General features: G+C 61.2%; 54 protein-coding genes (2 of these 54 only partly in view). 31 read left to right on the top strand and 23 right to left on the bottom strand.

Annotated features, from left to right (window positions below):
- Both rhlB and HX807_RS00960 read right to left on the bottom strand, forming a co-directional pair.
- Positions 1-750 carry the 5' portion of an ATP-dependent RNA helicase RhlB gene (gene rhlB / locus HX807_RS00955; protein ID WP_032899430.1) on the bottom strand. It extends 738 nt beyond the left edge of the window, so only the first 750 of its 1,488 coding nucleotides appear in the window; the start codon lies at positions 748-750; its stop codon lies beyond the left edge, outside the window.
- Positions 751-846: 96 nt separating this feature from the next.
- Entirely contained in the window at positions 847-1,503 is a 657-nt protein-coding gene (locus HX807_RS00960; protein ID WP_177049056.1) for an alpha/beta hydrolase, read from the bottom strand.
- Positions 1,504-1,850: 347 nt separating this feature from the next.
- Here HX807_RS00960 and HX807_RS00965 point away from each other — a divergent pair, with 347 nt between their 5' ends.
- From HX807_RS00965 to HX807_RS00980, 4 genes are all read left to right on the top strand, one after another.
- The gene (locus HX807_RS00965; protein WP_003216321.1) at positions 1,851-2,882 is read left to right on the top strand and encodes an amino acid ABC transporter substrate-binding protein; all 1,032 of its coding nucleotides are present in this window, start codon (positions 1,851-1,853) and stop codon (positions 2,880-2,882) included.
- Positions 2,883-2,954: 72 nt separating this feature from the next.
- Positions 2,955-4,136, top strand: coding sequence for an amino acid ABC transporter permease (locus HX807_RS00970; protein WP_003216323.1), 1,182 nt, complete (start codon positions 2,955-2,957; stop codon positions 4,134-4,136).
- Positions 4,137-4,146: 10 nt separating this feature from the next.
- Complete coding sequence (locus HX807_RS00975) at positions 4,147-5,244, top strand: amino acid ABC transporter permease (RefSeq protein WP_003216325.1); 1,098 nt, start codon at positions 4,147-4,149, stop codon at positions 5,242-5,244.
- A gap of 10 nt (positions 5,245-5,254) precedes the next feature.
- The gene (locus HX807_RS00980) at positions 5,255-6,019 is read left to right on the top strand and encodes an amino acid ABC transporter ATP-binding protein (RefSeq protein ID WP_003171943.1); all 765 of its coding nucleotides are present in this window, start codon (positions 5,255-5,257) and stop codon (positions 6,017-6,019) included.
- Between the two features lie 61 nt (positions 6,020-6,080).
- On the opposite strand, the gene HX807_RS00985 is transcribed toward HX807_RS00980, so the two are convergent.
- Positions 6,081-6,563: a type II toxin-antitoxin system MqsA family antitoxin gene (locus HX807_RS00985; RefSeq protein WP_177008758.1), complete on the bottom strand. Its 483-nt coding sequence runs from the start codon at positions 6,561-6,563 to the stop codon at positions 6,081-6,083.
- Positions 6,560-6,871 carry a type II toxin-antitoxin system MqsR family toxin gene (locus HX807_RS00990; RefSeq protein ID WP_177049057.1) on the bottom strand — a complete coding sequence of 104 codons (312 nt, stop codon included), beginning with the start codon at positions 6,869-6,871 and terminating at the stop codon, positions 6,560-6,562. Before HX807_RS00990 ends, HX807_RS00985 begins: the two co-directional genes overlap by 4 nt.
- Before the next feature lie 159 nt (positions 6,872-7,030).
- Between HX807_RS00990 and HX807_RS00995 the strand changes: the two genes are divergently transcribed.
- Complete coding sequence (locus tag HX807_RS00995; RefSeq protein WP_177049058.1) at positions 7,031-7,690, top strand: FadR/GntR family transcriptional regulator; 660 nt, start codon at positions 7,031-7,033, stop codon at positions 7,688-7,690.
- The gene (locus HX807_RS01000; protein ID WP_177049059.1) at positions 7,680-8,960 is read left to right on the top strand and encodes a CynX/NimT family MFS transporter; all 1,281 of its coding nucleotides are present in this window, start codon (positions 7,680-7,682) and stop codon (positions 8,958-8,960) included. Before HX807_RS00995 ends, HX807_RS01000 begins: the two co-directional genes overlap by 11 nt.
- Here the strand turns inward: HX807_RS01000 and HX807_RS01005 are convergent.
- From HX807_RS01005 to HX807_RS01040, 8 genes are all read right to left on the bottom strand, one after another.
- On the bottom strand, positions 8,957-9,607 hold the full coding sequence (locus HX807_RS01005; RefSeq protein WP_102369868.1) for a DUF1120 domain-containing protein: 651 nt from the start codon (positions 9,605-9,607) through the stop codon (positions 8,957-8,959). The two genes, HX807_RS01000 and HX807_RS01005, sit on opposite strands and share 4 nt — an antisense overlap.
- Before the next feature lie 15 nt (positions 9,608-9,622).
- Positions 9,623-10,750 carry a DUF1120 domain-containing protein gene (locus tag HX807_RS01010; RefSeq protein ID WP_177049060.1) on the bottom strand — a complete coding sequence of 376 codons (1,128 nt, stop codon included), beginning with the start codon at positions 10,748-10,750 and terminating at the stop codon, positions 9,623-9,625.
- An 11-nt stretch (positions 10,751-10,761) separates the two neighbouring features.
- On the bottom strand, positions 10,762-13,131 hold the full coding sequence (locus tag HX807_RS01015; RefSeq protein WP_177049082.1) for a fimbria/pilus outer membrane usher protein: 2,370 nt from the start codon (positions 13,129-13,131) through the stop codon (positions 10,762-10,764).
- Positions 13,132-13,272: 141 nt separating this feature from the next.
- Positions 13,273-13,971: a fimbria/pilus chaperone family protein gene (locus HX807_RS01020; protein ID WP_177049061.1), complete on the bottom strand. Its 699-nt coding sequence runs from the start codon at positions 13,969-13,971 to the stop codon at positions 13,273-13,275.
- Between the two features lie 28 nt (positions 13,972-13,999).
- A complete protein-coding gene (locus HX807_RS01025) occupies positions 14,000-14,626 on the bottom strand; it encodes a DUF1120 domain-containing protein (RefSeq protein ID WP_256343963.1) in 627 nt (208 codons plus the stop codon).
- 64 nt (positions 14,627-14,690) lie between these two features.
- Positions 14,691-15,320 (bottom strand): DUF1120 domain-containing protein, encoded by a 630-nt coding sequence (locus HX807_RS01030; protein WP_008435636.1) that lies wholly within the window; start codon positions 15,318-15,320, stop codon positions 14,691-14,693.
- Positions 15,321-15,363: 43 nt separating this feature from the next.
- Complete coding sequence (locus HX807_RS01035; protein WP_168197537.1) at positions 15,364-15,981, bottom strand: DUF1120 domain-containing protein; 618 nt, start codon at positions 15,979-15,981, stop codon at positions 15,364-15,366.
- 44 nt (positions 15,982-16,025) lie between these two features.
- Positions 16,026-16,655 (bottom strand): DUF1120 domain-containing protein, encoded by a 630-nt coding sequence (locus HX807_RS01040; RefSeq protein ID WP_087692818.1) that lies wholly within the window; start codon positions 16,653-16,655, stop codon positions 16,026-16,028.
- A gap of 504 nt (positions 16,656-17,159) precedes the next feature.
- Between HX807_RS01040 and HX807_RS01045 the strand changes: the two genes are divergently transcribed.
- The 7 genes from HX807_RS01045 to dacB all read left to right on the top strand — a co-directional run bounded on the left by HX807_RS01045 (position 17,160) and on the right by dacB (position 24,723).
- Positions 17,160-17,894, top strand: coding sequence for a response regulator (locus HX807_RS01045; protein ID WP_177021865.1), 735 nt, complete (start codon positions 17,160-17,162; stop codon positions 17,892-17,894).
- A 200-nt stretch (positions 17,895-18,094) separates the two neighbouring features.
- Positions 18,095-18,730 carry a response regulator transcription factor gene (locus tag HX807_RS01050; RefSeq protein ID WP_003216351.1) on the top strand — a complete coding sequence of 212 codons (636 nt, stop codon included), beginning with the start codon at positions 18,095-18,097 and terminating at the stop codon, positions 18,728-18,730.
- Positions 18,731-18,830: 100 nt separating this feature from the next.
- On the top strand, positions 18,831-19,301 hold the full coding sequence (locus HX807_RS01055) for a nuclear transport factor 2 family protein (protein ID WP_008435632.1): 471 nt from the start codon (positions 18,831-18,833) through the stop codon (positions 19,299-19,301).
- 36 nt (positions 19,302-19,337) lie between these two features.
- On the top strand, positions 19,338-19,613 hold the full coding sequence (locus HX807_RS01060; RefSeq protein WP_003216354.1) for a GIY-YIG nuclease family protein: 276 nt from the start codon (positions 19,338-19,340) through the stop codon (positions 19,611-19,613).
- Positions 19,614-19,688: 75 nt separating this feature from the next.
- Positions 19,689-20,624 carry a glutathione S-transferase family protein gene (locus tag HX807_RS01065; RefSeq protein WP_008435631.1) on the top strand — a complete coding sequence of 312 codons (936 nt, stop codon included), beginning with the start codon at positions 19,689-19,691 and terminating at the stop codon, positions 20,622-20,624.
- Positions 20,625-20,734: 110 nt separating this feature from the next.
- Positions 20,735-23,161, top strand: a complete 2,427-nt coding sequence (locus HX807_RS01070) for a TonB-dependent receptor (RefSeq protein ID WP_177049062.1) — start codon at positions 20,735-20,737, stop codon at positions 23,159-23,161.
- Between the two features lie 101 nt (positions 23,162-23,262).
- Positions 23,263-24,723: a D-alanyl-D-alanine carboxypeptidase/D-alanyl-D-alanine-endopeptidase gene (gene dacB, locus HX807_RS01075; protein ID WP_008435629.1), complete on the top strand. Its 1,461-nt coding sequence runs from the start codon at positions 23,263-23,265 to the stop codon at positions 24,721-24,723.
- A 135-nt stretch (positions 24,724-24,858) separates the two neighbouring features.
- Here dacB and HX807_RS01080 read toward each other — a convergent pair whose 3' ends face one another.
- On the bottom strand, positions 24,859-25,734 hold the full coding sequence (locus tag HX807_RS01080; protein WP_177008766.1) for a helix-turn-helix domain-containing protein: 876 nt from the start codon (positions 25,732-25,734) through the stop codon (positions 24,859-24,861).
- A gap of 137 nt (positions 25,735-25,871) precedes the next feature.
- Here HX807_RS01080 and HX807_RS01085 point away from each other — a divergent pair, with 137 nt between their 5' ends.
- Entirely contained in the window at positions 25,872-26,783 is a 912-nt protein-coding gene (locus HX807_RS01085) for a DMT family transporter (protein ID WP_008435625.1), read from the top strand.
- Between the two features lie 56 nt (positions 26,784-26,839).
- Here HX807_RS01085 and norR read toward each other — a convergent pair whose 3' ends face one another.
- Positions 26,840-28,384, bottom strand: coding sequence for a nitric oxide reductase transcriptional regulator NorR (gene norR, locus HX807_RS01090; protein ID WP_177049063.1), 1,545 nt, complete (start codon positions 28,382-28,384; stop codon positions 26,840-26,842).
- A gap of 147 nt (positions 28,385-28,531) precedes the next feature.
- Here norR and hmpA point away from each other — a divergent pair, with 147 nt between their 5' ends.
- From hmpA to queC, 8 genes are all read left to right on the top strand, one after another.
- A complete protein-coding gene (hmpA, locus tag HX807_RS01095) occupies positions 28,532-29,713 on the top strand; it encodes an NO-inducible flavohemoprotein (protein WP_177040291.1) in 1,182 nt (393 codons plus the stop codon).
- 260 nt (positions 29,714-29,973) lie between these two features.
- Complete coding sequence (locus HX807_RS01100) at positions 29,974-30,480, top strand: disulfide bond formation protein B (protein ID WP_008435621.1); 507 nt, start codon at positions 29,974-29,976, stop codon at positions 30,478-30,480.
- A 798-nt stretch (positions 30,481-31,278) separates the two neighbouring features.
- Positions 31,279-32,220, top strand: a complete 942-nt coding sequence (gene cyoA / locus HX807_RS01105) for a ubiquinol oxidase subunit II (protein WP_008435619.1) — start codon at positions 31,279-31,281, stop codon at positions 32,218-32,220.
- Positions 32,221-32,223: 3 nt separating this feature from the next.
- Positions 32,224-34,242, top strand: a complete 2,019-nt coding sequence (gene cyoB / locus HX807_RS01110; RefSeq protein ID WP_003216371.1) for a cytochrome o ubiquinol oxidase subunit I — start codon at positions 32,224-32,226, stop codon at positions 34,240-34,242.
- Between the two features lie 3 nt (positions 34,243-34,245).
- Positions 34,246-34,872 (top strand): cytochrome o ubiquinol oxidase subunit III, encoded by a 627-nt coding sequence (locus tag HX807_RS01115; protein ID WP_008435616.1) that lies wholly within the window; start codon positions 34,246-34,248, stop codon positions 34,870-34,872.
- Positions 34,872-35,207, top strand: coding sequence for a cytochrome o ubiquinol oxidase subunit IV (cyoD, locus tag HX807_RS01120; protein WP_003216374.1), 336 nt, complete (start codon positions 34,872-34,874; stop codon positions 35,205-35,207). The genes HX807_RS01115 and cyoD overlap by 1 nt, the downstream gene beginning before the upstream one ends.
- Positions 35,208-35,218: 11 nt before the next feature.
- Entirely contained in the window at positions 35,219-36,106 is an 888-nt protein-coding gene (gene cyoE / locus HX807_RS01125) for a heme o synthase (RefSeq protein ID WP_003216376.1), read from the top strand.
- 102 nt (positions 36,107-36,208) lie between these two features.
- The gene (queC, locus tag HX807_RS01130) at positions 36,209-36,901 is read left to right on the top strand and encodes a 7-cyano-7-deazaguanine synthase QueC (protein ID WP_003216378.1); all 693 of its coding nucleotides are present in this window, start codon (positions 36,209-36,211) and stop codon (positions 36,899-36,901) included.
- A 316-nt stretch (positions 36,902-37,217) separates the two neighbouring features.
- On the opposite strand, the gene HX807_RS01135 is transcribed toward queC, so the two are convergent.
- Positions 37,218-38,114 carry a queuosine precursor transporter gene (locus tag HX807_RS01135; RefSeq protein ID WP_003216380.1) on the bottom strand — a complete coding sequence of 299 codons (897 nt, stop codon included), beginning with the start codon at positions 38,112-38,114 and terminating at the stop codon, positions 37,218-37,220.
- A complete protein-coding gene (locus tag HX807_RS01140) occupies positions 38,101-38,706 on the bottom strand; it encodes a helix-turn-helix transcriptional regulator (protein WP_003216382.1) in 606 nt (201 codons plus the stop codon). Before HX807_RS01140 ends, HX807_RS01135 begins: the two co-directional genes overlap by 14 nt.
- A gap of 279 nt (positions 38,707-38,985) precedes the next feature.
- On the opposite strand from HX807_RS01140, the gene glyA reads away from it, so the two are divergent.
- From glyA to HX807_RS01165, 5 genes are all read left to right on the top strand, one after another.
- Entirely contained in the window at positions 38,986-40,341 is a 1,356-nt protein-coding gene (gene glyA, locus HX807_RS01145; RefSeq protein WP_177049064.1) for a serine hydroxymethyltransferase, read from the top strand.
- A gap of 256 nt (positions 40,342-40,597) precedes the next feature.
- The gene (locus HX807_RS01150) at positions 40,598-41,134 is read left to right on the top strand and encodes a sugar dehydrogenase complex small subunit (protein WP_023659207.1); all 537 of its coding nucleotides are present in this window, start codon (positions 40,598-40,600) and stop codon (positions 41,132-41,134) included.
- A gap of 14 nt (positions 41,135-41,148) precedes the next feature.
- The gene (locus tag HX807_RS01155; RefSeq protein WP_008435597.1) at positions 41,149-42,738 is read left to right on the top strand and encodes a GMC family oxidoreductase; all 1,590 of its coding nucleotides are present in this window, start codon (positions 41,149-41,151) and stop codon (positions 42,736-42,738) included.
- A 3-nt stretch (positions 42,739-42,741) separates the two neighbouring features.
- The gene (locus HX807_RS01160; RefSeq protein ID WP_177049065.1) at positions 42,742-44,184 is read left to right on the top strand and encodes a cytochrome c; all 1,443 of its coding nucleotides are present in this window, start codon (positions 42,742-42,744) and stop codon (positions 44,182-44,184) included.
- 149 nt (positions 44,185-44,333) lie between these two features.
- Positions 44,334-45,419 carry a pyridoxal phosphate-dependent aminotransferase gene (locus tag HX807_RS01165; protein WP_177049066.1) on the top strand — a complete coding sequence of 362 codons (1,086 nt, stop codon included), beginning with the start codon at positions 44,334-44,336 and terminating at the stop codon, positions 45,417-45,419.
- A gap of 122 nt (positions 45,420-45,541) precedes the next feature.
- Here HX807_RS01165 and HX807_RS01170 read toward each other — a convergent pair whose 3' ends face one another.
- From HX807_RS01170 to HX807_RS01185, 4 genes are all read right to left on the bottom strand, one after another.
- Positions 45,542-46,246, bottom strand: a complete 705-nt coding sequence (locus HX807_RS01170) for a hypothetical protein (RefSeq protein WP_177049067.1) — start codon at positions 46,244-46,246, stop codon at positions 45,542-45,544.
- Positions 46,247-46,319: 73 nt separating this feature from the next.
- Entirely contained in the window at positions 46,320-46,817 is a 498-nt protein-coding gene (locus HX807_RS01175; RefSeq protein ID WP_003216397.1) for a hypothetical protein, read from the bottom strand.
- Between the two features lie 69 nt (positions 46,818-46,886).
- Positions 46,887-47,372 (bottom strand): N-acetyltransferase, encoded by a 486-nt coding sequence (locus tag HX807_RS01180; RefSeq protein WP_177049068.1) that lies wholly within the window; start codon positions 47,370-47,372, stop codon positions 46,887-46,889.
- Between the two features lie 39 nt (positions 47,373-47,411).
- Positions 47,412-48,614 (bottom strand): pyridoxal phosphate-dependent aminotransferase, encoded by a 1,203-nt coding sequence (locus tag HX807_RS01185; protein ID WP_177049069.1) that lies wholly within the window; start codon positions 48,612-48,614, stop codon positions 47,412-47,414.
- A gap of 223 nt (positions 48,615-48,837) precedes the next feature.
- Between HX807_RS01185 and HX807_RS01190 the strand changes: the two genes are divergently transcribed.
- Entirely contained in the window at positions 48,838-50,862 is a 2,025-nt protein-coding gene (locus HX807_RS01190) for a c-type cytochrome (protein WP_177049070.1), read from the top strand.
- Between the two features lie 142 nt (positions 50,863-51,004).
- On the opposite strand, the gene HX807_RS01195 is transcribed toward HX807_RS01190, so the two are convergent.
- Complete coding sequence (locus HX807_RS01195; protein ID WP_177049071.1) at positions 51,005-53,023, bottom strand: TonB-dependent receptor; 2,019 nt, start codon at positions 53,021-53,023, stop codon at positions 51,005-51,007.
- A gap of 378 nt (positions 53,024-53,401) precedes the next feature.
- Between HX807_RS01195 and HX807_RS01200 the strand changes: the two genes are divergently transcribed.
- Positions 53,402-53,638: a VF530 family DNA-binding protein gene (locus HX807_RS01200; RefSeq protein WP_003216406.1), complete on the top strand. Its 237-nt coding sequence runs from the start codon at positions 53,402-53,404 to the stop codon at positions 53,636-53,638.
- 1 nt (position 53,639) lies between these two features.
- Positions 53,640-54,281: a Pr6Pr family membrane protein gene (locus tag HX807_RS01205; protein WP_177049072.1), complete on the top strand. Its 642-nt coding sequence runs from the start codon at positions 53,640-53,642 to the stop codon at positions 54,279-54,281.
- A 71-nt stretch (positions 54,282-54,352) separates the two neighbouring features.
- On the opposite strand, the gene HX807_RS01210 is transcribed toward HX807_RS01205, so the two are convergent.
- Entirely contained in the window at positions 54,353-55,102 is a 750-nt protein-coding gene (locus HX807_RS01210) for a siderophore-interacting protein (protein WP_177049073.1), read from the bottom strand.
- Positions 55,099-55,647 carry a PadR family transcriptional regulator gene (locus tag HX807_RS01215; protein ID WP_003216412.1) on the bottom strand — a complete coding sequence of 183 codons (549 nt, stop codon included), beginning with the start codon at positions 55,645-55,647 and terminating at the stop codon, positions 55,099-55,101. The genes HX807_RS01210 and HX807_RS01215 overlap by 4 nt, the downstream gene beginning before the upstream one ends.
- A 539-nt stretch (positions 55,648-56,186) precedes the next feature.
- On the opposite strand from HX807_RS01215, the gene HX807_RS01220 reads away from it, so the two are divergent.
- Positions 56,187-56,546: the 5' portion of a fimbrial protein gene (locus tag HX807_RS01220; protein WP_023659208.1), read on the top strand. The gene runs 162 nt beyond the window's last position; 360 of the gene's 522 nt are visible here — the first part of the coding sequence; it begins with the start codon at positions 56,187-56,189; its stop codon lies off the right edge, out of view.

Consider the following 56,546-nt stretch of genomic DNA (forward strand, 5'->3'; position numbering starts at 1 on the left):
GCCGCGCTGGTTGAAGTCCAGCAAGCGCCCCGGCGTGGCCACCAGGATGTCGCAGTGGCGCGCTTCCAGGTGCTTGAGCTGCTTGTCGAAGTCCATCCCGCCAACAAACGTCATCACGTTGAGGCCGGTGTACTTGGTCAGGTCGGCGGCGTCCTTTGCGATCTGTACCACCAGCTCCCGGGTCGGGGCGATGATCAGGGCGCGGGGCTCACCCATATAGCGCTCTTTCGGCGGCGGGGTTTGCAGCAGCTGGGTGATGATCGAGATCAGGAAGGCGGCGGTCTTGCCGGTACCGGTCTGGGCGCGACCGATGGCGTCTTTGCCGGCGAGGGTGAAGCCCAATACCTGCGCCTGGATCGGCGTGCAGTACGGGAAACCCAGGTCCTGGATGGCGTGCATCAGTTCCGGGGCGAGTTTGAAATCATGAAAGCGGGTTTTGCCTTCCTGGGGTTCGACGGCGAAGTCTTCCAGTTTCCAGGGAATAACCACAGGTTTGGGCGCGCGTTCACGGCGCGGCTTTTCCTGGCGTGGCTCCTGGCGTGGTTGGTCGGCGGCTGGCTCTTCAGCGACGTTAACCGTGGCGGGTGTGGTCACCGGCTCTTTTTTTGGCGAGGCTACAGGTGCGGTCCGGCCAGGCTGCTGGCCGTCATTGCGGCTGCCTTGAACGTGGGCGGGGGCACTGGAACCTGGCGCGAGCTGCTCAGCCTCGCTTTTACCGAACATCTTCTTGAGTGCTTTGAGCACGGTCATCTCATCAATTGGTTAAGGAATGTACGCCGGCCAGTGTAATGCAAGAATCGGGCGCGGCGTAGTGCGTTGGTCATGCGGCTACACAATGGCTGGTTTTCAGCCCAGGCGGGCGGCCAACCAGCTGCCAATATCGTGTATCTCCTGGGGTAACACTTCATGGCCCATTGGGTATTCCTGCCATGCAACGGTGACACCGCGCGACTTCAAATGCTCATAGGCGCTGCGACCCATGGCGTTCTGCACCACGTCGTCGTATTGGCCGTGCAGGCACATCACCGGAATCCGTTGCTGGCTGGCCGATAATTCGAGTTCGTCACCGAAAGTGGGCGCGTAGGTGGAAAGGGCAATCACGCCACCCAAAGCACCCTGCCATTTCAGGAACGCGGTGTGGAACACCACGGCGCCACCCTGGGAAAAACCGGCAAGGAAAATCCGCGAGGCGTCTATCCCGCTGCTTTTTTGTTCCTTGATCAGGTCGGTAACCATTTTTGCCGAGGCTTCCAGCTCTTCAACACTGATGGAACGCGCCGGGCTCATGGCCTTGATGTCGTACCAGCTCGGCATCTCGTAGCCGCCATTGATGGTCACCGGGCGTGTCGGCGCCTGGGGCAGGACAAAGCGCGTCGACAGGAGTTTTTCCTGCAGGGCTTCGGCCACGGGCAGGAAGTCGTAGCGATCGGCACCCAGGCCATGCAACCAGATTACGCAGGCGTCTGCGGGCTTGGCGGGCTGAAGAATCAAGGGTTCGGTCATGTCTGCTCCATATATGTGCGTGCGCTCCGATTGAGTGCGTCGGAACGGTGCGCGACGGGTTGATCTGTTAAGAGAATGTCGCAAGGTTGAATCTTTTGCTCTTGACCATGGGCTGAAACGACTCAGCCATCAGTCTGGTACGGGGCTTGCTATATGAAACCCGATGTCAAGGCTCACCCCAGGCGGTAACACTATCAGTGACTGGCGCCTGTGGGATAGCAACTGGACTTAAAGCAAAAACCTCATGCTGTTTGACCCCAAAAAAAGCCAACACGGGTCGATGTCGCCTCATAAGGGTGCGGTGGGGTTCGAGCTCCGACACAACAAGAGCAAAACTGGAGGTTTGAATGAAGGTATTGAAATCCACCCTGGCCATCGTGACCGCGGCTACCGTACTGGGTGTCAGTGGTTTCGCCCAGGCTGGCGCCACGCTGGATGCCGTGCAGAAGAAAGGCTTTGTGCAGTGTGGCGTGAGCGACGGTCTGCCGGGCTTCTCGGTGCCGGACGCCAGCGGCAAGATCCTCGGGATCGACGCTGACGTGTGCCGTGCTGTTGCCGCTGCCGTATTCGGCGACGCAACCAAGGTCAAATTCAGCCAGTTGAATGCCAAGGAGCGTTTCACCGCGCTTCAGTCTGGCGAAGTCGACATCCTGTCGCGCAACACCACCATGACCAGCTCCCGCGATGCCGGCATGGGCCTGAAATTCCCGGGTTTCATCACCTACTACGACGGTGTTGGTTTCCTGGTGAACAACAAGCTGGGCGTTAAAAGCGCCAAGGAACTGGACGGTGCAACCATCTGCATCCAGGCTGGTACCACCACTGAGCTGAACGTTTCCGACTACTTCCGCGCCAACAACCTGAAGTACACCCCGATCACGTTCGACACCTCCGATGAAAGCGCCAAGTCGCTGGAATCCGGTCGTTGCGACGTACTGACCTCCGACAAGTCCCAGCTCTACGCACAGCGCAGCAAGCTGGCTTCGCCGAAAGACTACGTGGTACTGCCGGAAACCATTTCCAAAGAACCACTGGGCCCTGTCGTGCGTAACGGCGACGACGAGTGGCTGGCCATCGTGCGCTGGGTTGGCTACGCCATGCTCAACGCCGAAGAAGCCGGTATCACCTCCAAAAACGTCGAAGCTGAAGCCAAGTCCACCAAGAACCCGGACGTTGCCCGTCTGCTGGGTGCTGACGGCGAATACGGCAAAGACCTGAAAGTGAAGAAGGACTGGGTCGTACAGATCGTCAAGCAGGTCGGTAACTACGGCGAAGTGTTCGAGAAAAACCTCGGCAAGAGCACGCCTCTGGAAATCGATCGTGGCCTGAACGCTCTGTGGACCAACGGTGGCATTCAATACGCACCACCTGTGCGCTGATCGCTGATGGTTCTATCACCCGGTGGGCCAACCGCCGGGTGATGTTCTGTTCCATTATTTCTGGGGCACTTAATGCAAAATCAAATCGGCGCACCAAAACAGAAGCTCAGCTTCAGTGATCCAAAAGTGCGTGCGTGGCTATTCCAGATCATCACGATTGTGGCGGTGGTCTCGTTGGGCTGGTACCTGTTCAACAACACGCAAACCAACCTTCAACACCGGGGCATTACCTCGGGTTTCGACTTTCTTGAGCGCAGTGCCGGCTTCGGCATCGCTCAGCACCTGATCGACTACACCGAATCGGACAGCTATGCCCGGGTCTTTGTGATCGGTCTGCTCAACACCCTGCTGGTGACGGTGATCGGTGTGGTCCTGGCGACCATCCTCGGGTTCATCATCGGTGTGGCGCGCTTGTCGCCCAACTGGATGATCAACAAGCTGGCCACGGTGTATGTGGAAGTGTTCCGCAACATTCCGCCGCTGCTGCAAATCCTGTTCTGGTACTTCGCGGTATTCCTGACGATGCCGGGGCCGCGCAACAGCCACAACTTCGGCGACACGTTCTTTGTCAGCAGCCGTGGCCTGAACATGCCCGCCGCGTTGATGGCGGAGGGTTTCTGGCCGTTTGTGATCAGCGTCGTGGTGGCAATCATCGCCATTGTGCTGATGGCCCGTTGGGCAAATAAACGCTTTGAAGCCACCGGTGTTCCGTTCCACAAGTTCTGGGCCGGCCTGGCGCTGTTGGTGGTGATCCCTGCGCTGTGCGCTTTGGTGTTCGGCGCGCCGCTGCACTGGGAAATGCCCAAGCTGCAAGGCTTCAACTTCGTCGGCGGCTGGGTACTGATTCCCGAGTTGCTGGCGCTGACCCTGGCCCTGACCGTGTATACCGCGGCGTTTATCGCCGAGATCGTGCGTTCAGGCATCAAGTCCGTCAGCCACGGCCAGACCGAAGCGGCGCGTTCTCTCGGGCTGCGCAACGGCCCGACCCTGCGCAAGGTGATCATCCCGCAAGCCCTGCGCGTGATCATTCCGCCGCTGACCAGCCAATACCTGAACCTGGCGAAAAACTCGTCACTGGCGGCCGGTATCGGTTACCCGGAAATGGTTTCGCTGTTTGCCGGCACGGTGCTCAACCAGACCGGCCAGGCCATCGAGGTTATTGCCATCACCATGAGCGTGTACCTGGCGATCAGCATCAGCATTTCCCTGCTGATGAACTGGTACAACAAGCGCATTGCGCTGATCGAGCGGTGAGGAAACCTGCATGAGTACGCATACTTTCAAACCTGATATGCCGCCACCGAACAAAGTGTTCGGGCCGATGGCATGGATGCGCGCCAACCTGTTTTCCAGCTGGCTCAACACCCTGCTGACATTGCTGGCGTTCTACCTGATCTACCTGGTCGTGCCGCCGATCCTGCACTGGGCGATCCTCGATGCAAACTGGGTCGGTACCACCCGCGCCGACTGCACCAAGGAGGGCGCCTGCTGGGTGTTTATCCAACAGCGCTTCGGGCAGTTCATGTACGGCTACTACCCCGGCGACCTGCGCTGGCGTGTCGACCTGACCGTGTGGCTGGCCATCGTGGGTGTGGCGCCGTTGTTCATCTCGCGCTTCACGCGCAAGGCGGTCTACGGCCTGAGCTTTTTGGTGGTGTACCCGATCGTTGCCTACTTCCTGCTGCACGGCGGGATCTTCGGCATGACCAACGTGGCCACCAGCCAGTGGGGCGGCTTGATGCTGACCCTGGTGATCGCCACCGTCGGCATTGCCGGGGCCTTGCCGCTGGGCATTGTGCTGGCGTTGGGTCGGCGTTCGAACATGCCGGCGATTCGTGTGGTCTGCGTGACCTTCATCGAGTTCTGGCGCGGCGTGCCGTTGATCACGGTGTTGTTCATGTCGTCGGTAATGTTGCCGCTGTTCCTGCCGGAAGGCATGGGCATCGACAAATTGCTGCGGGCCTTGATCGGCGTGATCCTGTTCCAGTCGGCCTATGTAGCCGAAGTGGTGCGCGGTGGCTTGCAGGCGATTCCCAAGGGCCAATACGAGGCTGCGGCCGCGATGGGCCTGGGTTACTGGCGCAGCATGGGCCTGGTGATTTTGCCCCAGGCACTGAAGATGGTGATCCCGGGCATCGTCAACACGTTTATCGCGTTGTTCAAGGACACTAGCCTGGTGATCATCATCGGCCTGTTCGACCTGCTCAACAGCGTCAAGCAAGCCGCCGCCGACCCGAAATGGTTGGGCATGGCCACTGAAGGCTACGTGTTCGCCGCCCTGGTGTTCTGGATTTTCTGTTTTGGTATGTCCCGCTATTCCATTCATTTGGAACACAAGCTGGACACAGGCCACAAGCGTTAGGAGTGTTGTGATGAGTGAAGCGATCAAACAGCCTGTGAGCCCTGAAGGCATTATTCAGATGCAGGGCGTCAACAAGTGGTACGGCCAGTTCCACGTGTTGAAAGACATCAACCTGAACGTCAAGCAGGGCGAGCGTATCGTGCTGTGCGGCCCGTCGGGTTCCGGCAAGTCCACCACCATCCGCTGCCTCAACCGCCTGGAAGAGCACCAGCAGGGCCGCATCGTGGTCGATGGCGTGGAACTGACCAACGACCTCAAGCAGATCGAAGCGATCCGCCGCGAAGTCGGCATGGTGTTCCAGCACTTCAACCTGTTCCCGCACCTGACCATCCTGCAGAACTGCACGCTGGCCCCGATGTGGGTACGCAAGATGCCCAAGCGCAAGGCTGAAGAAATTGCCATGCACTACCTTGAGCGCGTGCGTATTCCGGAACAGGCCCACAAGTTTCCGGGGCAGTTGTCCGGCGGCCAGCAACAGCGCGTGGCGATTGCCCGTGCGCTGTGCATGAAGCCGAAAATCATGCTGTTCGATGAGCCGACCTCGGCGCTCGATCCGGAAATGGTGAAAGAGGTACTGGACACCATGATCGGCCTGGCGGAAGACGGCATGACCATGCTCTGCGTGACCCACGAAATGGGCTTTGCGCGCACCGTGGCCAACCGCGTGATCTTCATGGACAAGGGCGAGATCGTTGAGCAGGCGGCGCCGAATGACTTCTTCGACAACCCGCAGAATGATCGGACCAAGTTGTTCTTGAGCCAGATTTTGCATTGATCCATGGGTAATGCTTGAAACAATAAACCCGGCCTGGTGCCGGGTTTATTTTTGCCATCAATCAAGTTGTCGTCAGGGTCTCGTGCTCTTTATGTACCGTATGCACGGAATTGCGAAGATCTGCGCCTTCACTCAGGATTTTTGCTTCGATCAGCAAGTGGGGGTGACGCTCAAGCAAACGCATCAGGACTACCAGGGATTTGGGGGGCAATACCTCACCGCGCTCGTAACGAGATAAGGCGTTGTGGCCGCCACCCGATAGCAGTTGTACCGTTTCTTTTTGTGAAAGGTGCAGTTTGCGGCGTATGCGCTTCATCTCGGTGCCGACCATCTGCCTGAAACTGTGAACGATTTCATCGCAGTGGTCTGAATAGCGTTCCGCGTCTTCGGGGTCCAGGATCACCTCTCCACATGCCTGGCACTCCCATCCAGACAGATCGTCTATACGGCGATGCAAACCTTTGACTTCCGATGTTTCGCTACGTCCTGAGAAGTGATGCATTCCGTCATGCCTGCCGCAGCTGAAGCATTGCTCTGTTTTCATGGGTTTTTCTCCTTGAAGGAGATCACCGGAGGTTTACCATCCGTGCGGTAGGTCACCTTGATGTAGATCTCCAGATGATGTGAGTGAATGTGATACACATCTTGCCAAACTCGATGGTCGTCATGAGTGGTCATCGACTTGTACAACATCGTGTTTTTCAACTCGAAAATGACCGCCTGCATTTGTTCGATGCTTAAATCAAGATCCTCGCCGCAACGGCGTGCGCTTTGAGTAAATGCTTGCTTTCCAAGCCGCCTGACATCCGCCTTTATCACCGCCAGATCGTAATGAGGTGTGTACTTTTCCATAAGACACCTGAGTCCAATAATTACCCTCTGAGGGTAATTTTACCAATCGAAAATACTGCTCCTTTGCCTGCCCAAGAACCCTAGTGCGTTGCCTTTGTAGGCAACTCCGAATAGGCTGTGGGAAAATTCATCCTATGATTGGATGAAAGGACGAAACCCATGACAGACATCGCCCCCCTGATCAAACGCTCCCTCGTCGATCAAGCCCTCGAACAGTTGCGCCAGCGCATCACCCAAGGCGTATGGGCCATCGGCGAACGCCTGCCCACCGAGCCCGAGTTGTCTGCCGAGTTAGGGATCAGCCGCAACACCGTGCGTGAAGCCATGCGCGTATTGGCATTCTCCGGGTTGATCGAGATCCGCCAGGGCGACGGCAGCTATTTGCGCTCCATGACCGACCCGCTGGGAGCGATGAAAGCCTTGTCCCACTGCACCCTGGCTCAGGCGCAGGAGACGCGGCAGATTCTTGAAGTCGAGGCAGTCGGCTTGGCCGCGTTGCGCCGCACCGATGAAGACCTGGTCGCTTTGCGCGCGGCCCTCAACGCCAGCGGCGACCATTACCACGGTGATCTTGAGCACTACATCAGCTGCGACATGGTGTTCCACAAACGCCTGGTGGACGCGGCCCACAACCCGGCCTTGAGCGAGCTGTATCAGTACTTCTCGAGCATCGTCGGCGCGCAACTGCGCCAGACCCTGAACATCCAGCCGCGTCGGCAAGCGGTATTCGACCTGCACGGCGCCTTGCTCGATGCCGTGGAACAACAGGACCCGGAACGTGCCAAGGCGCTTTCCCGGCAGTTGATCAATGAACCTTGAATCCGAGATCCCCATGCCCCGTTCAGAAAACGCCCTTGAAGAACTGCTGATCGACGCCGAAGCCGATGACGATGAGGTCCAGCACAGCCCGCCGGTGGTAAGCCGTCCGTGGTTGTTGCTGTTGGGCCTGATCCTGGTGGCGCTGAACCTGCGCCCGGCGTTGTCGAGCATGGCGCCTCTGCTCGCTGAGGTCTCCCACAGCCTGGGTCTCTCGGCGGCCAAGGCCGGGTTGCTGACGACGCTGCCCGTCTTGTGCCTGGGCCTGTTCGCGCCACTGGCTCCGATCCTGGCCCGACGTTTTGGCGCCGAGCGGGTGGTGCTGGGCATTCTGCTGACCCTGGCCGGCGGCATCATCCTGCGCAGCTCATTGGGTGAGGCCGGGCTGTTCGCCGGCAGCCTGCTGGCGGGCGCGAGTATCGGCATCATCGGGGTGCTGTTGCCCGGCATCGTCAAACGCGATTTCGCCAAACAGGCCGGCACCATGACGGGCGTGTACACCATGGCCCTGTGCCTGGGTGCAGCGCTGGCGGCGGGATCCACGGTCCCCCTGAGTCATTACTTCGGCGACAGCTGGAACATCGGCCTGGGGTTCTGGATTCTCCCGGCGTTGGTCGCGGCGTTGTTCTGGTTGCCACAGGTCGGCCAGAAACACGGCGCGCACCAGGTGGCCTATCGCGTGAAGGGCTTGTTGCGTGATCCGCTGGCCTGGCAGGTGACCCTGTACATGGGCCTGCAATCCTCCCTGGCGTACATTGTGTTTGGCTGGCTGCCGTCGATCCTGATCGGCCGTGGCCTGAGCGCCACCCAGGCGGGCCTGGTGCTTTCCGGTTCGGTGATTGTGCAACTGGCCAGTTCCCTGGCTGCGCCCTGGCTGGCCACCCGCGGCAAGGACCAGCGCCTGGCCATCGTGGTGGTGATGGTGCTGACCCTGGGCGGCCTGTTCGGTTGCCTGTATGCACCGTTGGACGGCTTGTGGGGCTGGGCGATTCTGCTGGGCCTGGGCCAGGGTGGCACTTTCAGCCTGGCGCTGACCTTGATCGTGCTGCGTTCACGGGACGCCCATGTAGCCGCCAACCTGTCGAGCATGGCCCAGGGCATCGGCTACACCCTGGCGTCCATGGGGCCGTTCGCGGTCGGGCTGGTGCATGACTGGACCGGTGGCTGGAACGCCACCGGCTGGATTTTCGCGGTGATCGGCCTGGGCGCGATCATCGCGGGGTTGGGCGCCGGGCGTGCGCGGTATGTCGGCGTGACCAGCGAAAAGGTCTAGAGGTACAGCACTTCCATAGTGCTGGAACCATCGATATGCACGTCGCTGCTGAGGTCGAGATTGTTCTTGGCAGCGATCACCGTATCGACCCTGACCAGGCTGCTCAGCGTCTGGAAGGCCGTCGGCCCGCTGGTGCTGCCGACGGTGTCGGTAAAGCCGAGAAAGCTGCGCGAACCGATGTCGATCGGGTTGCTGTTGGCGGTGCGCCAGGCGATCCCGCCGCTGGTGGACTCGGTGCCGTAAACCTCAGGCAGGCTGTCGATCACCGTCTGTTTGGGGTCGAAGGTCAGGGAGTACAGCCCGATCTTGTTGCCGCTCGGGTCCAGTCCCAGCCCGTAGTAGATTTCGCTGTTGACGTTGGCGGTGCCGTCGCGGTTGTCGCTCATGCGCAGGGCGTAGCGAGTCGCTGCCTCGCAGTTGATGGTCACGCTCAGGTAGCGCACCGGCAGGCGTTTGCCGCGATCAATGTTCAACTCCTGTTGGGAAATCTTGCCGTAGTCGATCAGCCCGTTGCTCGACAGCGCCGGTGTACAGGCACTGGGAGTGAGCAAGCCGGTGACGCCGAGTTCGACACTGGAGGCTGCCGTGGCACCGCTGCTGAGGGTCAGCAGGGCAAGTGTTGCGAGAGAAAGCTGGCGTAGGTGCATGACCATACTCCTTGATCAGAGGTAGATGATTTCAATCGTGCCCGAACCGTCGAGCAGTACTTCCGTACGCAGGTCCAGGCTGTTCATGGGGGACAGGACGGCGCGCACGCTGATCTGCCCACTCAGGTTCTGGATCGCGGTGGGGCCGGCATTGCTGCCGGGTAGAGCGGTAAAGCCGAGCAAACTGCTGCTGCCGATGGGAATGGGGTAGGCGCTGGAACTGCTCCAGGCCACGCCGCCAGTGGTGGAGTCGGTGCGATATACCTGGGGCAGGGCATCGGCGCGCAGGTCGAAGGGGTCGAAATAGAGGAAGTACCGGCCGATTTTATTACGGCTGTCGTCCACTCCCAGGCCGTAGGCGGTTTCGTCGATGCCGCCGGTGGCCGAGCCTTTGCGGTTGTCATGCATGCGCAAGGCGAAATGAGTCGGGCCGTCGCAGCCGATACTCAGCAGCAGGCTGCGGGAGACCAGCCCGGTTTCCTTGTCGGTGTTAAGGCTCCTGGACCACATACGGCCAAAGTCGATGATGCCGCCGTTGGACAGCGTGGTCTCGCAGGCCGCCGGAGCGAAGCCGGCTTGCAGCGACAACTCCCGTGCGCGTTCGCTGGCGACGGCGTCGATCAAGCCGCTGGCTTCCCAGGTCACCGCGTCGCGCACTTGCAGGGCGTCGGCCTGCGCCCAGGCATTGACCAGCAATTGCGCCGAGAAGCTGCTGCCGGTGGTCGGCGCACCGTCGCGCAACGGTACGATGGCCTGGTCGGGCCGCCAGTCGAGTGTCCTGCCCCTGGCACTGGGCGCCTGGCCTTGCCCGCTGGTCAACCCCAGTTCAACAGCCTGGCCGTCGAGTACCGCATCGCTGATGTGCACGCGGTAACTGCCACGCTCGGTAAAGCGGTAGCGCTCGGCGGTCGCGGCCAGGGCCCGGTAGAACACGTGCATATCGGTGGGCGTCGGGCAGTTCAGGTTGAGGCTCAGGCGGCGTTCTCCCAGCAGGATTTCTGCGCCGGGGTTGCGCTGCACGGCGCGGTTCATCACGCCGAAATCCAGGCGCGACTGGCTTAGGGTCAGTTGGCATTCGTCGGCGTGCGCCCGGCTCTGGACGATGGCGCCCAGGGCCAATCCCAGCAGTAACAATCGCTTCATCACAGTCTTCCTCATGGCGTCACACAGCGGGCCGGGGCGGTTTCGAAATACACCTGCGGGTCGGCTTTTTCCGCGAGTTCAACCTGCAGTTCACAGCGGCTCATGCCCGGTGCCTTGACCCACAGGGGGCGTGGGTCCAGCACGTTCGGCAGGAACACCTGGCTGCCTTCCTGCACCAGGGTCACGAACTCGCCATCGGCGGTACTCACCGTGGCGCCACGGGGCAGCGGCGTGCCGTGGTCGGTGGTCACTGTGAGCAAGGCACGACGGGTCAGGGCCACGCCGAATTCCACGCGATCCACCGCGCCGCGCCCGGCGCTGATGACGGCCAGGCCGTTGCTGATATCGGCATTGCGCGGCAGCGACTGGGTTTGCACTTCCACGGGGCTGCGCCCGTAGGCGGACACCTGCGGTACCACGGCCTGGCCCTGGAAGTCGGTCCATACCGGGCCGCTGGGCGTGGTGAGCTTGACCCCGGCCATATCGCCGACAGACACCAGCGCAAAGGTGTCGCGCACCGGATAAGGCGAGAAGGTCACGCCACCGCTGTGGGCCACCACCGCACCGCGCACACCGCCCTGGTAGCTGGAGCGCTCGGCGTCAGAGCGGCTGTAGTTCATGTCCAGTTGTGCATAGCGCGGCAGATAGGACACGCCGAGGGTGGATTCCACTTGTTGGTCGCGGCTGTCGTGCTCGGCACTGACCCGGTAACTGAGTTGATCGTTGACCTGCTCGTTCACCCCCAGGCCGATGCGATGCTCGCCACCGGAGTTGCGCACCCAGGAGCGCCCACGCCGGTTCTCACCCAGTGGCACGCTCAGGTTCAGGTACACCGCGTTCTCGTTATTCTGCCGGCCGCTGACCTGCCACTCGGCACTGGCCGACAGCGACACGCCGCGCACGCTGGTGCCCCATGAGGCCAGGGCACGGCTGCTGTTTTCGCCGTTGAACGTGGTGGTGCGCGACAGGCCGGCATTGAAGGCACCCAGCCATGGATGGGCCCAGCCCAGGGCCAGGCTCTGCTGGTCGCGATAGCGGGTGAGGCGACCTTCGTCGTCCCGTGAGTCGTAGTAGGCGGCGTCTTCCAGCTCCCGGTAGCCCATGGTGCGGTGGGAGGCGCCGGCGGTGATCGACCATTGCCGGCCCAGGCGCTGGGACAGGCTCAGGTCGGTCTGTACGCCGCGTTCACCCAGGCGTTGGGCATCGGCAATCTGGGTCGACAGTTGTACCTGGCCGTCTGGCCACGGCAACAGGCCGAGGCTGGCACCCGTGGCACGGTAGTCTTCGGCGGCAAGCGCGCCGGCCCCCAGGCTCAGGCGCGGGTTCAACGCACCGCTCCAGCCGCCGCTGATTACCCATGGATCGTCGCCCCGTGTAGCGCCGATATTGCGCACCCGGCCCGCCCCCAACGAGTAACCCGGGGCTGGCAAGCCGATGCCGAGCATCGCCGCCGGCACGGTGAAGCGTCGCTCTTCGCCGGTGCTTTCCTTGACCGTCACTTCAACGTCGGAGCGTGTGTTCAGGCGCCTCACGTCGGTCAGCGAGAACGGCCCGGCCGGCACCACCGTGGAGTGAATCAGCGCGCCGTTCTGGCGCACCTCGACCTGGGCCGGGCTGTTGGCGATGCCGCTGATGGTCGAGCCCTGTTCCTGGTCCTGCAGGGCCTGTTCGGTAAACAGCTGCATGCCGGTGATCTGCGCGGACGACAGCACCGGGTTGTAGAGGTTGATCTGCCCGGCCTGCAACACCGCCTGCTGCTCGGCGAAGGTGCGCTGGGCATAGGCTTCCAGGTGAGTGCTGCGAGACCTGGAATCCTGCCAGGTCTGCACCTGGCGGCTGCGCACGATCCAGTCGCCCGCGTTGAACCCCACTTCGGTATTGGCCGAGCCGAAGCGGTTGGTGTCGTCGCCATAGCGGTTGTACAAACCGGTGAGGTCGTAGTTGAGCAAGCCGGCGAACCCTCCGGTTTCATAACCGGACAGCTCACGTTGGCGCGGGCGCAGGGCATCGGTGGGCACCATCAGGCTCACGCTCAGGCTGGCGGGGTCTTGCTCCACCACGGTTTGCGGGTATTCGCCGAGGAAGTCATGGCAGTGGCTGTCGGCCAGCGGGGCCGGTATCACTAGGTCGGCGGCGTCGAGCAGCGGGCGGTCGAAGCACAGCGCGCCCTGGCTGTCGAACTGCACATCGAGGCGGCCACGGCGCTGGCCGTTCACCGTCAGGCTCACGGCGTGGCGGCCGCTGGTGTAGCGCGGTGCGTCCAGCAACAGGTAGGCCAGTTCCGGGTCGATACCGCGCTGGTGCAGGGTTTGCGCGTCGAAGGCGTCGGCCCAGGCATCGGCCGACAGCAACGCCATGGTCAGTGGCAGCGCGGCCCGCATCCGGGCGGGGCGTAAAGGACAGTCGGGCACGGCTTCGCCAGCCGGGTCAGTGGTTACTGTGTTCACGTAAAGGCACTCAGGTTATGGAAGCCTGCAACGGTTGGCGGGCTTCCCGGTGACAGTCACAGGGCTGTCACTTCGTTATTCAGCGTTTGCGGCGGTTATCGGTGCTTCATAGGCGGCGACGGCAAAGCCGTACACGGTGGCCGGTTGCAGGCGTACGGCCGTGGCGGTGTGGGGCGTGCTGAGCCGCAGGGTTTCGCCGGGCAACACATAAGTGCGCGGCAGCACCAGGCTCTGCTTGCCGGGCAGCAATTGCAGCTCCTGGGCCAGGCGCACCACGTAAGGCGTGGGGTTGGCGACGTTCAGGTGACCGGCGTTCAACGACCAGGTCAGCCCGGTCCAGGGTGTGCGGTTCGGCGCCAGGCCCTTGGGATGAATGATCACCGGCAGGTTCTGGCGCACGGTCACGCCCACCCGCGCATGGCCAGCCTGGGCGGCGTCACGGTCCTTGGGCATGCCTTCGAAGATCACCCGCTTCAGGCGTTGGGCTTTCAGGGGCGTGGGGTTGCGCAGGATAAAGCGCACCAGCTGGCTTTTGTCGGCCTCGACCCGGGACAGGGGCGGGGTGACGAACAGCAGCGATTCGGTGTCTTCCGGAATGTCTTCCAGGGTGACGTGCAGCAGGGCCAGTTTGCCGTCAGTGTTGGTCACCGACACCGAAGCTTCGCCGTCGGCCTCGTTGACGATCACCACCGAGGTGTCGGGCACCATGCCGTCGGCAAACGCCTGGGTGCTCAGCAGCCAGCCCAGGGCCAGCAAGGTTGGATAGGTCTTCATGACGCAGTTCCTAAAATGATCACAGGGCTTAGAGGTAACGCAAATCCAGGACCAGTGAGCCATCGAGGGGAACGTCTTGCCTGAGGGTCAGACGGTTCGCCGGGTGGATGGTGGTCTGTGCGCGGATCCGGGTGGTCAGGGTGACGATGGGTTCCGGAAACGGTCGGCCGGGACGGGCGAAGCCCATGAGTGTCTTGGGGTGGATGGCCGGTTGGGGAGCCCAGAGGCCGCCTTCGGGGTTTGACACAAGTGACTGCATGGCCTGGCCGTCTCCTTGCGCCGCTTCGAACGCCAGGTCGACGTAACCCAACTGCTCCGCGGGCGCGTTGGGGTTTCTCCCCAGGCCGTAGGTAGTGTCCGGTGCGGCGGACGAATCTTCGCGGCTGTCCAGGCCAATCAGGCCAAACAACAAGGGGCCGCTGCAGTGGATCTCTACCTCCAGCCATTGGGTGGGCAGCGGAGTGGGAGCCACCTGGTTGAGGAGATGGGCAGGGATGGTGCCGTGGTCGATGATGCCGCTGCCGGAGAGTGCGATGGTGCAGGAACTGGGGGTGACCAGGCCCGACAGGGTCATCTCGGTGGCGGTGCTGGCAAACACGCTAGAGCCGGTGTTGAGCAATAACAGCGCCGTGCACAGGCGTAGGGTTCTGTTCATCATTCGGTCTTCAATGTGTTCGGTGCAAGTAAGGCGCCTCGCTGCGAACGGCGAGGCCGCGGGTTTACAGGTACTTCACTTCCAGCGTGGCCGAGCCGTCGATCGGGTGTTCATCGCTCAGGTCCAGGCTGTCGGCCCGGGCGATCTGCGCGTACACCACCAGGTCGCTGACGACTTGCTGGATCGGTACCGGCAGCCAGGTGCCCGAGGTTCTATCGCCGAAAGCCGCCAATGCGCTGGGTGGCAGGATCGCGTCCGCCGACTCTGCCCAGGTCGTGCCGTTATCCCCGGATTCCAGCACCGTGACGGCGACAGAGTCTGCGACTGCGTTATTCAGCATCAGGTCGTAGGCCCCCAGCTTCTGGGTACCGTTGATCAACCCCAGGCCGTAGGTGCCGCCGCTGGAGTTGGACCCGGCGCGGTTGTCGGTGCCCTTGACGGCAAACAGGGTGCCGCCGTCGCAGGTGATGGTCAGTTGCAAGGTGGTGCGTGGCAGTTGTTTGGGGGTCGTGAGGTTCAGGTCTTTGGCGGAGATCTTGCCGTAGTCCACCATCCCTCCGCCGGACAGGCCAGGTGTGCAGGCGTTGGGGGTAATCACCCCTTTGACAGTCAGGTCGACGGTGGACGCCGCCAGGGCAGAGGCGCTGGTACTGAGCAGCAGCGCGGTGGCCAGGGCATTGAGCGTAAGTTTCATGGGGCACACGTTTCCTTTCGAGTGGGGCCGGTTGAATAAAGGGTTACAGGTACTTCAGTTGCACGGTGGCATGGCCGTCCAGCGGCACTTCGTCGAGCACGGTCAGGCGGTCGGTGCCGTCGACCATCGTGTACACGCGCAGGTCGGCACTGAATTGCCGTATCGCAATCGGGGTGTTCGCACCGCCGTTGGTGGCGACCGAGGTTTGGGTGTAGTGGCCCAGGTAAATCGACGGGAGCCAGGTCACCCCGCCATCGGTCGAGTTGATCGTCTTGACCGTGACGCCGTCCGCGACCGGGTTGAGCAGGCCGAATGCGGTGGCGCCAAGTTTTTCGCCACTGTCCGTCAACCCCAGGCCATGCCAGTAGTCGTTAATTGCCGAAGTGCCGGCGCGGTTATCGATCGTGCTCAGCGCGATGAACGTTGGCGCCTCACACAGGACTTCCATTTGCATGGTCTGCGGCTGCAGTGAGGTCGGGCTGTCGGTGTTGAGTTCCTTGGCCGGCATTTTTCCGTAATCCACCACGCCTCCGCCGGAGAGCATGGGTTCACAGGCATTCGGCGTGATGGTGCCCGTGACGGCGAAGTCGGTACTGCTGGTGGCCAGTACGGTGGGGGCCAGCAGCAACGTGGCGAGAAAGACAGCGGGTGAGGAATTCATCATCGAGCAGCACCTTTTGGTTGCAGGTCAGGGGCGAAGGTGGGTTACAGGTAGAGCACTTCAATGGTGGCCGAGCCGTCGATATTGACTTCGTTGCTCAGGTCCAGGCCGTCGGTGCGGTTGATGTAGCCGCTGTAGGCCACGGGGGTGACCAGTTGCTGGGTGGCACGCGGGGTGCTGGCGTCTGCCAGGGTGGCGACCGAGAGATAGGTGCCGGTTTCAAAGCTGTTCCAACGCTCCCAGGTGACGCCATTGTCGAAAGACCCGATGGCTTGCACGGTTTCGCCGTCGGCCTGGGGCGGGCTACCGTTGGCGCCAAGGGTCAAGCTATAGGAACCCAGCTTTTGCGTGCCGTTGATAAAGCCCAGCCCGAAGCCGCTGCCGCTGCCGGAGCCAATACGGTTGTCGGTCGCCTTGAGGGCGAAGATCACCGGCGCATCGCAGGTCACGGTCATTTGCAGCGTGACTTTCGGCAACAGGGTGATCTGGGTGGCGTTCAAGTCCTTGGCCGACATCTTGCCGTGGTCGATGACCCCGCCACTGGACAGGCTCGGCGTGCAGGCATTCGGGGTGATGATGCCCTTGACTGTCAGGTCCACGGTGCTGGCGGCGAAGGCGGGGGCGGTGCCAGTGATCAGCAGGGCGCTGGCGACGGCGATCAGATGCTTGTTCATGGTTGTATTGTCTCGGTGTTGGATCAACTGACGGGTGCAGCTCACCGCAGCGCAGAAAGAGGCGCGGTTGGGCGTCGGGTCAGTTCGGATAGTTGGCCGCCAGGTGAGTTGGCGGGTTGCCCTCTTGGGGTGGGGCGCAATTTAGCGCCGGGGGGGAGGAGGGGAAATACAAGAATTACGACAATCCGCTATCCCTCTAGCTCGCCTGCGTCAAGTCGGAATAGGTGGGCGGAGCTGTAGGAAAAACTGTCTTTTCGTAGTTCTTGTATCGCAAGAGTGGTATTCATGTGGATAGCTTGATTCGGTAATGGGTGCCAGGCGGATGGGTTAAGGATCACCGTCAAGCGCACCCTCACTAGACGATATGCCAGGGCCGTCTGATGGCCCTGGCAGGTCGGCGCCGATATCGAGGTGGCCATGATGCCAAGCGTGTTTGCTGACGACGCCCCCAGGCAGCAAACGGTGCCATGGCGCAGTCCTCCTGTTCACTGGAAGCACCTGAGCGTGCTGATCGTCGAGGACCATCAGGCCTATCGCGCCTTGATGGGCTGGTTCCTGCAAAAATTCGAAGTCGATCACGAACTGGTGTGCAACGGGCAGGCCGCGTTGACCGCCATCGCCCTGCGGCATTTCGACCTGGTGATCAGCGATTGCCGCATGCCGGTGCTGGATGGCTATAGCATGGCTCGTGAGATCAGGCGGCGAGAGGCCGTACACAGCCGCCCGCGTGTGCCGATCATTGCCTTGACCGCCAAACTCTCTGCGGACGATGCGCGCCGCTGCCTTGAGGCCGGCATGGATGCCTGGCTGCTCAAACCGCTGACCCTGGAACAATTGCGCGGGGTGCTGGAGCAGTGGCTGCCACAGCCGCCGGGCGCCAGTACGAACCCGCCTGCCACAGCCTGCGCCGGGGTGCACTGGCCGACTCGTGCCGAACTGATCAGGACATTTGGCGATGAACAGGTGGTGAACCAAATGTTGCGCACCCTGGTGCGCGAGGCCGAGGCTGATTACGCAGGCCTGGTACAGGCTTGCCGCATCGTCGACCCGCATGCATTGGTCGACTGCCTGCATCGCCTGGCGGGAAGCCTGGCGTTTTTTGGCGAGACGGAGCTGGATCGCTGTGCGGGGGAGTTGATCGAACAGGTGCGCAAGCACGGGATCCGGTGCAACAGGCGGGCATTGCAGCGGTTCGACCAGGATCTGCTGGTGTACCTGCGCTATTTGACAGATTTATGACATTTTCAGCGATTCTGTAGGGGGTATTACCTCTGTCTGTGGGCTTAGTTTGTAGGTGGTTTCCTTTTTTGTTGTAGGTAAAAAATCACCCGCTTAAGAACACGGGACGCCATTGAAAACCGCTCCCAGGTGGGCGGTTGTTGCCCGGGACAGACAGGGTTATTTTGCGCAAATCAATTTGCCATCACTCATGGATTTCTATGCTTCGCGTAATTATTGCTGACGATCATCCCATTGTTCGGATCGGGCAGAAGGTGGTGATCGAGGCCAACGGCAAGTGCAAGGTGGTCGGTGAGGCCAACGGCCCGGATGAGCTGCTGCGGGTACTGGGCAGCACCCCTTGCGATGTGCTGGTGACGGACTTCGCCATGCCGGGCGGGCAGCAGGCTGACGGCTATGTGTTGTTGGGCTTGTTGCAACGCCAATACCCCGGGGTGCCGGTGATCCTGGTGACGATGTTCGCCAATATCGCCACCCTGCGTGCCTCGTTCGCCGAGGGCGCCCGAGGCATTGTCGCCAAGAGTGCGTCGGCCAAGGAGTTGCCCACGGCCATCAAGGAAGTCTGCGAGGGCAAGACCTTCGTCAGCGAATCCCTGCGAACCCAGTTGGTGCAGGCGGGCACGGGCGATCAATCACAACCGCCGCAACTGTCGGGCAAGGAACGCGAAGTGGTGCGCATGCTGGCCAGCGGCATGACCGTCAGCCAGATTGCCGCGCGGGTCAATCGCAGCATCTCCACCATCAGCAAACAGAAAAGTACCGCGATGAACCGGCTGTGTATCTCCACCGATGTGGATTTGTTCCACTATGCTCGCAGCAGCGGAATGGTGCCCTGAAGGGACGGGATGAGGTATTCCTGGCGTTGATGCCAGTAGTGTTCCCCGGCCTTGGGGATTATCGTACCGGCCATCCCAACTTCTTTTGCGGAACCTGCCCATGAGCGACGCCCATAACGCCTTGATCACCGAGTTCTACAGTGCCTTCCAGCGCCTGGATGCCGAGGCCATGAGCGCCTGCTACAGCGACGACGTGGTGTTCAGCGACCCGGCATTCGGTGAACTGCGTGGCCGTGATGCCGGCGACATGTGGCGCATGCTGACCACCCGGGCCAAGGACTTTTCCCTGACCTTCGACAGTGTGCGCAGCGATGAAATCACCGGCAGCGCCCACTGGGTGGCGACCTACCTGTTCAGTGCGACGGGCAACACCGTAGTCAACGATATCCGGGCGCGCTTTGTGTTTCGTGACGGCAAGATCTGCGAGCATCACGACCACTTTGACCTGTGGCGCTGGTCGCGGCAGGCGTTGGGCACCAAAGGCCTGTTGCTGGGCTGGACGCCGCTGGTGAAAAACGCCGTGCGGGCCCAGGCGCTGAAAGGGTTGAAGGCGTTCCAGGCCAGTCGTTGATAAGATTGGCGTTCCTATGGTTTGCCGAATTGATCCGTGACGACTCCTTCTGAAGCCAAACCGTGGTTTGTCTACCTGGTGCGCGCCGCCAATGGCTCGCTCTATTGCGGTATCAGCAATGACCCGGTGCGCCGCTTTGCCATGCACCAGAGTGGCAAGGGCGCGCGCTTTTTTCTCTCAAGCCCCGCCGTGGCGCTGGTGTACACCGAGGCATGCATCAGCAAGGCCGAGGCGCTGCGCCAGGAACGGCTGATCAAGAAACTCAAGAAAAGCGCCAAGGAGTGCCTGGCGGCGATCGGCCCATCAGTTTGACTGATAGGTTCCCATGCGCGCCTTTGCCGGGTTTGCAGGCTAAGCTGGACGCTCACTCATTGAGCGGAGCCTGGCATGACTGAGTTGATCCTCCACCACTACCCGCAATCCCCATTTGCCGAAAAAGCCCGCCTGTTGCTGGGCTTCAAGGGCTTGTCCTGGCGTTCGGTGCACATCTCGCCGGTGATGCCCAAGCCTGACTTGACGGCCCTCACCGGTGGTTATCGCAAGACCCCGGTGTTGCAGGTGGGCGCCGATATCTACTGCGACACCGCACTGATCGCCCGCCGCCTGGAGCAGGAAAAGTCCGCGCCGGCGCTGTTTCCCCAAGGCCTGGAACTGGTCAGCCAAAGCTTCGCCGCCTGGGCTGATTCGACGGTGTTCTCCCATGCCGTGAGCCTGGTGTTCCAGCCGGAATCCCTGGCGGTCAAGTTCGCCAAAGTGCCGCCGGAAATGCTCCAGGTGCTGGTGGCCGACCGCAGCAAATTGTTCAGTGGCGGCACGGCCACCCGTGTGCAACTGGATCAGGCCAAGCATCAATGGCCGGTGATCATCGGTCGTATCAATCAGCAGTTGCAGCACCAGCAGGGCGACTTCCTGTTCGGCGAGCCGTCGATTGCCGACTTCGCCCTGGCGCACCCGTTGTGGTTCCTCATGGGATCGTCGGTGACCTCGCCGCTGGTGGAAACCTATCCTGCGGTGGCCGCCTGGCTCGCCCGGGTGTTGGGTTTCGGTCATGGCACGTCGAGCCAGATGAGCGCCGAGCAAGCCCTGGAAGTCGCGCGCAATGCCACGCCGGCCAACCTGCCGGAAGAAATCTTCGAAGACCCGAACGGCTTCAAGCCCGGCCAGCAAGTGACCATCAGCGCCACCGACTACGGCACCGATCCGGTGGCCGGGGAGTTGCTGTTTGCCGGCCGCGAAGAGCTGATTCTGCGGCGCACCGATGACCGCGCCGGCACCGTGCATGTGCACGTTCCGCGCTTCGGATTTCGGATCCAACCGGCGTGACTGAAATTATTTTCAAATCGGTATGAGGTAAACCTGTCGGCCATCCGTGTAGTGCTTGAAACTGCGATTAATTCGCATTAACAGCGTTTTTTACACACGGGTTCTCAAGCATGAAGTCCAGGGCAACGTCGGCGGGTTCGGTTAAACATTGGCTGGGAGCCTCGGTATTGGCAGTTTCGGGGCTGGCGCTGTTGCCCCTGGGCGTGGCGCAGGCGGCCGAGGCGCAGCAGCAGAGCACGCTGTTCAACTTTGCCCTGGCCGCCAAGCCGCTGCCCCAGGCCTTGAGCGACTTCACCCGGGTGACCGGCATCAGCGTGGTCTACACCGACGAAGCGCCGTACGCCATCAAGGCCCCGGCCATCACCGGGCAGATGAGTGCGGCCCAGGCCATGCAACGCCTGCTGGGTAATTCCGGCTTCACCTTCCGCCAGATCGACGCCCGCACCCTGGCCCTGGAACCGCTGCCCACCGACGGCGCGCTGAACCTCGGCGCCACCACCATCAACGGTGCCGCCCTGGCCTCGGATACCACCAGCTATCAACCGCCGCCTACAAGTTCGGTGATGCGTTCCCACGGCCTGCTGCTGGAAACCCCACAGACTGTCAACGTTGTACCGGCCCAGGTGATGCGCGATCAACAGCCGCGCAACCTCGACGATGCCCTGACCAACATCAGTGGCATCACCCAGGCCAACACCTTGGGCAGCACCCAGGACGCGGTGATGCTGCGGGGTTTTGGTGACAACCGAAACGGTTCGATCATGCAGGACGGCATGCCGCTGGTGCAGGGCCGCGCGCTGAATTCCACCGCCGAGCGCGTCGAAGTGCTCAAGGGCCCGTCGTCGTTGCTGTATGGCATCCAGGATCCGGGCGGCGTGGTCAATATCGTCAGCAAGAAACCCGAGCTGATCCAATCCACCTCGCTGACCGTGCGCGGCTCGACCTTTGGCGACGGCAAGAACGGCAGCGGCGGCAACCTCGACACCACAGGGCCCATCGGTGACAGCGGGTTGGCGTACCGCTTGATCGTCGATCACGAAGACGAAGATTACTGGCGCAACTACGGCACTCACCGCGAGAGCCTGATCGCACCGTCGCTGGCCTGGTACGGCGACAACACCAAGCTGTTGTTTGCCTATGAGCACCGGGAGTTTCTCTCGCCGTTCGACCGGGGCACCGCCATCGACCCCAAGACCAACCACCCGCTCAACATCCCGTCGACTCGCCGCCTGGACGAGCCCTTCAACAACATGGAAGGCCGCTCCGACCTGTACCGCTTCGAGGCCGACCACGATTTGAATGACGACTGGAAAGCCCACTTCGGCTACAGCTGGAACCGCGAGACCTACGACGCCAGCCAGGTGCGTGTGGTCAAGGTCAACGCCAATGGCACCCTGACCCGCAGCATGGACGGCACCCAGGGCGCACTGACCACCGACCGCTTCGCCACCGCCAGCCTTGAAGGCAAGGTCAACGTCGCAGGCATGCAGCACGACCTGACCTTCGGCCTGGATGACGAATACCGCAAGATCTACCGGGCCGACCTGATCCGCCAGGCGCCCCGTGGCACGTTCAACTACAACGACCCGGTCTATGGCAATGAAGTGGCGGGCACCACCGTCAGCGCGCCGGACAGCAACCAGATGGACCTGCTGCGCAGCGACTCGCTGTTCCTGCAGGATGCGATCCACCTCACTGACCAGTGGATCCTGGTGGGCGGCGCGCGTTATCAGATGTACGACCAATACGCCGGCAAGGGTGTCCCGTTCACCGCCAACACCGACGGCAATGGCCAGAAGTGGGTGCCACGCGCGGGCCTGGTGTACCGCTACACCGACGAGCTGTCGTTCTATGGCAGCTACACAGAGTCGTTCAAGCCCAATTCCACCATCGCACCGCTGGCGAACAAAAGTGTGCTGGATGGCAGCCTTGAGCCGGAGCAGTCGAAGTCCTGGGAGTTGGGTACCAAACTCGACATTCCGGGTCGTATCACTGCCAGCGCCGCTCTGTTCAACATCGAGAAGCGCAATGTATTGGTCGAGGTGGGCGACGGCCCGACCGCGATCTATAGCGTAGCCGGCAAGGTCCGCTCCCGCGGCCTTGAACTGGACGCCAGCGGTCAACTGACGGATAAATGGAGCGTAATCGGCAGCTACGCCTACACCGATGCTGTTGTCACCGAAGACCCGGACCTTAAGGGCAACCGCCTGCAAAACGTCGCGAAGAACACAGGCTCGCTGTCAGCGGTGTATGACTTCGGCAGCATCCTTGGCGGTGACCAACTGCGGGTGGGCGCCGGTGTACGTTATGTGGGGGAGCGAGCGGGTAATGCCGCCAACGATTTCGACCTGCCGAGCTACACCGTGGCCGATGCGTTCGCCACCTATGACACTAAAATCGAGGGGCAGAAGGTCAAGTTCCAGCTCAACGTGAAGAACCTGTTTGACCGCACCTATTACACCTCGGCCGTGAACACCCAGTTCGTGTCCATCGGCGATGCGCGGCAGGTGTCGGTGTCCAGCACCCTGACGTTCTAAATTCGGCTACACCCTATGGCGCGGTAGCCGGCTGCCTCGCCATACGGTTGTCGAGCTGCTAGCGTGGCCGCCATTAATGACTTTGCGGGAACACGATAGCGATGCAGTTGGGACGATGGATACACACCGGCGGGCTGCTGCTGGGCTTGAGCTTGTTGCTGGGCGGTTGCGCCACGGCGCCGAAAACTTCCACCAGCGCCAGCCTCGACCAGTTGCTGGCCGACCCGGCACTGCACGGCGCCAGCGTGTCGCTGATGGTGCGTGATGCCCGCAGCGGCAACACGCTCTACCAGCACAACCCACGCACACGGCTGAGCCCGGCTTCGAGCCTCAAGCTGTTGACCACTGCGGCGGCGATGGATGTGCTGGGGCCGCAGTATCGGTTTTCCACGCAACTGTTGAGCGACGGCATCCGCCAGGGCGCGGTGCTTGACGGTAACCTCTACCTGCGCGGCCTGGGCGACCCGACGATCCAGTGGGCGGATTACCAGGCGCTGGCGGCCAACCTGGCGCAGCAGGGCATCCGGCAGGTGCGGGGCGACCTGGTGTTCGACGACACGTTCTTCGACGCCGAGCGCCTGGGCACCGACTGGTCCCAGGACGATGAAAGCACCTACTACGGCGCGCAGATTTCGGCGCTGACGGTGTCGCCCAATGACGACTTTGATGCGGGCTCCCTGCTGGTCACGGCCAGGGCGCCGGTCGTGGCAGGGCGCCCGGTGACGGTGGAGATCAGCCCGGCTACCGATTACGTGCAGCTCAGCAACCGTGCGGTCAGCGGCGCAGGCAACAGCTATGGAATCAATCGCCAGCACGGCACCAACCTGTTGCGCCTCAGTGGCGCGTTGGCGCCGGGCAGGCAGAGCCCGCAACTGGTCAGTGTGTGGGAGCCGACGCAACTGGTGGCCAACCTGTTTGAACAGGCCTTGGCGCAGCAGGGGATTGTCGTGCAGGGGCGTCGGATGATCGGGGGTGTGACGCCGACCACGGCGACGGTGCTCGCGCTGCATGAGTCGGCGCCGTTGCAGGAACTGATCACGCCGTTGCTCAAGCTTTCCAATAACAACATGTCTGAAGCCTTGCTCAAGAGCATGGGGCGCAAGACCGTGAATGCCGGTACGGCGCCTGCCGGTGTGGCGGCGGTGGCCGGGTTCCTGAAGCGTCAGGGGATTGATACGGCGACGTTGAACCAGGTGGACGGTTCGGGGTTGTCCCGGCGTAACCTGGTGTCGTCGCAGAACCTCACGGATGTGCTGCTGGCCGCCAGCAAACAGCCCTGGTTCAACGCCTGGTACAACGCGTTGCCGGTTGCCGGTAATCCGCAGCGACTGGTGGGCGGCAGCCTGCGTTACCGCCTGCGGGGCACCGCTGCGGAAAACAACCTGCACGGCAAGACCGGCTCCATGAGCGGCGTGTCGTCGTTGACCGGGTATGTCACCGATGCCAATGGGCGCAAGCTGGTGTTTTCGATGGTGACCAACAATTACGTGGTCGCAGGCGCGCGGGTCAAGGCGCTGGAAAACCGCCTGGCCACGGCACTGGCCAACAGCACGGACTATTGAGCACCGAAGATCAAAGGTGGGAGCGGGCTTGCTCGCGAATGCGCTGGTTCAGTCAGTACATGTGTTGACTGTCACACCGCTTTCGCGAGCAAGCCCGCTCCCACATTGGACCTGTGCTGTCAGGCAGATTGCATTTCAAGGCAGGAACGCCTGCCGGTATTCACCAGGGGTGGCGCCCATCGCCTGGCGGAACCGGTTGGTAAAGTGGCTCGCGCTGGAAAATCCGCACGCCAGGGCAATCTCGCCCAGCGGCAACGACCCACCCCGCAACAACTCCCGGGCGCGGGCCAGGCGCCGCGCCAGCAGATATTGATGGGGCGGCAGTCCAAAACTCTCGCGAAACATCCGCGCAAAGTGGTACTCCGACAACGCACACAAGCCTGCCAACTGCCCCAGGCTGATCGGCTCCGCCAGCTGCTGGTCGATGTGCTCCACCAGTTGCCGGCGCTGGTGGGCGGCCAGCCCGCCTTTCAAACGCAAACCCTCGCGCATCCCCACCTGGCTGAGCAAGGTATGGCTGAGCATTTCATGGGCCAGGCTGCTGGTCAGCAGGCGTTCGCCGGGCTCTTTCCAGTTCAGGCTGATCAACTGGTGAAAACGCCGGGCCTGCCGCGCATCGTCGAGGAAGGTGCTCTCGCGCAGTTGCAACTCGCGGGGTTCGCGGTCCAGCAAGGTGACGCAGCCCAGGGCGAATTGCTCGGGGCTGAAATACACGTGGGCCAGGCGGATTTCGCCGTTGATCACCCAGGCCGACTGATGCTCGGCCGGCAAGATGCACAGCTTGTCCGGGCCGCCCTTGGTGCCGGGCTGGTCGCGGCGAAAGGTGCCGGTGCCGCCGCCGATGTAGCAGGACAAGGTGTGATGGTCGGGGGCTTCGTAATCCTGAGCGTCGTGATGGTTGCTCCACAAGGCTGCAGACAAGCCGTCACCGAGCTCGGCGCACAGCTCGAGGCGAGCGTTGGGCGAGCGGTTGAGGGATTGAAAGACTTGCAGGGTTTCCAGTGGCGGCATATTCGTACTCTCTGACGGCTTGCATCCTACTCCCCGCGGCGGCGGCTGTGATCCCGGCAGCCGACAAAAGCGCAAGAATGTGCAAGAGACCTGGTGCCGCCAGGGGCGAAACTGTGGCTCAACCCTCGGAGCCCGCCATGAACCTTTTCCTGTATTTACTCACCGTATTGATCTGGGGCACCACCTGGATTGCCCTCAAGTGGCAACTGGGCGTGGTGGCGATTCCGGTGTCCATCGTCTATCGCTTTGGCCTCGCGGCGCTGGTGCTGTTCGTGATGCTGCTGCTCAGCCGCAAGCTGCAGGTGATGAACCGGCGCGGGCATCTGATCTGCCTGGCCCAGGGCCTGTGCCTGTTTTGCGTCAACTTCATGTGCTTCCTGACCGCCAGCCAGTGGATTCCCAGCGGCCTGGTGGCGGTGGTGTTCTCGACGGCCACCTTGTGGAACGCGCTGAACGCCCGGGTGTTCTTCGGGCAGAAGGTCGCACGCAATGTGTTGATGGGCGGCGGCCTTGGCTTGCTGGGCCTCGGGCTGTTGTTCTGGCCGGAACTGGTGGGGCACACCGCCAGCCCGCAAACCTTGCTCGGCCTGGGTTTGGCATTGCTCGGCACCATGTGTTTCTCGGCGGGCAATATGCTGTCGAGCCTGCAGCAGAAGGCCGGCCTCAAGCCACTGACCACCAATGCCTGGGGCATGGCCTATGGTGCGTCGATGCTGGCGATGTACTGCGCGGTGCAGGGCATTCCGTTCGACATGGAATGGAACAGCCGGTACATCGGTTCGCTGCTGTACCTGGTGATCCCGGGTTCGGTGATTGGCTTTACCGCCTACCTGACCCTGGTCGGGCGCATGGGGCCGGAGCGGGCGGCGTATTGCACCGTGCTGTTCCCGGTGGTGGCGTTGAACGTCTCGGCGTTTGCCGAGGGCTATCAGTGGACGGCGCCGGCGTTGGCGGGGTTGGTGCTGGTGATGCTGGGGAATGTGTTGGTGTTTCGCAAGCCCAAGGCTGGCGCGCCGATCAATCCAATCTACAAGGCGAAGCAGGTTTAGTGTGGGGGCTCGACAGCTCCCACATTTGATCTCCTTTACCCGAGAATCACCGTTCATTACTTCAGGCCCAGGCGCTTGGCCATTCGTCCCAGGTTGGCCCGGTCCAGGCCCAGCTCACGGGCGGCACTGGCCCAGTTGTGCTGGTGGCGTTCCAGGCAGGCGCTGATGACCTGGCGCTGGTAGTTCTCGGTGGCCAGGCGCAGGCCGCCGGTGACGTCCGGCACGGGGTCGGGCTGCGCTTCGAGCGGTGGCGCGGTGGCGTTCGGCAAGTCCAGATCCGCCGCGCTGAGGCTGAGAATCTTCGGGCGCTCCCGGCAGTTACCCAGGGCTTTCAAGGCGCTGCGGCCGATCAAGTGTTCCAGTTCGCGCACATTCCCAGGCCAGGTATAAGCCAGCAGTGCCGCCTGGGCATCGCTGGTCAGGCGCAGGCTGCCCAGGCCCATGCGTGAGCGGTTTTGTTCAAGGAAAAAGCCCGCCAGCAACAGCACATCGCGACCGCGCTCACGCAGGGCTGGCACTTGCAGGGGATACACGCTTAAACGGTGATAGAAGTCGGCACGATAGCGGCCGCTGCGTACTTCTTCGGCCAGGTCCCGGTTGGTAGCGGCGATCAGGCGCACATCCACCTGGTGCTCCTTGTCAGACCCCAGGCGCTGCAACTGGCCACTTTGCAGCACCCGCAGCAGCTTGGCCTGCACGGTGAGGGACAACTCGCCCACTTCATCAAGAAACAGCGTGCCGCCATTCGCCAGCTCGAACTTGCCCCGGCGTTCGTTGAGCGCGCCGGTAAACGCCCCGCGCACGTGGCCGAACAGTTCGCTTTCCACCAGGGTTTCCGGCAGGGCGGCGCAGTTGAGGCTGATCAGCGGTTTCTCGGCGCGGTTTGATGCAGCATGGATCGCCTGGGCCACCAGCTCCTTGCCCACGCCGGTCTCGCCGGTGATCAATACCGTCAGGTCACTGCCACCCACCAGGTTGATTTCTTCCACCAGGCGTTTGTGGCTCTTGCTCTGGCCGATCATTTCCTTGTGCTGCTGGCCGCTGGCCTGGCGGTAGATTTCGGCGCGCTGGTGTTCGTCTTCGGCGCGCAGGGCCAGGCGTTCAATGCGTTCAGCGACATTGACGGTGGCGGCGGCGAGGCTGGCGAAGGCTTGCAGGGCGTCCAGTTCCACCCGTTCGAAGCGCTCGGTATCCAGGGCGTCGAGGGTCAGCAGGCCCCAGGGCCGGTCGTCGACAAACAGCGGGCAGCCCATGCAGTCGTGAACCTCCAAGTGGCCGTGCAGGCCATCCACCAGGCCGTCATAGGGGTCGGGCAGTTCGCTGTCGCTGTCAAAGCGGGTAGGGCCGGGGCTGCTGAGCAGCACGGCGAAACGCGGATGTTCGCTGACCTTGAAGCGCCGGCCGAGGGTGTCGGTGCTCAAGCCATCCACCGCCAGCGGCACCAGCCATTCGCCGTCGAGGCGCAGCAGGGCGGCCGCGTCGCAGGGTAGCAGGGCGCGCATGGCCTGGAGCAGGCGCCGGTAACGCTCGCCTTCGGGCAACTCGCGGGACAGGTCGGCGACCAGGGGCAGCAGGGTGGTGAACAGCGGCTTCGCAGTCATAATGACTCCTTGTAGTCATAGTGACTATATAGCGTAGGAAGTCATACTGACTACATTAATATTAAGTATTTGATTTATAAGGATTTATTAGTTGGCATGAATACTGAGTAGTAAAGGGTATTCAGTAAGAAGACTCAGGAGTCTGCCATGCTTAGTGCCCAAGACCGTGCCATCGTCAAATCCACCGTGCCCCTGCTGGAAAGTGGCGGCGAAGCCCTGATCACCCATTTCTACCGGATGATGCTGTCCGAATACCCAGAAGTACGCCCGCTGTTCAACCAGGCCCACCAGGCCAGCGGCGACCAGCCCCGGGCCTTGGCCAACGGCGTGCTGATGTACGCCCGGCATATCGACCAACTCGACCAGTTGGGCGATCTGGTGGCAAAGATCATCAACAAGCACGTGGCCCTGCAGATCCTGCCGGAGCATTACCCGATTGTCGGTACCTGCCTGCTGCGGGCAATTTCCGAAGTGCTGGGCAGCGAAATCGCCACCCCTGAAGTGATGAGTGCCTGGGGCGCCGCCTATGGCCAATTGGCCGACATCCTGATCGGTGCCGAGGCGGCTATCTATAAAGAGAAGGAACAAGCACCGGGCGGCTGGCGTGGCGCGCGGCCGTTCACCTTGGTCAAGCGTGTGGAGGAGAGCGCGGAAATTGTCTCGTTTTACTTCGCGCCTGTGGATAACGGCCCGATCCTGGCCGCCGAGCCTGGGCAGTACATCGGCATGAAGCTGGTGCTGGAGGGCGAGGAAGTGCGCCGCAACTATTCCCTGTCGGCGCGTGGCGATTCGGGCCAGTACCGCATCAGCGTCAAGCGCGAAGCCGGTGGGCGGGTGTCGAACTACCTGCATGACCAGTTCCAGGTGGGTGCGACCATCGATCTGTTCCCGCCTTCGGGGGAGTTCACCCTGGCGGCCAGCGACAAGCCATTGGTGCTGATCAGCGGCGGCGTGGGCATCACGCCAACATTGCCGATGCTCGAAGCGGCGCTGGCCACCGAGCGTCCGGTTCACTTTATCCACTGCGCGCGTAATGGCGGCGTGCATGCGTTCCGCGAATGGGTGGACGGCCTGGCGGCGCAGCATCCGCAGCTCAAGCGCTTCTATTGCTACGCCGAGGATGATGGCGTGAGCCCGGCGGCGGACAAGGTCGGGATGCTGAGCCAGGAGCAACTGGCGGCGTGGCTGCCGCAGGAGCGCGATGTGGATGCGTACTTCCTGGGGCCTAAAGGCTTCATGGCGGCGATCAAGCGTCACTTGAAGGCCCTGGGTGTGCCGGAAGCGCAGAGCCGGTATGAGTTCTTTGGGCCGGCGTCGGCTCTGGAATAACTTATTCGGTCAAAAATGTGGGAGCGGCGGTGCGACGATTCGACTTGCTCGCGAAGGCGGTGTATCAGGCACACATTCAGTGACTGACACTCCGCTTTCGCGAGCAAGCCCGCTCCCACATTTTGATCTCCATTTTCCCTGATTAATCTCCTGTTAATGCCTCCTGTTTAAACCTCCACACGCCAACTGCTCAACTTTCACCGTCCGCGTGTAAACTTGCGGCCATTGGCACAACCATCATTGGCTAAAGGGAAACGGGGATGATCGACGAATTGCGTTTGGGCAGGGAGCGACGCTTTCTGGTACTGCTGGGCATCATCTGCCTGGCGCTGATCGGCGGGGCGCTGTACATGCAGGTGGTGCTGGGCGAGGCCCCTTGCCCGCTGTGCATCCTGCAACGTTATGCCTTGCTGCTGATCGCGATCTTCGCCTTCATCGGTGCCGCCATGCGCACCACCCGCAGTGTCACGGTGTTTGAAGCACTGGTGACCCTCAGCGCCCTGGGGGGCGTCGCCGCTGCCGGCTATCACGTGTACATCCAGTTCTTTCCGAAGGTCAGCTGCGGCATCGACGTGCTGCAACCGATTGTCGATGGCTTGCCGCTGGCCTCGGTGTTTCCCCTGGGGTTCCAGGTCGACGGCTTCTGCGAGACGCCGTACCCGCCCGTGCTCGGCCTGTCCCTGGCCCAGTGGGCGCTGGTGGCCTTTGTGCTGACGGTGATCCTGGTGCCACTGGGCATTTACCGTAATCGCCAGGGCAAAGCCTAAGCAGTTACAATTCAACGCCCCGGCCTTCCTCTAAAGAAGGCCGGGGCGTTTTTGTTTGTAGGCATTTGTGAAGAGGCCGTGACGCGGGGCAAGTTTGGGTGTGCGCAGCGTGCGACATGTTGTCACACGGAAGCTGTCGCAGGACATTTCTGACGCTCGTAAACGCGCCATAAATTTGCATGAAACGGCGTTTTATGGCTGTCAGTTCGTCGTCTGGCCGACGCCGCGAGTGGCGTGCGGTCGGCGACATTGCCCGATGTCCGAATGCCTTGTTTTTAGGGGACTTGGATCCGTTTTCGATGCCCTTACAGGCTGTAAGGGATGTGGCAGATTGCCCAATAACACGGCATTTTTTGTGGTTTTTGTCGAGAATCAAACGCGATACGATCGCGGACCTTTGCAATAATGGTGAAGGATTATTGCTGGAAACGATAAAAATTATTTCTGGATAAGACATGGTTTATACATCGCTAGCTAACTACAATCGCCCGCACTGAATGTCCGGTGCTGCTCACCCCTGAGCAAACTAGGGCGGTCGAGAAGCGGATGTAACGTTTCATGCGACCCCAGGTGCCGGCAGCCTTTCAACTATCCGCACCAAATGGAATTGGTCTGTAACAAGGCCTTTGACCAACGAATTCGAATAAGAACTCACCGCTAGCCCGGGACGTGTCGATTCGCGCAAGGTGCGACGGGCAGGCCCTTATTCAATCGAAGAGAAATGCCAACCCTTGGCAGGGTGAAGTGTTGGCGATCAAAACCCAACTGCATTGCGCAAGCTGCTTTAGAGGTCGTGAGATGAGTAAAAACAGGTACCCCCGATTACTAGGCTTTTTGCCGCTGCTTGGCATGATGTTAATGCTGGGAGGCTGCAAGTGGACCTTGCTCGACCCTAAAGGTCAGGTCGGTCTGGATCAACGCAACCTGATCATCACCGCAACCCTGCTGATGCTGTTGGTCGTGGTGCCCGTGATCATCATGACGTTCGCGTTCGCCTGGAAATACCGCGCGTCGAACACCAGCGCCACCTATGCGCCGAAGTGGTCGCACTCCACCAAGATTGAAATCGCGGTGTGGCTGGTGCCGATCCTCATCATCATCGCCCTGGGTTACATCACCTATAAGTCGACCCATGAGCTGGACCCTTACCGTCCGCTGGACTCCGACGTCAAGCCGATCAACATCGAAGTGGTCGCGCTGGACTGGAAGTGGCTGTTCATCTACCCGGACCTGGGTATCGCCACTGTGAACCAGATCCGGTTCCCGGAGAACACCCCGCTTAATTTCCGGATCACCTCCGACGCCGTGATGAACTCGTTCTTCATCCCTGCACTGGGTGGCCAGATCTACGCGATGGCAGGCATGCAGACCCGTCTGCACCTGATCGCGAACGAGAAAGCTGAAATGGAAGGCATCTCCGCCAACTACAGCGGTGCTGGCTTCACCGGCATGAAATTCAAAGCGATCTCGACTAGCCAGGAAGATTTCAACGCCTGGGTAGCCGAAGTCAAGGCCGCACCTAAACAGCTTGATCAAGCTGAATACGACGCCCTTGCCAAACCAAGCCAGAACAACCCAGTCGCCCTGTACTCCACGTACGAGCCGGACCTGTTTCAGAAAATCGTCGACAAGTACGAAGGTATGAAGCCAGGCAAGCCGATCGAGCACGAGAAGAAAGAAGTGGCCGCGGTTGAAGGTTCTGACACGGGCTCGCATTCAACTGCTGGGGCAGAGGAGTAAACGATGTTTGGTAAATTAAGTTGGGATGCGGTCCCGTTCCACGAGCCGATCGTGATGGTGACCATCGCCATGATCGCGCTGGGTGGTCTGGCACTGTTTGCAGGTATCACTTACTTCAAGAAGTGGACCTACCTGTGGACCGAGTGGCTGACTTCGGTCGACCACAAGAAAATCGGCGTCATGTACGTCATCGTTGCCATGGTCATGCTGCTGCGTGGTTTTGCCGACGCCATCATGATGCGTACCCAGTTGGCCATGGCCACCGAGGGTTCGCCTGGCTACCTGCCTCCTGAACACTATGACCAGATCTTCACCGCCCACGGTGTGATCATGATCATCTTCATGGCGATGCCTTTCTTCACCGGCCTGATGAACCTTGCCTTGCCGCTGCAGATCGGTGCGCGTGACGTTGCGTTCCCGTTCCTGAACTCCCTGAGCTTCTGGCTGCTGGTATCCGGCGTAGTGCTGATCAACCTGTCCCTGGGCGTCGGCGAATTCGCCAAGACCGGTTGGGTTGCGTATCCGCCATTGTCGGGCCTGGCCTACAGTCCGGGCGTGGGTGTGGATTACTACATCTGGGCGCTACAGTTATCAGGACTCGGGACGACACTGACGGGGGTCAACTTCCTGGCCACCGTCTTGAAAATGCGCGCCCCGGGCATGAAGCTGATGGACATGCCGATCTTCACCTGGACCTGCACCTGGGCCAACGTACTGATCGTTGCATCGTTCCCGATCCTGGCTGCAACCATGGCGTTGCTGTCGCTTGACCGTTACCTGGATTTCCACATTTTCACCAATGAACTTGGTGGCAATCCAATGATGTACGTGAACCTGTTCTGGGCATGGGGTCACCCTGAGGTGTACATCCTGATCCTGCCAGCGTTCGGTATCTTCTCCGAAGTGATCTCGACCTTCTCGGGCAAGCGCCTGTTCGGTCACCACTCGATGATCTACGCCTCGGGCGCGATCTCGGTACTGGGCTTCATGGTTTGGCTGCACCACTTCTTCACCATGGGTTCGGGGGCCAGCGTCAACGCGTTCTTCGGACTGGCGACGATGCTGATTTCCATCCCGACGGGGGTGAAGCTATTTAACTGGCTATTCACCATCTATCACGGTCGTCTGCGTATCACCAGCCAGGTTCTGTGGACCCTGGGCTTCATGGTGACCTTCGCGATCGGCGGCATGACCGGCGTACTGCTGGCTATCCCGGGTGCTGACTTCGTACTGCACAACAGCCTGTTCGTCATTGCTCACTTCCATAACGTGATCATCGGCGGCGCAGTATTCGGCTACATCGCAGGTTTCAGCTTCTACTTCCCGAAAGCGTTCGGCTTCAAGCTGCACGAAGGCTGGGGCAAGGCTGCATTCTGGTTCTGGATCTCGGGCTTCTTCGTCGCGTTCATGCCGCTCTACGCTCTGGGCTTCATGGGCATGACCCGTCGTCTGAACGCCACGACCAACCCTGAGTGGGTACCGTACCTGTACGTTGCCATGGTGGGTGCACTGATGATCGCTGTGGGTATCGCCTGCCAGCTGATCCAGCTGTATGTCAGCGTGCGTGATCGCAAGCAGAACATGTGCGAATCCGGCGACCCATGGAATGCACACACCCTGGAATGGTCGACTTCGTCGCCACCGCCGTTCTACAACTTTGCCGTACTGCCGAAGGCTGACAGCATCGATCCGTTCACCGAAGCCAAGGAAGACGGTACTGCGTACCAGAAGCCTGCGCGTTACGAACCGATCCACATGCCTAACAACACCGCTACCGGCGTTGTGATGGGCGCGCTGTTGACCGTGTTCGGTTTCGCGATGATCTGGCACATCTGGTGGCTGGCCATCGTGAGCCTGGTGGGCACCATCGGCTACTTCATCGTTCACGCTGCCCGTGATGACCAAGGCTACATGGTGCCGGTCGACGTGATCGAACGCATCGAAGCCGAGCAACACGCTCGCCTGGTTGCCGAGAAGAAGATCCCGGCCAACCGTGTTGAAACCTCGTTGGAACAGGCTTAAACCATGTCGAACTTAGTGACCAATGCTGGACACGCCCATGTCGATGACCATGGGCACGATGACCATCACCACGACTCGGGGCCAATGACCGTATTCGGTTTCTGGCTCTACCTGATGACCGACTGCATCTTGTTTGCGTCGATCTTCGCGGTGTACGCGGTACTGGTAAACAACGTAGCGGGTGGCCCGTCGGGCCACGACATCTTCGAACTGCCTTACGTGCTCGGCGAAACCGCCTTGCTGTTGTTCAGCTCGATCACCTACGGCTTCGCCATGCTGGCCTTCTACAAGGGCAGCAAGAAAGGCGTCCTGAGCTGGTTGGCACTGACCTTCCTGTTCGGCCTGGGCTTCATCGGCATGGAGGTCAACGAGTTCCACCTGCTGATCTCCGAAGGTTACGGCCCGCACCGTAGCGGCTTCCTGTCGGCGTTCTTCACGCTGGTAGGCACCCACGGTCTGCACGTGACTGCCGGTCTGATCTGGATGGCGACCATGATGTATCAGGTCAACAAACATGGCCTGACCAACACCAACAAGACTCGCCTGAGCTGCCTGAGCCTGTTCTGGCACTTCCTGGACGTGGTCTGGATCTGCGTCTTCACCGTTGTCTACCTGATGGGGACTCTGTAATGGCTAATGCACATTCCCATGACAGCCATGATGACAGCCACGGCAGCGTCAAGTCGTACGCCATTGGCTTCATCCTGTCGGTCATCCTGACGCTGATCCCGTTCGGCCTGGTGATGTACCCAACCTTGCCGAAGTCGATCACCTTGATGATCGTCCTGGCGTTCGCGGTGATCCAGGTCCTGGTTCACCTGGTGTACTTCCTGCACCTGGACCGCTCGAAGGCTCAGCGCGATAACGTGATTGCGTTCGTGTTCGCAGGTTTGGTGATCCTCCTGCTGGTTGGCCTGTCGGTATGGATCATGTTCAGCATCCATACGTTCATGATGGCGAAGTGAGGTAAGACCCGATGTCGCTTAAGCACTTTATCCAAATCACCAAACCGGGGATCATTTTCGGTAACGTGCTTTCTGTGGCAGGCGGTTTCTTCCTGGCCTCCAAGGGGCATGTCGATCTGGCCATTTTCCTGGCTGCGATGATCGGCACGTCCCTGGTGGTAGCTTCCGGTTGTGTATTCAACAACTGCATCGACCGCGATATCGACATCAAGATGGAACGCACCAAGAATCGTGTGCTGGTCCAGGGCCTTATCTCCCTGAAACTGGCACTGATCTTCGCGACCATCCTGGGTATCGCCGGCGTGGTGTTGCTGTACAAGGTGGCCAACCCGCTGGCGGCGCTGTTTGCCGTGATCGGCTTTGTCATCTACGTCGGCTTCTACAGCCTGTACCTCAAGCGCAAGTCGGTTCACGGCACGCTGGTGGGCAGTCTGTCGGGGGCGATGCCGCCGGTGATTGGTTATGTGGCTGTGACCAATAGCTTCGACATGGCCGCGTTGGTGCTACTGGTGATGTTCAGCCTGTGGCAGATGCCGCACTCCTATGCCATCGCGATCTTCCGCTTCAACGACTACCTGGCTGCCTCGATTCCGGTTCTTCCGGTCAAGCGTGGCATCAAGGTCGCCAAAAAACACATCCTGCTCTACATCCTGGCCTTCCTCGTGGCGACCTTGATGTTGACCTTCAGTGGCTACGCCGGCATGAGCTACCTCGCCGTTGCCGCCGCCATGGGCATGTACTGGTTGTACATGGCCTGGACCGGCTACAAGGCGGTGGATGACACCGTCTGGGCACGCAAGCTGTTCGTCTTCTCGATCTTCACCATCACCGCCTTGAGCGTGATGATGTCCCTGGATTTCCAGGTGCCGAAAGAGTTGCTGCTGACGTACGCTCACTGAGTGATCGAGCAGTAAAAAACCCCGCCTTCGAAAGAAGCGCGGGGTTTTTTATTGAGGGGCCTTTAAACTATGCCAAATCTTACAAATGCAGGAAGCAGCGTGATGAGTAAAAAAGCCGTTATCGTATTCAGTGGTGGGCAGGATTCGACCACCTGCCTGATCCAGGCACTGGCGCTGTATGACGAGGTGCACTGCATTACCTTCGATTATGGCCAGCGCCATGTGGCGGAAATCGAAGTCGCACAGAAACTCGCCAAACAGCTGGGCGCCACCGTTCACAAAGTGATGGACGTGTCGCTGTTGAACGAGCTGGCCATCAGCAGCCTGACCCGCGACAACATTCCGGTACCCACGGTGAACAGCTCGGGCGAGAGTTTGCCGAGCACCTTCGTGCCTGGCAGGAACATTCTGTTTCTGACCCTCGCGGCGATCTACGCCTACCAGGTCAAGGCGGAAACGGTGATCACCGGGGTGTGTGAAACCGACTTCTCCGGCTATCCCGATTGCCGGGACGAGTTCGTCAAGGCGCTGAACAAAGCGCTGCAACTGGGCATGGAATACGACGTGCGCCTGGAAACGCCGTTGATGTGGCTGAACAAGGCCGAGACCTGGGCCCTGGCGGACGATCACCAGCAGCTGGACCTGATCCGCAACCAGACCCTGACCTGCTACAACGGCATTATCGGTACGGGTTGTGGCAACTGCGACGCGTGCAACCTTCGCGCACGTGGCCTGAACGACTACCTCGAAAACAAGGCAGCCGTCATGCAGAGCCTGAAAAGCAAACTGGCGTGATGTCGATCGTTCCCACGCTCCGCGTGGGAACGCATCCCGTGACGCTCCGCGTCACGAAGGCGGACGCAGAGCGTCCGAGGCGGCATTCCCACGCAGAGCGTGGGAACGATCATCAGTTGGCGTGCAGTTGGGCCCGTGATGTAGCGCTTGAACAGCGAGCGGGCGCCATAGGCCGGCAGGATATTGAAGAAGGCAAAGCAGACCTGTCGATCGTTCCCACGCTCCGCGTGGGAATGCATCCCGTGACGCTCCGCGTCACGAAGGCGGACGCAGAGCGTCCGAGGCGGCATTCCCACGCAGAGCGTGGGAACGATCATCAGCTGGCGTGCGGTTGGGCCTGGGTATCGCCCGTGATGTAGCGCTTGAACAGCGAGCGGGCGCCATAGGCCGGCAGGATGTTGAAGAAGGCAAAGCAGACCTTGATCGCAATCTGCACGTAGATCATGTTCAGGATGTCGCTGGTCTGCATGGCGCCGTAGAACGCGATGAAGCAGAACAGGAAACTGTCGATGATCACCGCGAAGAACGTACTCAGGAAAATCCGCAGGAACAGGTACCTGGAATTGGTCAGCTCCTTGATCTTGCACAGCAGGTACGAGTTGATGTTCTCCGACACCAGGAACGAAACCGAAGAGGCGATGAGCACCGACGACACCTGGATGATCACGTCGTTGTAAGGCCCGTCGAGCTTCCAGCCTGGCAAACCGGGGAGGAAGGTCGAGCCGTAGAGCAGGATGATGATCATCGCGTTACTGGCAAACGCAAACAGGATGGCCCGTCTCGCCAGCCGCAGGCCGAACTGTTCGTTGAGCAAGTCCACGATCAGAAACGTCAGCGGGTAAAGGAACGTGCCGGGCGTGACGATAATGCCCAGCGACTCCAGGTAAATAGGTTTGGTCGCGGCGATGCTGGTGAAGATATAGAACGTAAAGAGCAGCAGGTTCAGGATGATGTAAATCATCCATGAGTTCTCGTTGCGGTCGTTGAGGTCGTACGCGGTCAGCGCTCCGCCCTGTGAGTAGAACTTCTTGTACATGTTCTTGACTTCCATTTTATTTAAATTGTCCATGATTTCGCTGTTCAGCACTTCGCTCAGCTTTATCCGAATGATCTTGCCCGTGGCGATCACCATGATCACCGCCAGGCTCTTGTCATTCTCGAACCCCAGCAACTTGTATTTGCTGTTCTCGACTTCGTGCTCATACGTTGTCATTGAAGCGCTCCTCGATGATATCTCCCACCACACAGATACGATCCGAGCTGACACACGCTTGATCCGTGATAAATAGTTTTTTGCTGAGCCTGTCGTACACCAACTTTTCCTTGTCGTCGCTCGACGTCCCTTTCTGCACGATCAACAAATCGCCCGGCTCGTTGACGCCGGCAATCGCATGTTCCAGCAGCACGGCTATCAAGTTGTAGGAAGTGCCGAAGTAGTAGGTCAGCGGGTACAGCGTGGCGAGTTCGCCAATGCGCTTGTCCATGCTCGCCATGACCTGGCTTTGCTTGATGATCGGCACGGCAGCAGGGTTCATGTTGCCCTGGGGGGAAATACTGCTGTCGATGATCTCTTTTTCTTCGAAGTCGAGGGTCTCGATTTCTTCATAGGAAACGCCGAAGAAATCCGAGATCTTGCGGATGGTGGACTGCTGTACGTTAACGACCTTGCCTTCCAGAATGTTGTAGATCGTGGTTCTGGTCAGGCCGGCCGCATTGCACAACGACAGCTGCGTCTCTCCGCGGCTCTTGATCAGGTATTTGATATTGCTCTTCAAATACTCGGTGCGTTCTTTTCTGTGAATCAAATGCCCACCACTTCCTTATGTTCTACACAGAGCGTCCATGTTGCGCTGGGGGTGCGTGCTTCGCCGCGGCGCGAAGTGTTGCATGCGCCTGCCACAAGAATAAAGACCGTGATCAGTTTTTTGGCGATTGGCCAGCATTCAGCCAGGAAAAACCGCGTCTTGTCCCCCTGTGTGCGGCCAAAAAGAATCATTTAATTTGGAAAATGTTCATTTTTCTGCTTAATTGCCCTGCGCCCAACGGAAAGGCGCACGGGATTTTCAGGGAAGGAACACAGGACAATGGCAGTCGACACGCAACCACTTACCCACCAGGCCGACCTGCTGCAACGAGGGCTGGCGGATCTACGGGCAGAAGACGCGGAGCTGGCAGCGTTGCTGGATGCGGAAGTCACGCGCCAACACCAGACGCTGTCGCTGGCCGCTTCGTCCTGCGCAGTGAGGCCGAATATCCTGGCGGCGTCCGCCTCGCTGCTGGTCAACGTGACCGCCGAGGGCACGCCCGGCTGGCGTCATCACGCCGGCTGCGAGAATGCCGACCGGGTCGAAGCCCTGGCTGTGCGCCGAGCGCGTGAGCTGTTCAGTGCGCAATACGCAGGCGTGCAATCACACTCGGGGTCGACTGCCAACTATCAGGTACTGGCGGCCTTGCTGGAGCCGGGAGACACCGTGCTCGGCATGGCCCCCGATCATGGCGGGCATCTGAGCCACGCCAGCCCCGTCGCGTTCACCGGCGCGAACTACAAGGCGCTCCGGTACGGCACTACCTCCAAGGGTGTTATCGATTACGACCAGGTGCGCACACTGGCGCTGGCCCATCGCCCGCGCGTGATCATCTGCGGGGCGACGGCCTACTCGCACACCATTGATTTCGCGCGCTTGCGTGGGATTGCCGACGAAGCCGGGTCGATCCTGCTGGCGGACATTTCGACCATCGCCGGCCTGGTCGCCACCGGGCGCCATCCGAGCCCGATCGACGCAGCCCACGTCACTACGCTGTGCACCCATAAACAACTGGGCGGCCCGCGTGGCGGCCTGATCCTTTCCGGTCGCGACGCCGAAACCAAGGTGCCGGGCCTTAAGACCAGCTTCAGCCGGCTCCTCGATCAAGCCGTGTTCCCACGAATGCAGGGCGCACCGGCCTTCAACATGATCGCGGCAAAGGCGGTGGCGTTCGGCTACGCCATGTCCGCGGATTTCGACGCCTGGATGGCGCGTATTCGCACCACGGCCGACGAACTGGCCAGCGCGTTCCAGGCCTGTGACTACGAGGTGGTGGGCGGGCGCAGTGAAAACCACTCGGTGCTGATTCGCTTGCGTGGCGGCATCACCGGCGCCATCGCCCAGGCGGCGCTGGAGCAGTGCGGCATCATCGTGGACAAGCATCGGGCACCGGGAGAGACGCGACCATCATTCGTCGCTGGCGGGTTGTGTATCGGCACCGGCTCCCTGGCGCAACGCCAGCTCGACGCCGATGGATGTCGGCAGGTCGTCGAACTGGTGTGCCGGGTACTCGATGCGGTCACGCCCCTCAACGAGCACAAGTTCACCCTGGATCCGAATGCACAGGAATCCCTGCGCTTGCAGGCTCAAGCCTTGTGCGCGAAGTATCCCCTCGCGGATTACCTGCACAACTGAGCAAACATCCAAATGGATGTTTCATGTTATTGCAGGATAAATTGCTGTACGGTGTTTAAGCGGCTGTTATAGACGGTCGCGTTGTTGCTCATTCTCATCATTAACAAGCTGCACGACAGCTTGGCGTTCTCCTGGCAGTTATAAAAAGGGCTCTTAAAGTCCGTTCAACCTCCGTGAACGAAGTACTCAGCCTTTTGCAGTGAAGTCGAACTAGGCCCGTGCGCCGATAGTTGTTCGACTCATGAGGAGATATCCCGTGATAACCCGAAGAAAACTCCTGTATTCAGGCGCAGCCTTGACCGGTGCTGGCCTGTTTGCCCCGCTGTGGGCAGGTGCCGCGCTGGCGCAGGAAGTCAGCAGCGCCGCCAGCGACGACATTGAATCCTTCCGCCAACTGTCGATGTTCCTCCTCGAACGCTCGAACCTGGATGCCGCCTTGTCCTTGCGCATCCTGGCCCAGTGCACCCGGAACGACCCTGCATTCCCCGAGAAGATCAAAGCCTTGTGGAGCAAGGTTGGCCAGCATCACTTGCGCAACGTCGGCCAGTTGTCCGGCAGCCCGTTCTACGCCGACCCGGTGATCAAGGACACGACGCAGAAAATCGTCTCCGCCTGGTACCTGGGCTACACCGGCACGCCGGTGTCCCTGCGCGCCACCGACGGCACGCGCCTGGTCACCTTCACCGGCGCCCTGGCCTATGCGCCGACCGCGGACGCCACGGTGATCCCGACGTACTCCCGGGGAAAAACCAATTACTGGGTCAATCCTCCGGCCACGCTGGCCAACGACTAAGACAAGGCACTTTTATGAATCAGGATTTTGACGCCGATGTCATTGTGGTTGGCTCCGGCGCATTAGGCAGTAACGCAGCATTTGAATTGGCCAGGCACGGCAAGTCAGTGATTATTCTGGAAGCCGGTGAACATATTCCCCGCTGGAAGATAGTCGAGAACTTCCGTAATTCGTCGAACAAGGGCAATTACAACTCACCCTATCCGAATGAACCGTGGGCCCATCATTCTTACGATGAGCAATACATCGAGAACACCGGTTCTTTCGAGTTCCGCCCCGGTATGTTGAAACTGGTGGGCGGTACCACCTGGCACTGGGCGGCAGCGTGCTGGCGTTACTTGCCCAACGATATGAAACTCAAGACGCTCTACGGCGTAGGTCGCGACTGGCCGCTGGAATACAGCGAGCTGGAACCCTATTACGTGCGTGCGGAAATTGCCCTGGGCGTATGCGGCAGTGACACCCAGGACCAGAGCGGGCAGGGCGGCGGCGCGTTCCCGCCACGCTCAAGCCCGTACCCGATGGCGCCGGAAGGTGATACCTACCTGTTCCAGCGCCTGCGCGAACGCATGGCCCCGGCGGGGTATCACTTTATCCATGAGCCCAATGGCCGTGCCACTGAACCCTACGACGGGCGCCCGGCGTGCAGCGGCAACAACAACTGCATGCCGGTCTGCCCCATCGGCGCGATGTACAGCGGCGACGTGCACGCCCGCCATGCGGAACAGGCCGGCGCCAAGCTGATCACCGACGCCACCGCCTACAAGCTGGAAAAAGGCGCGGACGACAAGATCGTCGCCATCCATTACCGCAGCTCCACCGGCGCCGATGTGCGGCTCACTGCCAAGTACTTCATCGTTGCCGCCCACGGCCTGGAAACCCCCAAGCTGCTGCTGATTTCCGAGGTGGCCAACTCCTCCGACCAGGTCGGTCGCAACCTGATGGACCACACCGGCCAGGGCCTGCAATTTATCGCCGACGAGCCGTTGTGGCCGGGACGCGGCGCGGTGCAGCAGGGCGGGATTTTCAACCGCCGCGACGGCGAGTTCCGCAAGGAGCGGGCCTCGGTCAAACACTCGATCTCCAACAACGTGCCGAACATTGCCGTGGCCAAGCGGCTGATCGCCCAGGGCGTGTACGGCAAGGAGCTGGACGAACGCATCCGCCACGATGCGGCGCGTTGGGTCGACGTCTCTACCGTGTATGAAACCCTGCCATTGCAGACCAACACCGTGCGCCCGAGCCGCACCCGCAAGGACGCCCTGGGCATTCCGATGCTGGTGGTCAACTACGAGGTGGGCGACTACGTGAAGGCGGCCAAGGCCGGCGTCACTGAAGACTATGCGCACTTCGTGCAACTGATGGGCGGCACGGTGGTGGAAGACAACACCGGCTACCAGAACCGCGACCACCTGATGGGCACCGTGATCATGGGCGCCAACCCCAAGGATTCGGTGGTCAACCACGAGTGCCGCACCCACGACCACGCCAACCTGTTTCTCGCCACCACCGGGGTGATACCGGCCTCCGGCACCATCAACCCGACCCTGGCCGGCGTGGCGCTGAGTATCCGTATGGCCGACATCATTGCGCGGGAGGTCTAGGTCATGGGATTGCTTAAATTTCCATTGCTGGCCTTGCTGCTCACCGCGTTGCCGGTGTTTGCCGCTGAAGACACCGCCGCGCTGATCGAGAAGGGCGCCTATGTCGCCCGTGCCGGCGATTGCGAAGCCTGCCACCGTACCGCCGAGAATGGCGGCGCGCCGCTGGCCGGCGGGTATGTGATCGACTCGCCCATGGGCAAGATCATCTCCAGCAACATCACCCCGTCCAAGGCCTACGGCATCGGCGACTACACCGAGCAGCAACTGGCGGACGCCTTGCGCAAAGGCATCAACGCCAAGCGCCAGCACCTGTACCCGGCGATGCCCTACACCTCTTACCAGGGCATGAGCGATGACGACATCCACGCCTTGTACGTGTACTTGCAACAGGGCGTCAAAGCCGTGGACCAGCCGGTGCCGGAAACGCACCTGGCGTTCCCGTTCAACATCCGCCAACTGATGTTCGGCTGGAACCTGGTGTTCCTCGACAGCCAGGGTTTCGTGCCCAAGCCCGGCGCCACCGAACAGACCAGCCGTGGCCAGTACCTGGTGGACAACCTCGCCCACTGCGGCGCCTGCCACACCCCACGTAATGCCTTGATGGCCGAGGACAACAGCCAGTACCTGGCCGGCGCCAAACTGGGGGGCTGGGTTGCGCCCAACATCACCTCCGACAAGGTCAGCGGGCTGGGGGACTGGAGCGAAGATGACCTGGTCAACTTCCTGAAAAACGGTCACCTCGCCGACAAGGCCCAAGCCGCGGGCGGCATGGCCGAAGCCGTGGAAAACAGCTTCCGCTACCTCAGCGACAGCGACCTGCATGCCATGGCCACCTACCTGCACAGCGTGCCGCCGATCCGCGATCCCGGGCAAACCGAGCGGGTGGTGCGTGACGTCAAGCCGGTGGACATGAGCACCCTGGAAACCGGCCAGGGCGATCAAGCCTCACTGGCCGACGCCACCGGACTGGATGGCGCACGCCTCTACAACTCGGCCTGCTCCAGCTGCCACGGCCGCGATGGCCAGGGCTCGGCTGACAAGTTCTACCCGTCCCTGAGCCTCAACACCGCGCTCAACGGCAACCAGGCCAACAACCTGGTGATGGCGATCATCGCGGGCATCGACCGCAAAGGTGCCGACGGCGCCGTGAGCATGCCGGCCCTGGGCGGTGACCTGAACGACGCGCAAATCGCCGCCATCGCCAACTACAGCCTGCACACCTTCGGCAACCCGGCGCTGAGCGTCAGTTCCGAAGAAGTCACCAGCCTGCGTCGCGGTGGGGATGCGCCGTTGTTGATCACGGCCATGCCGTACCTGCTGTGGGGCGGTGGCCTGGTGGTGCTGGTGCTGATCATCGTGCTGTTGCTGTGGCGCCGTCACCACAAACACCTGCGGGCAGTGGAGGCCAAGCGGATCGCGTTGAACCGGCGTTTTCATTCCAACTAGCCGGAAACGCAAAAGCCCCGCCTTCGGTATGAAGTGCGGGGCTTTTTGTTGGTTGGGTAAATCACCGGCTGTTTTCCTCGTCATACCCAATTGCAGGAACGGGGGCGAATCCCGCACCTGAAGCTGCGAGCCGACAAGGAGAGGTCTTCATGGTCAACGTGAGTCGTCGTTCCCTGATCGCACTGGGCGCGGCCTTGCCGTTGCTGGGTCGCCTGGACTGGGCTGAGGCAAGCCCCGCCGTGGCGGCGCCCGAGGTGCTGCTCAACTACAACGAAAGCCCCTACGGGCCCTCGCCGGCTGCGCGGCAGGCCATGCAGCGCGGTATTGCCGTTTCGGGGCGCTACCCGTACCCGGACATGTACGCGCTGGTTGAACAATTTGCCCGGCAGCAGGGCATTCTGGAGGAGCAGGTGGCGGTGTTCGCCGGCTCCATGGCTGCGTTGCGCTACGCGGTGCTGGCGTTTACCAGCGAAACCCGCAGCCTGGTGATGGCCACGCCTTCCTACGAAGTTCCGCGCCAGGCAGCCGAGTCGTGCAAGGCCAGGGTGCATGAAGTGGACCTCAACGCCGATCACGCCCATGACCTTCCCGCCATGCTCACCGTTGACCGCCAGCCCGGCCTGATCTACCTCTGCAACCCGAACAATCCCACCGGCACCCTTACACCCGCCAAGGCCATCGAACAGGCACTGGCGCGCAAACCCCAGGGCAGCATTTTGCTGGTGGACGAGGCCTACATCGACTTCAGTGACGCACCCAGTTGTGTGGCGTGGGTCAAGGACCATGACGACTTGCTGGTGCTGCGCACGTTCTCGAAAATCTACGGCCTGGCCGGCGCACGCCTGGGGCTTGCGATCGGTCATCCGCAGCTGCTGGAACAACTGGCGGTGTTTGGCGGGGACAACGTGCCGGCGGCCGCCAGCCTGCTGGGCGCCCGCGCCAGCCTTGCAGATGCGCAACTGGTGCCGGCGCGCAAGGCGCTCAATACCCGGTTGCGGGATGAGACGGTGGCCTGGCTAAAAAACCGCGGATTCACCTGCACGGCGTCTCACAGCAACTGCTTCATGATTGATGTGCGCCGTCCGGCGGAACAGGTCATCGAGCGGCTGGGCGAGCAGGGCGTGAAGATTGGGCGCGTGTGGCAAAACTGGCCGCAGTGGGTGCGGGTCACCGTGGGCAACGCTGATGAGATGCAGCGGTTTCGCGAGGTATTTGCGGCTCAAGTCGTAGGCTGAATTCGCTGCGACGCAGGTCAAATGTGGGAGCGGGCTTGCTCGCGAAAGCGGAGTGTCAGTCAATGCATACGTGACTGACCCAGCGTCTTCGCGAGCAAGCCCGCTCCCACATTTAGATCGGGTTACTGCTGGGCGATGCTGTAGCCATCAAATGCGGTTTGCTGCTGCAATGCCGTAATGATGCATTTACGCGTCAGTGGCTGCTCGGCGCCCGAGTTATCCACAAAGGTTTCAACTTCCAGTTCCGCCTCGTCACCTTCACCGACAAAGGTAAAGCCGAGGAATTCAAACGCCTCACGGTCCACGTTCGGCTTGGAGCGCGGCGAACGCAGCGGCAGGGTGACGCTGATGCCGTCCTTGCTGATGGCGAACACTTCCACTTCCTTCTTCGGGCGGGAAGCCTTGCCTTTGCCGGCGCTCGGGTTGCTGATGGCCTGGTGGGTCTGGTTCAGCACCTTGAGGGCCAGGCCGTAGACCAGCTCCTGGAACTCCGGGTCGTCCTTGAAGCTGGACAGGATGCGGCTGATGGAGAACTTGCTGTTCAGGTCTTCGAGGGCGGCGTTGTCGGCGGCTTCGGCGTCCTTGAGCTGCTTGAGCTCGCCCATCAGGTCGTAGGCCTTGTCGTCGTCGAAAGCGTCGTGGGCCTGGCGGATGGCCACGCGCAGCTCGCGGATCTGGTCGCTTTCCTTGGAGGTGTGGAACGCGTCCAGCACCATTTCACTGATGGTCTTGGCCGCCGGCACGTGCTGTGAAAGATTGATGGCGTTTTCGTATTCAGCTTTGGATTGCAAGGCGACTACGGATTCTTCGGTGCGGGAATCAGACATTGAAATTTCACTACTTCAGTAAACGGGGAGACGGGAAAAGCGTCGCGCATTTTCAGCGGGGAGGGGGATCAGGTCAAGGCAGCACAATGCCCTCATCGCGGTTGAATGATGCCAACGCCCGCTGCAGCTTGATCGCCCGCCCGCAAAACAGCCCAACGGTAAAACCCGAAGCCCCGCCCGCCAGGGCCAGCATTGGCGCGGTGCTCGACAGCAACGGGTGCACGGCGTGCTGGTAACCGAGGTAATACTTCACGGCGAAGAACAGTTGGGAGATCAGCAGGATTTTCCAGGTGCCGGGCAGCACCAGCGTGTGGCCATCGAGGCTTGCACCCTTGGCGGTGAACATCGCCATCGCCAACAGGCAGCCCACGGCGGCACCGCCCAGCCAGCAGCCGATCGACAGCGTTGAATGTTCAATGGACAGCAGCGACCAGATCACCAGCACCACCGGCAGGATAACCAGTGACCGGTGGTTTTCTCGGCTGCCGCGGGTGGCTTTGATCCCGTACCAGCAGATCCACAGATAAACGGCGTACACCCAAAGGGGCGTGCCCTGAAGAATGTCGAGCATGGTCAGCGTCCGTGCCTGATGAAGTTGGGCGTCGATATTCGCCGGGCCGCGCGTGGCTTGTCCATCGATTTAACCGAGGCGCTTGCCCATTTCGAAGGCGCGTTTTTCGTAGCCCAATTCCTCGTACAGCCGCTGCGCCGGTTCGTTGAAGGCCCAGACGGTCAGGCGCAAATCCCGGGCGCCCTGGCGGATGGCCCAGCGTTCGGCGAGCGCCATCAGTTCACGGCCAATGCCCTGGCCGCGGTGTGCCTCCAGCACGCAGATCGAGCCGATCCTGGCAACACGCAGCGGCTGCAACAACGGGCTGGCGGTCTCGATGATTTGCGCGGTGATAAATCCAACACCAACGCCGTGCTGCTCGGCAAGAAACACCGCCTGAACCCGGCTGGTCAGGCAGGGCCGCCAATGGGACTGGTCGCGCTCCACCTGGTCGGTGGCGTCACGGTAGATATCGGGCCGTTCCTGGTGGTGCAGGCGGTTCAGCGGCTGGCCCAGCACGCACAGGGTGTGCAGGTCATCCAGGTGCGCCTTGCGATAGGTCAATCCTTGAGACATGGCAGTCCTTCGAACGGGGCAAAGGGCGTTTTATGCCCGTTATCGGCGATCACGTAAAGGCGCGGCGTTGGCCCCAAGCCCTTCGACGAAGCCGGCAATGCGCTGGCAAGCCTCCCTGAGGGTGTCATCGGCGACGGTAAACGAAACCCGCACAAACCCTTCGGCGCTGGGGCCAAACGCCTGGGCGTCAAGCACCGATACGCCGGTCTGGCGATACAGTTGCCAGGCGAATTCCCGGCCGCTGAGCCCGGTGCGGCGTACGTCCACCAGCATGAACATGCCCGCCTGGGGGACTCGGCAGTCCAGCTTGCTGATCGCACTCAACGCGTTCACCACCAGGTCACGCCGGCGCCGATACACCGCACGGGCATCGCTGACCAAGGCCTCATCCAGTTCCAGTGCCTTGATCGCCGCCGCCTGGATAAACCCTGGCAGGCCGTAAATCATGCACAGCAGCAAGTTCTCCAGATGGCTGATCAACGTGGGCGGGCCTGCCACCCAGCCTACCCGCCAGCCAGTCATGGCGTGGCTTTTCGACAGGCTGTTGAGCACCACCGTACGCTCGGCCATGCCGGGTAATGCGCTGATGCTCAGGTGTTGATCGTCATAGATGAGCTGCCCATACACTTCATCGCAAATCACCCACAGGTCGTGGGCGCGTGCCACTTCGGCGACAGCTTCCAGCTCTTCGCGGCAGTAGACGTTGCCGGTGGGGTTGCACGGTGTAGCGAGGGCGATGCCCCGGGTCTTGTCGGTAATCGCGGCTTGCAGCGCGGTGCGGGTCAGGCGAAAGCCGTTGGCGGCCGGTTGTTCGACGGTTTTAATGCGTGCCCCCGAGGCTTGGACACAGGCCTCGTAGGTCAGGTACATCGGCTCCGGCACCAGCACTTCATCGCCGTGGCTGAACAGGCACAAGCAGGCCGCGAATAGGCCATTCTGCGCGCCGGCGACCAGGGCGATATTGTCGGCGTGCACCGTAATCCCTTGCAGCAGGCTCTGCCGGGCTGCGATGGCTTCCCGCAGTTTCGGGCGGCCGAGCACAGGGGTGTAGTGGGTGTCGCCGGCGCGCAGGGCGTCCACGGCGGTTTCACAGATCGCGCTGTGTGTGGCGAAATCCGGGTCGCCGACACTGAGCACAATCACGTCTTCGCCACGCAGTTGGGCTTCGGCGGCGGCGTAGTGAATATCCCAGGCACTGACGGATTCGCCGCCAATGCGCCCCACAAAGGGTGAATAACGCATCCTTGCTCTCCTCGCCGACATCGATGCCCGCGTCAATTAGTCAATTTCAGTTCCACTGTAGAACATGCCGCCTGATCCACATCAAGGGCCGCGCGCAAAAAATCCGCTACAACGAAGCTGGGGCTGACCATGCCCCGGTTATCTGCCTGATGACCCAATAAAAACGATTGCAGACCTGCGCCGAGGGGACCGCCCCAGGCCGGGTTATTAAAGGAATAGTGCGATGATTTTTCCCCTGTCACGTCTGGGCCTTGTGGGGGTGGTGCTGTGCCTTTCCCTTCCCCTGCACGCCAACGAAGCCGACCCCACGCTGATCGAACAGGGCAAATACGTTGCCCAACTGGGCGACTGCATCGCCTGCCACACCGCCAGGCAAGGCGCGCAAATGGCCGGCGGGCTTGAACTGGGCACGCCAATGGGCACGATCTACTCGAGCAACATCACCCCGGACCGTGACACCGGCATCGGCCAGTACACCTTCGAGCAGTTCGACCGGGTGATGCGTGAAGGCGTGACGCCGGCCGGGCAGAACCTGTACCCGGCGATGCCTTACCCGTCCTACGCGAGGATGAGCGAAGGCGACATGCGCGCCTTGTTCGCCTACCTGATGCAGGGCGTGGAGGCGGTGAACAAACCCAACCTGGACGCCGAGATGGGCTTCCCGTTCAACCAGCGCTGGGGCCTGGCGTTGTGGAATTTGGCGTTTCTCGACAAGCAACCATTCGTGCCGGACCCGGCGAAGGATGACGTGCTTAACCGTGGCGCCTACCTCGTCCAGGGCCTGGGCCACTGCGGCTCGTGCCACACCCCGCGCGGCATCGCCTTCCAGGAAAAAGCCATGAGCGACGCGGGCCGCAGTGGCCGGCATTACCTGGCCGGTGCGACTGTCGAGCACTGGCGCGCCTTGAGCCTGCGCAACCTGTGGACGGTGGACGACACCGTGCAATTGCTCAAGACCGGGCAGAACCGCTTTGCCACGGTCGCGGGCAACATGGCGGATGTGATTCATCACAGTACCCAACACTTCACCGATGCCGATTTGACCGCCATCGCGACGTATCTCAAATCCCTGCCGCCGGGCAAGGACGACCTGCCGATGCCCGCCGTGGCCCACGAACCCGCCGCACCGCCCAAGGACTTGTTCACCAGCCGTGGTGGCCTGGGCTATATGCAGTTTTGCAGTGACTGCCACCGCAGCGATGGCGGCGGGGTGAAAGGGCTGTTCCCGCCGTTGGCCGGCAACCCGAGCGTTGCCTCGAACAACCCGACGTCACTGCTGCACATCACCCTCACCGGTTGGGAAACCGCCGAGACCGCAGCCCATCCACGGGTCTACACCATGCCTGGGTTTGCGCGGTTGGCGGATCAGGAAATCGCTGAAATCCTCAGTTTCGTGCGCAGCCGTTGGGGCAACGAAGGCACGCCTGTCACGGCTGCCCAAGTGAAGAAAATGCGCGGCCAGCTCAACCCGGTCACCACCGACTCGTCAGCGTTTGAAACCCCACGCCTGGCCGAATTGTTGGCGGCGCCGAATACCGATCAGGTGGTACGCGGCATGCGCCTGCACCTGCAGACCAAGGAACTGCTGCCCAATAACGTGGGCAACTCGCTGAACTGCACCAGCTGCCATCTCAACGCCGGCACTGTGGCGGATGGTTCGCCGTTTGTGGGCGTCTCGGCATTTTTCCCGAGCTATGCGCCGCGTGCGGGCAAGGTGGTGAGCCTGGAAGAGCGGATCAACGGCTGCTTCCGTCGCTCGATGAATGGCAAGCCGTTGCCAGCGGAATCGGCGGATATGCAGGCGATGGTGGCGTACTTCGACTGGATGAAAAACAACACCAGGCCCGAAGACAAAGTCGCCGGGCGCGGGGTGGGCAAGGTCGACCCGGCGATCAAGCCGGATATGCAGAATGGCAGGCAGGTGTACGCCCGGCAATGCGCGGTGTGCCATGGCGACAATGGCCAAGGGTTGACGCGGGCGGATGGCGAGTTGGTGTACCCGCCGTTGTGGGGCGAGCAGTCGTTCAATATCGGGGCGGGGATGGCGCGGCTGTACACGGCGGCGGCGTTCGTCAAACGCAACATGCCGATCGGTTTTCACGAGAAATTCCCGTTGGGGCAGGGCGGGTTGTCGGATCAGGAGGCGGTGGATGTGGCAGCGTACTTCTCCCAACAACCTCGTCCGGATTTCCCGGACAAGGTGAAGGACTGGCCGAAGGGGGGTAAGCCCGTGGATGCGCGGTACTAACCCCACCACCTATTCGAAGTGGGCACAGTCAATGTGGGAGCGGGCTTGCTCGCGAAGACGGTGAGTCAGTCACCCATGTATTGACTGACACTGCGCTTTCGCGAGCAAGCCCGCTCCCACAGTTTTAACCGAGTGCAGTCAGTTAGAAGGTGGTGCGCAACCCAACCTGCACACTCCGCCCCGGCGCAGGGGCGATGTCCCGCAGGATCGAACTGGCGTAGCGCACGGTCTGGTTCGTCAGGTTCTCGCCGTTGACGAACGCCAGCCACTGGCTGCCGCCGACATTGAAGCGGTAGCCGGCGCTGGCGCCCAAGGTGGTGTAGCCGTCGGTGCCGCTTTCGTTATCCGGCACCCGGCCCTGGCCCGCCGCGTGTTCAACGTCAATCCGCGCCTGCCAGCGATCCAGTTCCCACAAGAGGCCGCTGTTCAAACGCAACGGCGCAATGCGGGGCAACGCTTCACCCGTGTCCAGGTTGGTTGCACGGGTGTAGTCGCCCGACAGTTCCAGCGCGAACTTGCCGTAGGCACCTTCCCCCAGCTTGATGTGATCCTGGGCTTCAAAGCCTGCGAAACGCGCACGCACACCGGAATATTTGTACTCAGGGATGCCGCCGGCGTCTTCCTCGCCTTCGTCATTCAAGGTGCGACCGCTGCCCAGCAGGCCGATGTAATTGGAGAAGTGGCTGTAGAACACGCCGAAGCTGCCCTTGTGGGTGCCGTTGTCGAAGCGCAGCGCCAGGTCGCTGGACACGGCTTTTTCTTTCGACAGGTTGGCGTCGCCCAGTTCATAGGTGCCGGTGGCGACGTGAGCGCCGTTGGCATACAGCTCGTAGAAGGTCGGGGCACGTTCGGTGTAGCCGAGGGTGGCGGCCAGGGACCAGATCGGCGTGAGGGTGTACACCGCGCCGGACGACAGGCTGCCGGCGGTGAAGTCGGCGGATTTGTCGGCATTGGCGAAGCGTGCGTTGCCTTTGCCGTCCGGGTCGACGTTAGTGTGTTCCAGGCGCCCGCCGAGGCTCAGCTTGAGGCGCTCGGTGGCCTGCATTTCTTCGAGGATAAACAGCGCGCCGGCGTTGGTATCGGTCTGCGGCACGAAGGCTTCTTCACCCAGGGCCGAGAATTCATTACGACTGACTTGGGCGCCCACCACGCCGTTGAACGGCCCGATCGGCAAGTGTCGCGCTTCCACCCGGGCTTCATAGCCCTTGTTCTTGAAGGTGGTGCCGGTCTCGCCGCCTTCGATTTCCATGTGCTTGTAGTCGGTATAGCCGGCGTCGAGTTTGACCGAGGTGAACGGGCCTTGCAGGTTGCGGATTTCGGACGCAAGGGCGTAGTGATCCTGCTTCATGCGGATGCGCACGTCCTGCTCGGCCGGGGAGCCGTAGTTGCTGTCGTAGTTGCTGTAGGACAGCCCGGCGTAACCGTCGTCCCAAGTGTAGGAACCGCCGACTGCACCACCGTCCTGGCGTCCGTCGCTGTTGCCGAGGCGACCGTTCTTGCCTTCACCGTCTTCGCTTGGCCGTGCATGGCGGCTGCGGGCAAAACCGGGGATTTTCAGGTCGTTGAATTCCCGCGCGCTGGCGTCCAGGTGCAAGGCGAAGGTGCCGTTGCCGGCTTCCAGTTTGCCGGCGCTGCTGCGGGTGGTGTCGGCGCCGCCGTAGCGCAATTCACCAGCACCGTGAATGCCTTCGATGGCTTCGGTGGGGATGCGGTTGTCGAAGGTATTGACCACGCCGCCGATGGCGCTGCCGCCATAGAGCAGGGCGGCCGGGCCACGCACGATTTCGATGCGGTCGACGTTGACCGGGTCCAGCGGCACGGCGTGGTCATAGGACAACGACGAGGCATCCAGCGCGCCGACTCCGTTGCGCAGGAGGCGAATGCGGTCACCATCCTGGCCACGAATGATCGGCCGGCTGGCCCCCGGGCCGAAGTACGACGACGACACACCGGGCTGCTTGTTCAGGGTTTCACCCAGGCTGCCTTTTTGTTGCAGGGTCAGGTCATCGCCTTCCAGCACGGTGGTGGGCGAGGCGAGGGTTTCGCTGCCCAGCGGGTTGCCGGTGATGACTTGGGGTTGCAGTTCCAGGGCGTTGGCCTGGGAGGTGATCAACAGGGCGGCGGCCAGCGGGGTGAGGCGCCAGAGAGAAGAGAGGGACATCGGTCGTTCCTTGGCAAACGGCAAAAAGAGAAGGCTGCAAACGGTAAGGGATTCGATACCCTTTGATAGTTATCGTTACAATATAACATCACTTTTTTCCCTGCCAAGGGGAACTTTCCCAAACCCCGCTCGATCACTCCCACGCTGATCGTTCCCACGCTCTGCGTGGAAATGCATGCCGTGACGCTCTGCGTCACCATTGCGCAGGGTTAAAACTTGCGTCGACCGAGGGACGCAGAGCGTCCAATTCGGCATTCCCATGCAGGGCGTGGGAACGATCGAACAGTGGCCTATAGTGAAGGCAACGCTTCCACCCGCACGGCCCGTCCGCTAAGGTGCGCGGCTTCGTTTTCTTCTTTTCTGCACAAAAGGCCCGGCATGACCGCGACAAACAAAGACCCACTGCACGGCGTCACCCTGGAACAGGTCCTCACCGCGCTGGTGGCGCATTACCAATGGGAAGGCCTGGCCGAGCGCATCAACATCCGCTGTTTTTCCAGTGACCCGAGCATCAAGTCGAGCCTGTCGTTCCTGCGCAAGACCCCGTGGGCGCGGGAGAAGGTCGAAGGTTTGTACGTGAAGTTGATGCGCACCAAGCGACCGGTCGAGGACTGAGGTGAAACGTCACCTTATCGGCCTCGCAGCCCTCGGCGGTTGGGCCGGCCTGGCGCTGCAGCAGTACATCATTTTCTACTTCCGCTGGGTCGATGGCGCCAGCCTGTTGCCGGGCCTGGTGAATTTCTTCAGCTTCTTCACCGTGCTCACCAACACCCTGGTGGCGGTGGTGTTGACCCATGCGTGGGTGCAACGGCCAACCGCGGCGAGCCGGTTCTTCCTCGGGCCCGTAGTCAGCAGCGGGATTGCCGTGAGCATTGTCGTGGTCAGCCTCGCCTACAGCCTGTTGTTGCGCCACATGTGGCAGCCTGCGGGGGTGCAGTTTGTGGCGGACGAGCTGCTGCACGACGTGATGCCGTTGGTGTTTGTCGCGTATTGGTGGTGGTGCGTGCCCAAGGGCAGTCTGCGCCTCAAACACATCGGGCTGTGGGTGATTTACCCGGTGGTGTACTTCGCCTATGTGTTGTTGCGCGGGTATGTGTGGGGGCTGTATCAGTACCCGTTCATTAACGTGGACACCCTGGGTTATCCACAGGTGTTCATCAATGCCGGGGGGATTCTGGTGGGGTTTGTGCTGATTGCTCTGGGGGTGGTGGGGCTGGATAAAATCTGTAGGAGCGAGCTTGCTAGCGAAGAACGTTAACGATAACGCAGTGTGTCTGGTTTAACGCGGCGCTCTCAGGTTCTTCGCGAGCAAGCTCGCTCCTACAGGGATCACTGTTGCCAGTAACCCACGGCCTTGAGGAATGCCTCATTGACGTTGTGCGTGTCCAGCAGCACCCGCCGTACCTGGCGCGACAGCTTGCTCTCGGTGGCGACAAAGCTGTACAGCGAACCGCCCGGCAGCGTCAGGTTCTGCACCGTCTCGAGCAGGTCATCCTGGCCGCGCACCACCCAGATCACTTCCACTTCGGCAGCGCTGACCAGCGGCTGCTGTTCCGCCGCATTGGCGATCTCTATCACCGCCAATACCTTGCGCCCCGCCGGCAATTCGTCCAGGCGCCGGGCAATCGCCGGAATCGCGGTTTCATCGCCGATCAACAGGTAGCTGTCGAAGATATCCGGCACGATCATCGAGCCACGCGGCCCGCCGATGTGCAGGTGCTGACCGACCTTGGCCTGCTCGGCCCAGGTGGAGGCAGGGCCATCGCCATGCAGCACGAAGTCGATGTCCAGCTCGCCGATGTCCAGGTCGTACCGGCGTGGGGTGTAGTCGCGCATGGCGGGTTGCGGGCCGTCGCCGCGCAGGTTGAAGTCGGGGCTGTCCAGCGCCGCTTGTTCGGCGGCGTTCTGTGGGAACAGCAGCTTGATGTGATCGTCACTGCCCAGGCTGATAAAGCCCGCCAGTTCCGGCCCGCCCAGGGTGATGCGGCGCATGCGCGGGGTGATGTCGACCACCCGCAGGACTTCGAGGCGGCGGCGTTTGATTTCGTGGGTCACGCGGTGGATGGCTTGGGTATTCATTGAGCTTTCCCGTCGGCAATGGCTTGGGCGGTGCTGTTGAGCAGCGCCGCGACACGAACGATTTCTTCCGGGCTCCAGCGCCCGTGGTGCGAATGCAAGGCGTGGCGCAGGTTATGCACCGCCTCGTGGATTTCCGGCGGACGGTCCTGGCCCCGCAGCGAACGTTTGCTCACATCCATGCGCATGCGAATGCCTTCGAGGGCAACCGCCTGTTCGCTTAAGAAGAGACGACCGGCGTCGGTGATTGTGTAGCGTTTTTTTCCGTCTTCGGCGTCGCCGGTAATCAATTCGCTTTCTTCGAGAAAGGTCAGCGTGGGGTAGATCACGCCGGGGCTGGGGCTGTAGGCGCCGTCGAACAGGGTCTCGATCCGGCGAATCAGGTCGTAGCCATGGCACGGCTGTTCGGCGATCAGCGCCGGCAGCAGCAGTTTCAGGTCGCCGGGGGCGAAGACCCGCGGGCCACGGCCGCCGCGCTCGCGGCCTGGACGTTTGTCGAAGCCGTCGCGGCTGTCACCGGGGTCGCGGTGTGAATGATGGTCTCTCATTTTGGGTGCTCTCGTTTGGTTTAGATACAACGTAAGATATATCTTATTGCCGCCGCAACCCCGGCAGACGAACGGTCATCTCGCGTCTTGTGAGACGGGGCTCGAAACGGGCCGATCAGCGCACTGACCCTTTCGACATATTCGCCAACTTGTTAGTTGGCGTGCCCCAGTAATTACTGTTGTTTTTTATAATATGTAATCCTATTCTTACGGACTTGTTCTGCACTAAATCATTCTCGTTAAGTTGATGTAGTCCGTTTCTTACGGTTGATTCAAAAGTTTTGGCAAAGTGCCATAATTTTCCTATGTGTCTTGGTGTGACAAGGCTACGTGAATAAGCGAATCGACCGGCTTTCATATTCAAAATCGAAATGGATAATTGCCCGGCCTCGAACGAACTCCTGAATTGCAATACAAGTAATTGGAAAGCATCCAATTTCCATTGCTTCGGGAAATTGTTCTGGCGCTGGGTTAATTAAGTCCTGTGCGCAACTAAGCCAGGATTTCGTTTTGATTTTTAATACATGTGAGCTCTGCAAATGAAGACTAAAGTAAAAGCTGCGCTGTTGACTGTCGGCCTGTTGGCGGGTTCGATCTCTGTTGCTAATGCGGCGGACGGGACGATTACATTTACCGGTTCGGTCCATTCGGGTGCTTGCTCTATCAAGCCTGAGTCTGTGGATCAGTCAGTTGCACTTGGCGCTATTGCAAAGCATCAGTTGCAATCCGGCGGCAAGTCCACCGCCCGCCCCGTGGCGATCGAGCTTGAAGGGTGCGACCTGTCTGGCCTCACCGATAACACCGTGACCACTACCTTCACCGGTGCACCGTCCAGCGTTGTGCCTGGCGGCATCGGCACGGTCGGCAGCGCGGGCGGCATCGGCATCATGATGACCCAC

It is taken from the genome of Pseudomonas sp. D8002 (assembly GCF_013385695.1).
Taxonomy (GTDB): Bacteria; Pseudomonadota; Gammaproteobacteria; order Pseudomonadales; family Pseudomonadaceae; genus Aquipseudomonas.

Excerpts from the sequence above, each read along its gene's own strand:
- HX807_RS00960 (WP_177049056.1), bottom strand. The coding sequence starts at position 1,503 with ATGACCGAACCCTTGATTCTTCAGCCCGCCAAGCCCGCAGACGCCTGC.
- HX807_RS00965 (WP_003216321.1), top strand. The coding sequence starts at position 1,851 with ATGAAGGTATTGAAATCCACCCTGGCCATCGTGACCGCGGCTACCGTA.
- HX807_RS00970 (WP_003216323.1), top strand. The coding sequence starts at position 2,955 with ATGCAAAATCAAATCGGCGCACCAAAACAGAAGCTCAGCTTCAGTGAT.
- HX807_RS00975 (WP_003216325.1), top strand. The coding sequence starts at position 4,147 with ATGAGTACGCATACTTTCAAACCTGATATGCCGCCACCGAACAAAGTG.
- HX807_RS00980 (WP_003171943.1), top strand. The coding sequence starts at position 5,255 with ATGAGTGAAGCGATCAAACAGCCTGTGAGCCCTGAAGGCATTATTCAG.
- HX807_RS00985 (WP_177008758.1), bottom strand. The coding sequence starts at position 6,563 with ATGAAAACAGAGCAATGCTTCAGCTGCGGCAGGCATGACGGAATGCAT.
- HX807_RS00990 (WP_177049057.1), bottom strand. The coding sequence starts at position 6,871 with ATGGAAAAGTACACACCTCATTACGATCTGGCGGTGATAAAGGCGGAT.
- HX807_RS00995 (WP_177049058.1), top strand. The coding sequence starts at position 7,031 with ATGACAGACATCGCCCCCCTGATCAAACGCTCCCTCGTCGATCAAGCC.
- HX807_RS01000 (WP_177049059.1), top strand. The coding sequence starts at position 7,680 with ATGAACCTTGAATCCGAGATCCCCATGCCCCGTTCAGAAAACGCCCTT.
- HX807_RS01005 (WP_102369868.1), bottom strand. The coding sequence starts at position 9,607 with ATGCACCTACGCCAGCTTTCTCTCGCAACACTTGCCCTGCTGACCCTC.
- HX807_RS01010 (WP_177049060.1), bottom strand. The coding sequence starts at position 10,750 with ATGAAGCGATTGTTACTGCTGGGATTGGCCCTGGGCGCCATCGTCCAG.
- HX807_RS01015 (WP_177049082.1), bottom strand. The coding sequence starts at position 13,131 with ATGCGGGCCGCGCTGCCACTGACCATGGCGTTGCTGTCGGCCGATGCC.
- HX807_RS01020 (WP_177049061.1), bottom strand. The coding sequence starts at position 13,971 with ATGAAGACCTATCCAACCTTGCTGGCCCTGGGCTGGCTGCTGAGCACC.
- HX807_RS01025 (WP_256343963.1), bottom strand. The coding sequence starts at position 14,626 with ATGAACAGAACCCTACGCCTGTGCACGGCGCTGTTATTGCTCAACACC.
- HX807_RS01030 (WP_008435636.1), bottom strand. The coding sequence starts at position 15,320 with ATGAAACTTACGCTCAATGCCCTGGCCACCGCGCTGCTGCTCAGTACC.
- HX807_RS01035 (WP_168197537.1), bottom strand. The coding sequence starts at position 15,981 with ATGAATTCCTCACCCGCTGTCTTTCTCGCCACGTTGCTGCTGGCCCCC.
- HX807_RS01040 (WP_087692818.1), bottom strand. The coding sequence starts at position 16,655 with ATGAACAAGCATCTGATCGCCGTCGCCAGCGCCCTGCTGATCACTGGC.
- HX807_RS01050 (WP_003216351.1), top strand. The coding sequence starts at position 18,095 with ATGCTTCGCGTAATTATTGCTGACGATCATCCCATTGTTCGGATCGGG.
- HX807_RS01055 (WP_008435632.1), top strand. The coding sequence starts at position 18,831 with ATGAGCGACGCCCATAACGCCTTGATCACCGAGTTCTACAGTGCCTTC.
- HX807_RS01065 (WP_008435631.1), top strand. The coding sequence starts at position 19,689 with ATGACTGAGTTGATCCTCCACCACTACCCGCAATCCCCATTTGCCGAA.
- HX807_RS01070 (WP_177049062.1), top strand. The coding sequence starts at position 20,735 with ATGAAGTCCAGGGCAACGTCGGCGGGTTCGGTTAAACATTGGCTGGGA.
- dacB (WP_008435629.1), top strand. The coding sequence starts at position 23,263 with ATGCAGTTGGGACGATGGATACACACCGGCGGGCTGCTGCTGGGCTTG.
- HX807_RS01080 (WP_177008766.1), bottom strand. The coding sequence starts at position 25,734 with ATGCCGCCACTGGAAACCCTGCAAGTCTTTCAATCCCTCAACCGCTCG.
- HX807_RS01085 (WP_008435625.1), top strand. The coding sequence starts at position 25,872 with ATGAACCTTTTCCTGTATTTACTCACCGTATTGATCTGGGGCACCACC.
- norR (WP_177049063.1), bottom strand. The coding sequence starts at position 28,384 with ATGACTGCGAAGCCGCTGTTCACCACCCTGCTGCCCCTGGTCGCCGAC.
- hmpA (WP_177040291.1), top strand. The coding sequence starts at position 28,532 with ATGCTTAGTGCCCAAGACCGTGCCATCGTCAAATCCACCGTGCCCCTG.
- HX807_RS01100 (WP_008435621.1), top strand. The coding sequence starts at position 29,974 with ATGATCGACGAATTGCGTTTGGGCAGGGAGCGACGCTTTCTGGTACTG.
- cyoA (WP_008435619.1), top strand. The coding sequence starts at position 31,279 with ATGAGTAAAAACAGGTACCCCCGATTACTAGGCTTTTTGCCGCTGCTT.
- cyoB (WP_003216371.1), top strand. The coding sequence starts at position 32,224 with ATGTTTGGTAAATTAAGTTGGGATGCGGTCCCGTTCCACGAGCCGATC.
- HX807_RS01115 (WP_008435616.1), top strand. The coding sequence starts at position 34,246 with ATGTCGAACTTAGTGACCAATGCTGGACACGCCCATGTCGATGACCAT.
- cyoD (WP_003216374.1), top strand. The coding sequence starts at position 34,872 with ATGGCTAATGCACATTCCCATGACAGCCATGATGACAGCCACGGCAGC.
- cyoE (WP_003216376.1), top strand. The coding sequence starts at position 35,219 with ATGTCGCTTAAGCACTTTATCCAAATCACCAAACCGGGGATCATTTTC.
- queC (WP_003216378.1), top strand. The coding sequence starts at position 36,209 with ATGAGTAAAAAAGCCGTTATCGTATTCAGTGGTGGGCAGGATTCGACC.
- HX807_RS01135 (WP_003216380.1), bottom strand. The coding sequence starts at position 38,114 with ATGACAACGTATGAGCACGAAGTCGAGAACAGCAAATACAAGTTGCTG.
- glyA (WP_177049064.1), top strand. The coding sequence starts at position 38,986 with ATGGCAGTCGACACGCAACCACTTACCCACCAGGCCGACCTGCTGCAA.
- HX807_RS01155 (WP_008435597.1), top strand. The coding sequence starts at position 41,149 with ATGAATCAGGATTTTGACGCCGATGTCATTGTGGTTGGCTCCGGCGCA.
- HX807_RS01160 (WP_177049065.1), top strand. The coding sequence starts at position 42,742 with ATGGGATTGCTTAAATTTCCATTGCTGGCCTTGCTGCTCACCGCGTTG.
- HX807_RS01165 (WP_177049066.1), top strand. The coding sequence starts at position 44,334 with ATGGTCAACGTGAGTCGTCGTTCCCTGATCGCACTGGGCGCGGCCTTG.
- HX807_RS01170 (WP_177049067.1), bottom strand. The coding sequence starts at position 46,246 with ATGTCTGATTCCCGCACCGAAGAATCCGTAGTCGCCTTGCAATCCAAA.
- HX807_RS01175 (WP_003216397.1), bottom strand. The coding sequence starts at position 46,817 with ATGCTCGACATTCTTCAGGGCACGCCCCTTTGGGTGTACGCCGTTTAT.
- HX807_RS01180 (WP_177049068.1), bottom strand. The coding sequence starts at position 47,372 with ATGTCTCAAGGATTGACCTATCGCAAGGCGCACCTGGATGACCTGCAC.
- HX807_RS01185 (WP_177049069.1), bottom strand. The coding sequence starts at position 48,614 with ATGCGTTATTCACCCTTTGTGGGGCGCATTGGCGGCGAATCCGTCAGT.
- HX807_RS01190 (WP_177049070.1), top strand. The coding sequence starts at position 48,838 with ATGATTTTTCCCCTGTCACGTCTGGGCCTTGTGGGGGTGGTGCTGTGC.
- HX807_RS01195 (WP_177049071.1), bottom strand. The coding sequence starts at position 53,023 with ATGTCCCTCTCTTCTCTCTGGCGCCTCACCCCGCTGGCCGCCGCCCTG.
- HX807_RS01200 (WP_003216406.1), top strand. The coding sequence starts at position 53,402 with ATGACCGCGACAAACAAAGACCCACTGCACGGCGTCACCCTGGAACAG.
- HX807_RS01210 (WP_177049073.1), bottom strand. The coding sequence starts at position 55,102 with ATGAATACCCAAGCCATCCACCGCGTGACCCACGAAATCAAACGCCGC.
- HX807_RS01215 (WP_003216412.1), bottom strand. The coding sequence starts at position 55,647 with ATGAGAGACCATCATTCACACCGCGACCCCGGTGACAGCCGCGACGGC.